This is a genomic window from Kitasatospora sp. NPDC094015, assembly GCF_040304075.1.
In the GTDB taxonomy this organism is placed as follows: domain Bacteria; phylum Actinomycetota; class Actinomycetes; order Streptomycetales; family Streptomycetaceae; genus Kitasatospora.
Genome location: NZ_JBEOUL010000027.1, coordinates 57,141 through 108,425, shown reverse-complemented (window position 1 = coordinate 108,425; position 51,285 = coordinate 57,141). Strand labels below are relative to the sequence as shown.

The window sequence follows — 51,285 nt, the reverse complement described above, 5'->3', positions numbered from 1 at the left end:
CACGAACAACCGCGCCAACCGGTTCACCCGAGCATCCAACTCCGCATACGTCCACGAAGCCGACCCGAACACCAACGCCGTCTCACCCGGCACCGAAACCGCCCGCTCCGCCAACAGATCCGCCACCGTCGCATCCGGCAGCACCCGACCCGTCGCCGCCCACTCCCCCAACACCGACGACCGCTCCCGCACCGTCAGCACGTCGAGTTCACGGACCAGCAGGCCCGGCCGGTCGACCAGCTGGACCAGCAGCGCGACCAGGCGCTCGGCGTGCTGCTCGACGGTGTCGCGCTCGAAGACGTCCGGCCGGAACTTCCACTCGAAGGAGAGCGCCGGGCCCGGGTTGGTGATGAAGATCAGCGGGAAGTGGGTGGCGTCCACGTCCACCACCTCCTGCACGCCCAGCGCCTCCCGGACGAGGTCGCGCACGTCCTCGTCGGCCGGGGTGTTGCGGAGCACCTGGAGGGTGTCGAAGAGCCGGCCGAAGCCGGTGCCGCGCTGGATCTCGCCGAGGCCGATCTGGTGGTGCGCCAGCAGCGCGGTCTGCTCCTGCTGGAGCCGGGTGAGGAAGGCGGCGACGGTCTCGGCGCCGTCGAGCCGGGCCCGGACCGGGACGGTGTTGAGGAACATGCCGATGGTCGCGTCGATGCCGGGCAGCTCGGCGGGGCGGCCGGAGACGGTCGCGCCGAACACCACGTCGGTCCGGGCGGTGAGCCCGGCCAGCAGCAGGCCCCAGGCGCCGGACAGCACGGTGTTCAGGGTGAGGCCGTGCTCGCGGGCGAACCCGCCCAGCCGCTCGGTGAGTTCGGCCGACAGGTCGGCGGTGACCTCCTCGGGCAGCAGGGCGGCGCGCTCGCGGGCCTGCGGCGCCAGCAGGGTCGGCTCGGCCAGGCCGGCCAGCGACTCGCGCCAGGCGGTGCGGCCCTGCTCCTGGTCCTGGGCGGCCAGCCAGCGCAGGAAGTCCCGGTAGGCGAGCCCGGCGGGCGCCGGGTCGACGGCGGCCGAGGTGCCCTGCTCCAGGCGCAGCCGGCACCCGGTCAGCAGCTCCTGGAGGAACAGGCCGGAGGACCAGCCGTCCCAGAGCAGCGCGTGGTTGGTGATCAGGATGCGCTGGCCGCCGCCGGGGGCGAGCACCGAGACCAGGCGCAGCAGCGGCGGCGCCGTCAGGTCGAAGCGGGTGAACGCCTCGCGGTCGGTGAGCCGGCGCAGCTCGGTCTCGAACTCCTGCGGCCCGAGGTCGGAGAGGTCGACCTCGGTCAGCGGCACGTCGACGGCGCGCGGCAGGAACTGGAGCGGCCGCTGCGGGCCGTCCTGGAGGAAGCCGACCCGGAGGTTGGGGTGGCGCACCAGGACCGCGGCGACGGCCGCCCGCAGCACCTCCAGCGGCACCCGGGTGGTCAGCACGACCACGTCGCGGGAGGTGTAGACGTCCAGTGCCTGGTCGTCGTACCCGGCCTCGAAGAGCAGGCCCTCCTGGAGCGGGGAGACCGGCCAGAGCTCCTCGACGTCGAGCTTGGGGGCGGCCGCGCGGACCGCTTCCAGCTCGGCGGCGCTCGCTGCGGGCAGCTCGGCGAGCTCGACCGGCTCGGCGGCCTGCCCGTCCTGCGCCCGGTGGTCGGCCAGCGCCGCGAGGGCGGCCGGGGTGCGCCGCTCGAAGACGTCGCGCGGGCTGAGCGAGAGCCCCTCGGCGCGGGCGGCGCCGATCAGGCGGATGGAGGAGATGCTGTCGCCGCCGAGCCGGAAGAAGTCGTCCTCGGCGCCGGTCCCGGGCAGCCCCAGCACCTCGCCGTACAGCTCGCAGAGCAGCTGCTCGGTCTCGGTGGCGGCGGCGCGGCCGGCGGTCAGGCCGGTGAAGTCCAGTGCGTCGTCCGGCAGCGCGGCCCGGTCCAGCTTGCCGTTGACGGTGAGCGGCAGCGCGTCCAGCACGGCGAACGCCGAGGGCACCATGTACGAGGGCAGCCGGGCCGCGACGGCGGCGTGCAGCTGCTCGGTGTCCAGGACGGCGCCGGGCGCGGGCACCAGGTAGGCGACCACCCGCTGGACGGTGCCGGCCCGCACCAGCACCGCGCTCTGCGCGACCCCGGGCTGCTCGGCCAGCAGGGCCTCGATCTCGCCGAGTTCGATCCGGTAGCCGCGGATCTTGACCTGCTCGTCGACCCGGCCGAGGTAGTCGATGCTGCCGTCGGCGCGGCGGCGCACCAGGTCGCCGGTGCGGTACATCCGGCTGCCGGGCTCCCCGAACGGGTCGGCGACGAAGCGTTCGGCGCTCAGGCCGGGGCGGTCCAGGTAGCCGCGGGCCAGCTGGGCGCCGGCCAGGTAGAGCTCGCCGCGGGCGCCGGCCGGGGCCGGGCGCAGCATCGCGTCGAGCACGTAGGCGCGGCCGCCGAGCAGCGGGCGGCCGATGCTCGGGGTGGCGCTGCCGGCGAGGTCGGCGAGGAGCGCGTCGACGGTGAACTCGGTCGGGCCGTAGTAGTTGAGGGCGGTGACGCCCGGCTCGGCGCGCAGCCGGCTCCACAGCGCCTCGGGCAGCGCCTCGCCGCCGAGCAGCAGCACCGACGGGCGGTGCTCGCCGGCCAGCAGCCCGGAGTCCAGCAGCTGCTGGGCGTAGGAGGGGGTGTTGTCCAGCACGTCGATGCGGTGCGCGCGGGCGTAACCGACCACGGCCTCGGCATCCCGGCGGTCCTGCTCGCCGAGCACGTGCAGCTCGTGGCCGCCGATCAGCCAGAGCAGCTGGTCCCAGGAGGAGTCGAAGGCGAAGGAGGCCGTGTTGAGGGCCTTCAGCCGTCCTCCGCCGGCCGCGCGGGCGGCCTCGGCGAAGGTGGTCCGCAGGTGGTCGTGGGCCAGGTTGGCGAGGCCGGCGTGCGGCACCACGACGCCCTTGGGGCGGCCGGTGGAGCCGGAGGTGTGGATCACGTACGCGGCCTGCGCCGGGTCGACCGGGCCGCCGCGCTCGGTGTCGGTGAGCGCGCCGCCGGGCAGCGCGGCGAGTGCCGCAGCGGTGGCGGGGTCGTCCAGCAGCAGCACGGTGGCGCCGGGCACCTCGGGCAGCCGGGCGGCGACCGCGCGGGTGGTCAGCAGGACGGCGGGGCGGGCGTCGTCGAGCAGCAGGGCGAGGCGCTCGTCCGGGTGGTCCAGGTCGAGCGGCAGGTAGGCGCCGCCGGCCCGCAGCACGGCCAGGATCGCGGTCACGGCCTCGGCGGAGCGGGGCAGCGCCAGGGCGGCGATCCGCTCGGTGCCCAGGCCGCGGCAGAGCAGCAGCCGGGCCAGCCGGTCGACCCGGTCGTCCAGCTCGGCGAAGGTCAGCTCGACGGTGGCCGGGGCGCCGGCCTCCCCACCGGCCGGGGCGGGCAGGGCGGGGGCGACCAGGGCGCGGGAGTCGGGGGTGCGGGCGGCCTGCTCGGCGAACAGGCCGGCCACGGTACCGGCCGGCACCGTGTGGGTGCCGCCCGAGACGGTGGCGGGCAGCGCGGCGCGCTCGGCCGGGCCGAGCAGGTCGAGCCGGGCGAGCGGGGTCTCCGGGTCGGCGGCGAAGGCGGCCAGCAGGGCCAGCAGCCGGTCCGCGATCCGCTCGGCCTCCTCCCGGGCGAACAGCTCGGGCCGGTACTCGACCTCGACCCGCAGTTCGGCGCCGGGCAGCACGGTCGCGCCCAGCGGGTAGTGGGTGGCGTCGCGGGCGCCGAGGCCGGTGACGGTCAGGCCCTCGGTGGAGCCGATCGCGCCGGCCAGCGCGTCGCCGCCGCCCTGGTAGTTCTCCACCACCAGCAGGGTGTCGAAGAGAGCGCCCTCGACCGCGGCCCGGCGCTGGATCGCGCCCAGGCCCAGGTGCTGGTGGGCCATCAGCTCGGCCTGCTCGCGCTGGACCGCCGCCACGGCGTCGGCCAGGGTGGCGCCGGGGGCGAGCCGGACCCGAACCGGCACGGTGTTGATGAACAGGCCGACCATGCCGTCCGCGCCGGGCAGGTCGTCCGGGCGCCCGGAGACGGTGGTGCCGAAGACCACGTCGGTGGTGCCGGTGAGGGAGCCGATCAGCACGCCCCACAGGGTGTGGGCCAGGTTGCCGAGCGTCAGGCCGCGGCTGCGGGCGGCGCCGGCGACCGCGGCGGACAGCTCCGCGTCGGCGAGCCGGGTCACCAGGCCCGGTTCGACGGCGGTGCCGGTGGCGGCGCCCGGGGCCACCGGGTGGGCCTGCTCGAAGCCGGCCAGCGCGGCCGACCAGGCGGCCTCGGCAGCGGCGGTGTCGCGGGTGGCGAGCAGCGCCAGGTGGTCCTTGTACGGGCGGACCGGCGGGAGCACCGACGGGTCGCCGCCGGAGCCGTACAGGGCCAGCAGTTCGCGGACCACGATCGGCATCGACCAGCCGTCCAGCAGCAGGTGGTGGCAGGTCAGTACGAGCCGCGAGCGCTCGGCGCCCAGCCGCAGCAGGGTGAGCCGCAGCAGCGGCGGGGCGTCCAGCTCGAACCGGTGCTCCCAGTCCTCGTCCATGGCGGCGCGCACCCGGGCGTCCTGGGCCTCGCCGGTGAGCGCGCTCAGGTCCAGCTCGCGCAGCGGGTTCTGCACGGCGCGCTGGACGAACTGGACCACCGCCTCCGGGTCCTCGTACCAGAAGCCGGCCCGCAGGTTGGCGTGGCGGGCGAGCAGGGCGTCCACGGCGGCGGCCAGCCGGGCGGTCGCGATCGGGCCGGCGAGGTCCAGGTGGGACTGGACCACGTAGACGTCGCGGGCGGTGTCGTCGTAGAGGGCGTGGAAGAGCAGCCCCTCCTGGAGCGAGGAGAGCGGGTAGACGTCCTCCAGGGCCGACGCGGCCGGGGCCTGGGGGTCGTCGAGCGGGGCGGTGGAGTCGTTCATCACGGTGTTCTCGGTCCTGAGGGTCGGGGCGGGGCGGTCGGGGTCGTCGGACGGGACGGCGGGGCGGGTCATCGGCGACGCCGCTTCAGCCGGGACTCCAGCCGGTCGATCTGGGCCTGCTTCAGCGAGACCAGGCTCAGGTCGGACGGGGTGACACCGCCGGCGGCGCCGCCCGCGGTGTGCCGGGCGATCGCGTCCAGCGCGGCGAACCAGGCGTCGGCCAGCGCGGTGACCTCGTCCTCGGTCAGCAGGGCCTGCGGCCAGCTCCACTCGACGGCCAGCTCCGGGCGCCCGTCGGGGCCGGCCTGGACCACGGCGTCGATCTCGAGCGGGTAGCCGGCGGCCATCGCCGGGTCGGGCCCGGCCGCGGCGGCGACCTGGACGCGCTCCGGTGCCGGGGCGAGCGGCCAGCCGCCGAGCGTCCCGGTGGCGCCGTCGGCCCGGCCCCGGTAGTTGAACAGCACCTGGGAGCGCGGGAGTTCGGCGAGCAGCGGGGCGCTCTGCGGGTTCAGGTGGCGCAGCAGGCCGTGGCCCAGACCGCGGTCGGGCACCGCCCGCAGCTGCTCCTTGACCTGCTTGAGGACGCTGCCGGCGGCCTCCCCGCCGGCCAGTGCCGCGGCCGGGTCGAGCCCGGCGAGGTCCAGGCGGACCGGGTGCACGGTGGTGAACCAGCCCACGGTGCGGGCCAGGTCGGGGGCGAGGCTGCCGTCGTCGCTGCCGCCGCGGCCGTGGCCCTCCAGGTCGATCTGGACGGCCGGGGCGGCGCCGGGCCGCGCGGTGGCGACGCCGAGCGCGAGGCCGGCCAGCAGCACGTCGTCCACGCCGGCGCCGAAGGCCTGCGGAACGTCGGCCAGCAGCGGCGCCGTGCGGTCGGCGGGCAGCGTGCGGCGCAGGGTGCGCACGGTGGCGACGGTGTCCCGCGCGGGGTCGGCGGTGAGCTGCGCGAGCGGTCCGGCGGGGCCGCCCAGGGCGGTGCGCCAGCGGGCGGTCTCGGCGAGCCGGCGGCGCTCCCCGGCGTGCCCGAGCAGCTGCTCGGACCAGGCGCGCAGGGTGGTCGCCTCGGGTTCGAGGACGGGCTGCCGGCCGGCCGCGAGCGCGGCGTACGCGGTGGCCAGGCCCGGGACCAGGGTGCGCCAGGAGACACCGTCCACGGCGAGGTGGTGGACGGTCAGCAGCAGCCTGCCGTCCTGCCCGGTGCCGGCGTCGAACCAGACCGCGCGCAGCACCCGGCCGGCCGCCGGGTCGAGCCCGGCGGCGGCCGCGTCGGCCTCGCGGGCGAGCGCGGCGGCGAGGCCCTCCGGCGTGAGTCCGGCGGCGTCGACCCGGCGCAGGGTGTCCGGCTCGGTGGCGGCCGGGGCGGCGGCGAGCGGCAGGATCTCCTGGGTCCACAGGCCGTCGGTACGGTCCAACCGCAGCCGCAGGGCCGGGTGGTGGCCGGCGAGCGCGGCCAGCGCGCGGCGCAGCGGCTCCTCGCGCAGCCCCGCCTCGACGGTGAGCAGCACGGACTGGTTGAACCGGTCGATCGGGCCGCCGCGCTCGCGCAGCCAGTGCACCACGGGCAGCGCGGGCAGCTCGCCGTCCACCACGACCGGCGCCGCGGGGGCGGGGCCGTGGGCGGCCGGGGCGGGCAGCCCCTTGGCGGCGGCGGCCAGCGTGGCCGGGGTGGGGTACTGGAAGACGTCCTTGGCGGCGATCTCGAAGCCGGCCTTGCGGGCCCGGCTGACCAGCTGGATGGAGACGATGCTGTCGCCGCCGAGGGCGAAGAAGTTCTCCTCCTCGCCGACCTCGGGCAGGCCGATCACCTCGGCGAAGACCTTCGCCATGGCGGCCGCCGGGCTGCCGTGGCCGGACCCGCCGGTGGTGGCGGGCCGGGCGCCCGGGCGGCCCGGGTCGGGCAGCGCCTTGCGGTCGAGCTTGCCGTTGACGCTGAGCGGCAGCGCGTCCAGCACGGTGACCACCGCGGGCACCATGTGCTCGGGGAGGACCGCGGCGGCGGCCGCCCGGACGGCGTCCCCGCCGACCGAGGCACCGGCCTGCGGGACGACGTAGCCGAGCAGCTGGCGCGGGCCACCCTCGGTGAGCGCGCGGGCGGTGACGGCGGCCTGGCCGACGCCGGGCACGGCGGCCAGCGCCGACTCGACCTCGCCGAGCTCGATCCGGAAGCCGCGCACCTTGACCTGGTCGTCGGTGCGGCCGAGGTACTCGACCTCACCGTCCACCCGGCGGCGCACCAGGTCACCGGTGCGGTACATGCGTCCCCCGCCGGTGCTGAACGGGTCGGCGACGAAGCGGCCCGAGGTCAGGCCGGGGCGGCCCAGGTAGCCGCGGGCCAGCTGCACGCCGGCCAGGTACAGCTCACCGGGCACGCCGACCGGGACCGGGCGCAGCCGGGCGTCCAGCACGTACAGCCGGGTGTTCCAGACCGGCCGTCCGATCGGCACCACGCCGGCGCCGGCCCAGGCCCGGTGGTAGGTGACGTCGACCGCGGCCTCGGTCGGGCCGTACAGGTTGTGCAGCTCGATCTGCGGCCACAGCGCGGCGAACCGCTCGACCGCGGCGGCGGGCAGCGCCTCACCGGAGCAGAACACCCGGCGCACCCCGGCGAAGCCCTCGCGGATCGCCCGGTCCTGCTCGGCGGCGCCGGTGAAGGCGGTGAGCATCGAGGGCACGAAGTGGGTGGCGGTGATGCCGGCCCGGGCCGCCAGGGCGGCCAGGTACTCGGGCTCGCGGTGGCCGCCGGGGCGGGCGAGCACCACCCGGGCGCCGCTGACCAGCGGCAGGAAGAACTCCCAGACCGAGACGTCGAAGCTGGCCGGGGTCTTCTGCAGGATCCGGTCGGCGGGCGTGATGCTGTAGACCTCCCGCATCCAGTCCAGCCGGTTGACGATCGCCCGGTGGGTGACCAGTACGCCCTTGGGGCGGCCGGTGGAGCCCGAGGTGAAGATCACGTACGCGGCGTGGTCCGGGCCGGGGGCGGCGGGCTCGGCCTGCGGGCCGTCCGCGTCCACCGTCAGCAGCGGCACCCCGGGGACCCGGGGCAGCGCGTCCAGCTGGTCGGGCACGGTCAGCACGCACACCGGGGCGGCGTCCTCGACCATGCCGGCCAGCCGCTCGGCCGGGTACTCGACGTCCAGCGGCAGGTAGGCGGCGCCGGACTTCAGCACGGCCAGCAGGGCGACCATCAGCTCGGCCGAGCGCGGCACCGCGACGGCGACGATCCGGTCCGGTCCGGCGCCCGCGCCGGCGAGCACCCGGGCCAGCCGGCCGGCCCGCTCGTCCAGGGCGCGGTAGGTCAGTTCGGTGCCCTCGAAGTCCACCGCGACGGCGTCCGGGGTGGCGGCGACGCACTCGGCGATCCGGGTGAGCAGGGTGCCCTCGCGGACCTCGCGGTCGGTGGCGTTCCACTCCCCCGCCAGGCCGCGCCGCTCCTGGGCGGCGGTCAGCTCGATCCGGCCGGCCGGGCGGGCCGGATCGGCCAGCGCCTGCTCCAGCACCCGGACCAGCCGGGCCGCGAACAGCCGGGCGGTGGCCCGCTCGAACAGGTCCTCGGCGTAGATCACGGTGAGGTCGGTGCGGTCGCCGTCGGCGGACTCCACGAAGGTGAAGGCCAGGTCGAAGCGGGCGGCGTGCACCGGGTCGGGCAGCAGTGCGGTGCGGGCGCCGAGCAGGGTGTCCAGGCCGCCGGCCTCCCGGCGGTGCTGGACCATCACCTGGAACAGCGGGTGGCGGCCGAGCGTGCGCTCCGGGTTGACGATCTCCACCAGCCGGTCGAACGGCAGGTCCTGGTGGGCCAGCGCGCCGAGCACGGTCTCCCGGGAGCGGGCCACCAGCTCGTCGAAGGACGGCTCGCCGGACAGGTCGTGGCGCAGCACCAGGGTGTTGACGAAGAAGCCCACCACGGACTCCACCGCCTCGTCGGCGCGTCCGGCGACCGGGGTGCCGAGCGCCACGTCGGTGCTGCCGGCGAACCCGCCGAGCAGCAGCGCCGCCGCGGCCTGGGTCACCATGAACGGCGTCGCGCCGGTGCGCCGGGCGTACGCGCGCAGCGCGCCGTGCAGCTCGTCCGGCAGCCGCAGCCGCACCGAGCTGCCGCGGCCGGTGGCCTCGGCGGGCCGGGCCCGGTCGGTGGGCAGGGCGAGTTCGGCAGGCAGCGCGGCCAGCCGCTCGGTCCAGTAGCGGGTCTGGGCGGCGGCGGGGCCGTCCTGCTCGGTGAGCAGCTCGGCCTGCCACAGCGCGTGGTCGGCGTACTGCAGCGGGAGCGGGGCGAACTGCGGTGCGCGGCCGGCCAGTCGGGCGGCGTAGGCCTGGTCCAGGTCGCGCAGCAGCACGCCCTCGGACCACTCGTCGCCGGCGATGTGGTGCAGCGCGATGCTCAGCACGTGCCGCTGCGGGCCGGCGCTCAGCAGGGTCGCCCGGACCGGGATCTCCTCGGCCAGCTCGAAGGCGTACGCGCCGGCGGCGGCGACCGCGTGGTCGAGCCGGTGGCTCGTCACCTCCTCGACCGTGAACGGCACTCCGGCCTGCTCGGGGGTGAGGATCCGCTGGTACGGCCGGCCGTCGCGGTCCGGGAAGACCGTCCGCAGCGCCTCGTGCCGGGCCAGCACGTCGCCGAACGCGGCGCGCAGCGCCTCGGGTTCGACCGCGCCGTCGATCCGCAGCGCGCACGGGATGGTGTACGCGGTGCTCGCGCCCTCCAGCCGGTGCAGGAACCAGAGCCGGGCCTGCGCGGCGGACAGCGGCACCGGCTCCGGGCGCGGTCGGGCCACCGGGCCCGGTCGGCCGGCCGCGGCGGTGGCGAGCCGGGCGGCGAGCGCGGCGGCGGTCCGGGTCTCGAACAGGTCGCGGACGGCGGTGCTCACCCCCAGCGCCGAGCGGATCCGGCCGATCACCCGGGTGGCCAGCAGCGAGTGGCCGCCGAGCGAGAAGAAGTCGTCGTCCACGCCGACCGAGGGCAGGCCGAGCACATCGGCGAAGACGCCGCACAGCACGGCCTCGCGCTCGTCGCGCGGGCCGCGCCCGGCGGGGGCGGCGAACGCGGCGGCGGCCGGCTCGGGCAGCGCCTGCCGGTCGAGCTTGCCGTTGACGTTCAGCGGCAGCGCGTCCAGCAGCACGATCGCGGCCGGGACCAGGTACTCGGGCAGCTGCGCGGCGAGCGCCTTGCGCAGCTCGCCGGCGTCGAGGCCGGCGGCGGGCGCGGCGACCGCGTAGCCGACCAGCCGCTTGACCCCGCCGTCGGCGCGGACCACCACGGCCGCATGGGCGACGCCGGGCAGCGCGCCGAGCGCGGCCTCCACCTCGCCGGGCTCGACCCGGAATCCGCGGATCTTCACCTGGTCGTCGTCGCGGCCCAGGTAGTCCAGGGTGCCGTCGGCACGCCACCGGACCAGGTCGCCGGTGCGGTACATCCGGCCGCCGGGCGCGCCGAACGGGTCGGCGACGAAGCGGCTCGCGGTCAGCGCGGGCCGGTTGCCGTAGCCGCGGGCCAGACCGGGGCCGGCGATGTACAGCTCGCCGGGCACGCCCGGCGGCACCGGGCGCAGCCGCGCGTCCAGCACGTACACCCGGGTGTTGCCGATCGGGCGGCCGACGAACGGGGTCGGGCTCTCGTCCAGCGCGGCACCCAGGGTGTCGACGGTGTACTCGGTGGGGCCGTAGAAGTTGTGGCCGAGCACGCCCTCGGTCTCCCGGATCCGCGTCCACAGCGCCTCGCCGACCGCCTCGCCGCCCACCAGGAACAGCAGCGGCCGGTGCTCGGCGGAGTCCAGCAGGCCCCACTCGACCAGCTGCTGGCCGAACGAGGGGGTGACGTCGAGGGTGTCGATCCGGTCGGCGAGCAGCCGGGCGGCCAGCGCCTGCGGGTCGCGCCGCAGGTCCTCGCCGTAGACGTGCAGCTCGTGGCCGCGGATCAGCCAGAGCAGCTGCTCCCAGGAGGAGTCGAAGGAGAACGAGGCGGTGTGCGCGGCCCGCAGGCGGCGGCCGCCGGCGGCCTCGACCGCCCGGGCGAACACGGTGGAGCCGTGGTGCTCCAGCATGTTGGCCAGCCCGCGGTGCGGCACCTGGACGCCCTTGGGGCGGCCGGTGGAGCCGGAGGTGTGGATCACGTAGGCCAGGTCGTCGGCGTCCGGGCGGCGCGGCTCGGCGGCGAGCGCGCCCAGCTCGGTGACGGGCAGCGCACCGAGGCCGTGGGCGACGAGCACCGGGTGCCGGGCGGCGACCTCGGCGGTGGTGAGGGTCAGCAGCGGGGCGGCGTCCTCCAGCATCAGGGAGATCCGCTCGTCCGGGTGGTCGAGGTCGACCGGCAGGTAGCCGGCGCCGGACTTGAGGACCCCGAGCAGGGCGGCGACCAGGTCGGCGGAGCGCGGCAGGGCCAGCGCCACCACGTGGCCGGGGCCGGCGCCGAGCGCGGCGAGGTGGCGGGCGGTCAGCTCGACCCGGGCGGCCAGCTCGGCGTAGCTCAGGCGCTGCTCGCCGAAGACCACCGCGGTCAGCTCGGGGGTGGCGGCGGCGCGGGCCTCGAAGGCGTCGACCACGGTGCCCTCCGGCACCGGGCGGGCGGTGGCGTTCCAGCGCTCCAGGACCAGGTCGCGCTCGTCGCCGACCAGGACCTCCATCGCGCCGACCGGGGTGCCGGGGGCGGTGGCGATGGTGTCGAGCAGGCCGAGCAGACGGGCGCCGGTGGCGGCGGCCTGCTCCGCGCTGAACACGTCGGGGCGGTACTCGACGGTCAGCTGCGGGGCCTCGCCCGGCAGGGTGAGCACGGTCAGCGGGTAGTGGGTGGCGCCGCGGTTGCCGATGCCGGTGACCGCCAGGCCGCGCGCGGTCAGGGCCGCCGGGTCGACCGGGTAGTTCTCGAACACGAGCAGGGTGTCGAACAGGGTGCCGTGCCCGGCCAGCGCCTGGATGTCGGCCAGGCCCAGGTACTGGTGGTCCAGCAGGGCCGACTGCTGGGCCTGCAGGCGGGCCAGCGCCTCGCCGACCGGCTCCTCGTCCCGCGGCTCGAACCGCACCGGCACGGTGTTGCTGAACAGGCCGACCATCGCCTCGACGCCGGGAAGGTCGCCGGGGCGGCCGGAGACGGTGGCGCCGAACACCACGTCGGTGCGCCCGGTGAGGCGGCCGAGCAGGATCGCCCAGGCGCCCTGGACCAGGGTGTTGAGGGTCAGCCCGTGCCGGCGGGCGGTGGCGGTGAGCGCGACGGCGGTGGCGGCCGGGATCGGCAGGTGCAGCTCGCGGCCGGCGGCGGCCGGCCCCTGGGCGGGGGTGCCGAGGCTGTCGGCGAGCAGGGTCGGCGCCTCCAGGCCGGCCAGCGCGGTCCGCCAGGCGGCGGCGTCGGCCGCGGTGTCACGGCGGGCCAGCCAGGCCAGGTGGTCGGCGTACGGGGTGGCGGCGGGCAGCGCGCCGGCGTCGCCACCGGCGCCGTACGCGGCGATCAGCTCGCGCAGCAGGACGGGGGTGGACCAGCCGTCCATCACGATGTGGTGGCGGGTCAGCACCAGGCGGTGGTGGTCGGGGCCGAGCGCGAGCAGCGCGCAGCGCACCAGCGGCGGGCGGGCCAGGTCGAAGCGGCGGGAGGCCTCGTCGTCCTCGATGCCGGCGATCGCGGCGGCCTGCGGGCCCCCGGCCAGCGCGGTGAGGTCGTGCTCGGTCCACGGCACGGCGACCCGGCCGGCGACCAGCTGGAGCGGGTGCTCCAGCCCGGCGTCGGTGAAGCCGGCGCGCAGCGCGGTGTGCCGGTGGACCACCTCGTCCACGGCCCGCAGCAGGGCCGGGCGGTCCAGCGGGCCGCGCAGCTCCAGCGAGGTGAGCGAGGTGTACAGGTCGTCGGCGCCCTCCTCGCGCTGGTAGAGCGCGTGGAAGAGCAGGCCCTCCTGGAGCGGGGAGAGCGGCAGCACGTCCTCGGTGCCGGGGTGCTCGGCGGCGAGCCGGTCCAGCTCGCCCTGGGTGACGGCGGCCAGCGGCACGTCCGAGGGGGTGAGCCCGCCGGCGCCGGGGGCGGCGGCGTACGCGGCGAGGGCGTCCAGTGCCTCGAACCAGCGCTCGGCGATCTCCCGGACGGCCTCCTCGGTGAGCACGCCGTGCGGCCAGACCAGGTTGACGGCCAGTTCGGCGCCGTCCGGGCCGTCGTGCACGAAGGCACCGATCTCCAGGGCGTGCGCGGCCGGCAGGGCCGGGTCGGCGCCGGCCGCGACGGCGTCGCCCGCCTCGCGGGCGGCGGTCCAGTCGGCGCCGGTGGCGGTGAAGCGGCCGAGGTAGTTGAAGAGCAGCTGGGGCTCCTCGGTGCCGGTCAGCGCGGGGCCGGAGACCGGGTCGAGGTGGCGCAGCAGGCCGTAGCCGGCGCCCGAGTCGGGCACCGCGCGCAGCTGCTCCTTGACCAGGGCGAGGGCGCGGCCGGCGGCGGCGGTGCCGGCCCGGGCGGCGTCCAGGTCGACCCCGGCGAGGTCGAGGCGGGCCGGGAACTCGCTGGTCAGCCAGCCGACCGTGCGGCCGGTGTCGGCGCCGGGCACCAGCTGGTCCTCGCGGCCGTGGCCCTCCAGGCGCAGCAGCAGATCGGCCCGGGCGTCCTGGCCGTGGCGGGCCCGGCGGCGGCCGAGCAGGGCGAGCGCGAGGCCGGTGAGCAGCACGTGGTCCACGCCGGCCCGGTGGGCGGCGGGCACGGTGGTCAGCAGCGGGGCGGTGCGGCCGGCGGGCAGGGTGAGCCGCAGCCGGCGGGCGGTGGCGGCGGTGTCCCGGGTCGGGTCGAGCGGGCGGTCGCCCAGCAGCGGGCCGGCGCCGTCGGCCAGGACGGCCTGCCAGTACGGGAGTTCGGCGCGCACGGCGTCGCCGGTGGCGGCCTCGGCCAGGCCGAGCGCCCAGGCCCGGAAGGAGGTGCCGACCGGGTCGAGGGTGCGGCCCTCGTAGGCGGCCCGCAGGTCGGGCAGCAGGATCCGCCAGGACACGCCGTCGACCGCGAGGTGGTGCACGGCGAGCACCAGCCGGCCCGGGGTGTCGGGGCCGGCGTCCAGGTGGACGGCCTGGAGGACGGTGCCGCGCTCGGGGTCGAGGCGGTCGACGGCGGCCTCCCGCTCGACGGCGGCGGCCGCGTCCAGCTCGTCGGCGGCGACCGCGATCCGGCCGAGGGCGGGGCCGGCGGCCGGATCGGCGGCGGGGCGGATCTCCTGGCTCCAGCTGCCGTCCTCGTCGACCCGCAGCCGGATCCGCAGCGCGTCGTGGTGCTCCGTCAGGGCGCGGAGCGCGGCGGCCAGGCGGTCGTGGTCGACCCCGGCCGGCAGGGTGACCACGGTGTGCTGGCTGAACCGGGCGATCGGGCCGCCGCGCTCGCGCAGCCAGGAGCTGATCGGGGTGGCGGGCAGGGCGCCGACGGCGGCCTCGGCCGGGGCGGCCGCGGGCCGGTCGGCGGCGCGCAGCTCCTCCGCGACGGCGGCGATCCGGGCGACGGTGCGGCGCTCGAAGACCACCCGCGGGGTGATCTCGAAACCGGCCTTGCGGGCGCGGCTGCCGAGCTGGATGGCGGAGATGCTGTCGCCGCCGAGCGAGAAGAAGTTGTCGTCGACGCCGACCGAGGACAGGCCGAGGACCTCGGCGACCAGGTCGGCGAGCACCCGCTCGGCCTCGGTCCGGGCGGCCCGGCCGCCCTCGCCGCCGGTCGCGGCGGGGGCGGGCAGCGCCTTGCGGTCGAGCTTGCCGTTGAGGCTGAGCGGCAGCGCGTCCAGCCCCATCAGCACCGCGGGCACCATGTGCTCGGGCAGGGTACGGGCCAGCTCGGTGCGCAGCGCCTCGGCGTCGGCCGGGGCGGGCACCAGGTAGCCGACCAGCTGGCGGGCGCCGCCGGGGGTCAGCTCACGGGCCGTCACGGCCGCCTGGACGACGCCCGGCAGGGCCTCCAGGGCGGCCTCGATCTCGCCGAGCTCGATCCGGAAGCCGCGCACCTTGACCTGGTCGTCGGTGCGCCCGAGGTACTCCACCGTGCCGTCGGGCGCCCAGCGCACCAGGTCGCCGGTGCGGTAGAGCCGGCTGCCGGTGGCGAACGGGTCGGCGACGAAGCGGCCGGCGGTCAGACCGGGGCGGCCCAGGTAGCCGCGGGCCAGCTGCACGCCGGCCAGGTACAGCTCGCCGGGCACGCCGACCGGCACCGGGCGCAGCTCGGCGTCCAGCACGTACAGCCGGGTGTTCCAGACCGGGCGTCCGATCGGCACCACGCCGGTGCCGGGCTCGGTGCGGTGGTAGGTCACGTCGACGGCGGCCTCGGTGGGGCCGTACAGGTTGTGCAGCGGCACCTCGGGCAGGGCCGCGTACCAGCGGTCGACCACGTCGCCGGGCAGCGCCTCACCGGAGCAGAACACCCGGCGCAGGCCGGTGCCGTGCTCGGCGACGGCGGGCTCCTCCAGGAAGGCGCGCAGCATGGACGGCACGAAGTGCAGGGTGGTGACCCGCTGTTCGGCGATCAGCGCGGCCAGGTAGGCCGGGTCCTTGTGACCCTCGGGGCGGGCCAGCACGACCGAGGCGCCCTCGCACAGCGCCCAGAAGAACTCCCAGACCGAGACGTCGAAGCTGGCCGGGGTCTTCTGCAGGACGCGGTCGTCGGCGCCGAGCCGGTAGGCGTGCTGCATCCAGGCGAGCCGGTTGACGATGGCGCGGTGGGTGACCACGACGCCCTTGGGGCGGCCGGTGGAGCCGGAGGTGTAGATCACGTACGCGGCGTGGTCGGGCGCCACCTCGGGCAGGCCGGGGGCGTCCTCGCCCGCTCCGGCGGTCTCGGCGGTCGCGGCGGCCTCGGGGGCCTCGGGGCCGATCAGCAGGGCGGTCGCGCGGGCCGCGGCGGGCAGCCGCTCCAGCAGGGCCGGGACGGTGACCACGCGGACCGGCGCGGCGTCCTCGACCATGTACGCGAGCCGCTCGGCCGGGTAGTCGGCGTCCAGCGGGAGGTAGGCGGCGCCGGACTTGAGGACGCCCAGCAGGGCGACCATCAGCTCGGCGGAGCGCGGCACCGCGACCGCGACCACCCGGTCCGGACCGGCACCGCCGGCCACCAGGGTGCGGGCCAACGCGTCCGAGCGGCGCGCGAGTTCGCGGTAGCTCAGCTGCGCGCCCTCGAACACCACGGCCACCGCGTCGGGGGTGGCCGCGCAGCGCTCGGCGATCCGGGAGACCAGGGTGGCGTCGGGCAGGTCGCGGTCGGTGGCGTTCCAGCCGTGCAGGACCTCGTCCCACTCGGCGTCGGCGAGCAGCCGCAGGGCGGCCAGCGGCTGCCGGGGTTCGGCGGCGAGCCGGGCGGCCAGGCCCGCGCAGCGGCGGGCGTGGGCGGCCAGTTCGGCGGCGGTGTAGAGCGCCGGGTTGGCGTCGAACTCCAGCACCAGCAGGTCGTCCGGGGTCTTGCTGACCGAGACCGAGAGGTCCTCGACCGGGCCGGAGGCCAGGTTCACGGTGCGGCCGGGGGTGCCGTCGAAGTCCAGGTCGAGGTCGAAGGGCTTCAGGTTGAGCAGCGGGCCGTACAGGCGGTCGTCGGTGCCGACCAGGCCGAGGTCGCGCCTGATCTCCTCGCCGCGGTGCAGCTGGTGGCGGCGGGCGTCGCGGAGCTCGCCCACGGCGCGGCCGAGCAGCTGCTCGAAGGTGTCGGCGCCGGTGACGGCGAGCCGGACCGGGAGGATGTTGACGGCCATGCCGGGCACCCGCAGCGTGCCGGGGGCGGTCCGGGCCATGAAGTGCATGCCGAGCACGGCGTCCCGGGTGCCGGTCATCCGGTGCAGGTAGCCGGCGACGGCGGCGAGGGCGGCCTCGGCCCAGGTGGCGCGGGCGGCGCGGGCGGCGGCCAGCAGCGCCGCGGAGTCGGCGGCGGTGAGCTCGATCCGGTGGCGCAGGGCGGTGGGGCCGGCCGGGGCGCTCTGCTCGGTGAGGCCGACCACCCGGGGCCGGTCGGCGAACCGGTCCTGCCAGTACGCGCGGTCGGTGCCGGCCCGGTCGGAGGCCAGGTAGGCGCGCTCGGCGTCGGCGAGCAGCGCGACCGGGCGCAGCGGGCTCTCGGGCACGGCGGCGCCGCGGCTGAGCGCGGTGTAGACCTCGGCGACCCGGCGGGTGAGCAGGGCGACGCTGTAGCCGTCCACGACCAGGTGGTGGAACCACTGGTACCAGAGGTGGCGGTGCTCCCCGGTGCGGACCAGCAGGGCGCCGGTGAGCGGGCCGGCCTGCTCGCCCTCCAGCACGGTGGGCACCGCGAGCTGGCCGCGGACCAGGTCGGTGGCGGCGGTAACCGGGTCGGCGGCGCCCCGGGTGTCCAGGCGCGGCAGCCGGAAGGCGGCGGCGTCGAAGCCGGTGGGCACCTGGTGGGTGCGGCCCTGGTGCTCGGTCAGCCGCACGTGCAGGCCGTCCGCCTCGGCCAGCACCCGGCCGAGCGCGGCCTCCAGCAGGTCCGGGTCGAGCGGGCCGTCGAGTTCGACGTACTGGCCGACGTTGTAGGACGGGTTGTCGGGGTCGATCCGCTGGGCCGCCAGGACGCCGGCCTGGGCCGCCGTCAGCTCCTGCGGAGCGGTCGGCTCCGCCTGCGTGGTCCCGGTGCTCGCCTCTGACATGGTCGGCCCTTCCCGAATCTGTGCGGCCCCGCCGAACGCGTCGGCCCGCGGCTCGGCGCTGTGTCGTGCGGTGTGGTGCGGTGGTGCGGGTCCGGGCGGCCGCCGGCGGTGGCGCGGCGGCCGCCCGGACGCGGGGGCTAGAGGCCCTTGAGGATGGTCTCGATCTGGTTCAGCACGTCGATCGAGGTGCCGTACCGGTCGGTGGTGGCGTAGGTGATCGGCAGCACCTTGTTGGCCTGGACGGCCTTGAGGTTCTTCCAGGAGGGCTGCTTGTCCAGGTCCTTGGTGTCCTGCGGGACCTCGCCGGTGGCGGCCATCCGCGGCACCAGGATCACGTCGGCGTCGGCCAGCACGTCGAGCTTCTCGGTCGAGTAGGTGACCTCGTGCTCGGCCGGGTCGGTGGACGCCTGGGAGAAGGTGGCGCCGGCGTCCTTCAGCACGCGGCCGACCCAGGAGCTGCTGGTGTCGACCAGGAACTCGCCGCCGCCGTAGGAGGAGGCGACGCTCCACTTGACGGTGTTGAGCTTGGCGGCGTAGTCGGTCTTGATCTTCGCGGCCTTGGCGTCGTAGTCCGACTTCAGCTTCTTGAACTCGGCCTCCTTGCCCACCGCGGTGGCGATCTTCTCCTGCGCGTTCAGCAGGTCGACCGGCTTGTCGACGCCGAAGTACAGGGTGGGGGCGATGCCTTCGAGCTTCTTGACGCCCCAGTCGAAGGCGGTGGCGCCCTCGACCACGATCAGGTCGGGCTTGAGGGAGGCGACCTTCTCGATGTTGATCTCGATGCCGGAGCCGATCGGCTCGATCTTCTTCGCGGCCTCGGTCTGCGAGGGCAGCAGCTCCATCGGGTTGTTCTCGTCGATGGTGCTGGTGCCGACCGGCTGCACGCCGAGGTCGAGCAGCGCGCCGGTGGCGTACGAGATGCCAACGACCCGCTTGACGTCGGCGGGGACGGTGACCTTGCCGTTGGTGGCCTCGACGACCTTCGGGCCGGAGGCGGCCGGGGCGCTGCTGCCGTCCTTGGCGGCCGGCGCGGAGTCCTTGCTGCCGCCGTCGGAGCCGCACGCCGTCAGCGCGAGCATGGCCACGGCCGAGGCGGCGGCGGCGAGTCTGACGTTGCGGGTCGACAGGACACGGGTGTTCATGGTTCTCCTCAGGGGTGACGCGGGTCTGCGCAGCGGTGTACGGCGGCCGGGCGCGCCGTTCCGGACGGGCCGTCGGCCACCGGGTCGGTGGGGGGTGCGGTCAGTGGGGGGTGCGGTCAGTGACCGAGCAGGTAGGCGGACCAGGCCCGGACGGTGGGGGCCTGGCCGAGGTCGGCCAGGTCGGCGAACTCGGCCTTGGCGCCGCGGGCCCGCCAGAGCTCGACCAGGCTCATCAGCCGGATCGAGTCGAGGCCCAGGTCGCGCAGGTCGTCGTCGTCACCGATGTCCTCGGGCCGCTCGCCGAGGATGTCGGCGAGGTCGGCCCGCAGGCTGTCGGGGTCCAGGCCCAGCGGGCCGGTGGTGGTGCTGTCGGTCATGCCGGTGGTCCGTTCGGTTCCGGGGGCTGGCGTGCTGGGGGGTCGGCCGGGTGCGGGCCGGCTCAGCCGGCGATGCCGAGCTGGGCGTCCTCGGCCCGCAGCTGGCGGCCGGTGTGGCGCAGCAGCAGCGAGTCGCAGATCTCCCCGGAGCGCACGGCCAGGGTGGAGAGCAGCGAGGAGGTGATGCCGTGGGTGTGCTCGGTGCCGCCCTGGAGGTAGATGCCCACGTCGACGTGGTCCGCCGTCAGGATCCGGTGGTCGCGGTCGACCCGGAGCCGGCCCAGCTCGTCGGTGTGGCAGGCCTCGCCGAGCGGGCCGAGCAGCTCCCGCGGGTCGACGTGGGTGTAGCCGGTGGCCAGCACCACGGCGTCCGACTCCAGCACGCTCTCCACGCCGGTGGTCAGCGAGCGGACCGCGGCGCGGGCGCCGTCGGCGGTGTGCTCGACCCCGGTCAGCCGGGTGGCGTTGAGGATCCGCAGCCGCTCCCGGCCGCTGACCTTCTCCTGGTACACCGTCCGGTACAGCTGCTCGATGAGATCGCCGTCCACCACCGAGTAGTTGGTGTTGGCGTGGTAGTCGAGCAGGGCGCGCTTGGTCTCGTCCGGCGCGGCGTAGAACTCGTCCACGGCGGCCGGGTCGAAGATCCGGTTGGCGAACGGGCTGTCGTCCGCCGGGCTGTAGCCGTAGCGGCCGACCACGGCGCAGATCTCGGCGTCGGGGAAGGTGCGGTGCAGGTACTCGACGGCCTCGGCGGCCGACTGTCCGGCGCCCACCACGGTGAAGCGGCGGTGGCGCAGTTCGCCCTGCTCGGCCAGCTCCGGTGCGCGGAACAGCAGGTCGCGGGTGTGCCAGACGCGCTCGCCGGCGCTGACGCCGGCGGGCAGGCGCGGCTTGAGGCCGGTGCCGACGGCTATGTTGCGCGCCCGGTGGACCCGGCGGTCGGCCGGTCCGGCGACCGCCTCGGAGACCACCTCGACCAGCTCGACCCGGCCGCCGGTCTCGACCGGGCGGACCTCGACCACGCGCCGGCCGTAGCCGGTCCAGGCGCCGAACTCGGCGGCGCACCACTCGAGGTAGTCGTGGAACTCCAGGCGGGTCGGGTAGAAGCTCTTCTGGTTGATGAAGTCGGCCAGCCGGCCGCGCTCCTGCAGGTACGTCAGGAAGGTGAAGCGGCTGCGGGGGTCGCGCATGGTGACCAGGTCCTTGAGGAAGGACACCTGCATGGTGGCCCCCTCCAGCAGCATGCCGCGGTGCCAGCCGAAGCGTTCCTGCTGCTCCACGAACCGGACCTGGAGCGCCTGCTCGGGGTCGCGGCGGTTGTGGTCGTCGATCGCGATGGCCAGCGCCAGGTTGGCCGGGCCGAAGCCGATGCCCACCAGGTCGTCGGGCCCGTCGCCTCGATCGATTGCGCCGTTGTCGCGCGACATGCTCGTCCTTCCGTTGACTGCTTGCAGATCGGCCCGTCGGAGCGTCCGCCCCCCGACCGACCGGGCCAGGCACCGACGCACCACTACAAGGTAAGGCTTACCTAACTTCTACGATTCGCGAGAGGGAGTCAAATTCGCTCCGCACACGCAGCGAACCGCTCGACCTGCACTCAAGGCCGTCCGACCAGCACCGGAACGGCCTCGGGGCCCGGCTCGGCGACCGCCGCGGCGGCGTCCGGCACGACCTCCGTGCCGGCTCCCGGGCCGGCGAATGCGCGCAGCAGACCGTGCCGCACCCGGCCGTCCAGCACCCGGGCGCTGCCCACACCGGAGCGCACCGCCCGCAGGCAGCCCTCCATCTTGGGCAGCATGCCGCTCGCCAACCCCGGGAGCAGGTCGGCGAGTTCGGTCGCGGCCAGCCGGCGGATCACCCGGTCCGAACGCGGCCAGTCCGCGTACAGGCCCTCCACGTCGGTGAGCATCACCAGCATCTCGGCGCCCAGCGCCACCGCCAGCGCGGCGGCCGCGGTGTCGGCGTTGACGTTGTAGACGTTCCCGTCGGCGCCGCGCGCGATCGAGGAGATCACCGGGATCCGGCCGTTGGCGAGCAGCGCCCTGGGCACGGCGGTGTCGATGCCGACGATGTCGCCGACCAGGCCGATGTCCACCTGCTCGCCGTCCACCACGGCGTACCGCTTCACCGCTGTCATGGTGTGGGCGTCCTCGCCGGTCATCCCGACCGCGAACGGACCGTGCGCGTTCAGCAGGCCGACCAGCTCACGCTGCACCTGACCCGCCAGCACCATCCGCACCACGTCCATGGTCTCCGGCGTGGTCACCCGCAGGCCCGCGGTGAAGGTCGAGGCCAGCCCCTGCCGGGCCAGTTGGGCGCTGATCTGCGGGCCGCCGCCGTGCACCACGACCGGGTGCAGCCCGGCGTACCGCAGGAAGACCACGTCCTGGGCGAAGGCCGCCTTGAGGTCCTCGTCCACCATGGCGTTGCCGCCGAACTTCACCACCACGGTCCGGCCGCGGAAGCGCTCGAGCGACGGCAGTGCCGCCAGCAGCCCGCGGGCATGCCGCGGCCCGTCCCGGTGCGCGCCCAGGCGACTGCTCACTGGTCCCCCAGAGTTCAGGAAGTCCGCCACGGCGCACCGCCTGCGCCGTCACCCGCGCCCCCGCGCCACCCCTTCACAGGGCCGGTGCGGCGGCGGCCCCGACTCCCGGGACCGTATTAGGCAAGGTTTACCTTACATAGGTCGATCCCACCTCGTCACCACCCGGGTCGTGGCCGGCTCCGGTCGAGCGGCCGCCGCGGCCGCCCCCGGCGACGGGCCCTGGGGCTCAGCCGAGGTCGACGGTGAACCAGACGGTCTTCCCGGTGGCGGTCGGGCGGGCGCCCCAGCTGCGGGCGAGCACCTCCACCAGGCTCAGGCCCCGGCCGTCCTCGCTGGACCGTCCGGCGAGCCGCGGCACCGGCAGCGCCGGGCTGGTGTCGGAGACCTCGACCGTCAACTCCCGGGCCGTGCGGTGCAGTCGCAGCCCGATCGGGCCGCGGGCGTGCCGGACGGCGTTGGCGATCAGCTCGGAGCTGAGCAGGCAGACGGTGTCCTCGGCCTCCGCGCACCCCCAGGAGCGCAGGCCGTCCCGCAGGAAGCGGCGGCCCTCGGCGGCGGACCGGGCGAGCGCGGGCAGCTCCAGCGCGGCGGTGGCCAGCGGGGGCGCCGGCAGGTGCGCGAGCAGCAGGGTGACGTCGTCCGGGTAACGGTCCGTACCGGGCAGCATGGCCCGCAGCACCCGGTCGGCGACCACCTCCAGATCGGGTGTCCGGGTGAACGCCCGCGCCAACTCGTCCGCCAGCGAGCAGAGCTGGATCCCGAGGTCGCTCTCCGGCGTCTCCACCAGACCGTCGGTGTAGAGCACCAGCGTGGAGCCGGGCGGGACGGGCAGCGTGGTCTGGCGGTGCGGGACCTCGCCCACCCCGAGCGGCACCCCGACCGGGGCGAGCAGCTCGCGCACCGTGTTGTCCGGGGAGACCAGCAGCGCCGGCAGGTGGCCGGCCGAGCAGATCGCCACCTCGCCGGCGTCCGGGTCGATCACCAGGTAGCAGCAGGTGACCAGCTGGTCCGGCAGGTCGGCCACCACCGCGTCCAGGGCCTGCATCAGCTGCCGCGGCGGCATCCCGGTCTTGGCCAGCGCGTGCGCCGCGGAGCGCAGTTGCCCCATCACGGCGGCGGCCTCCAGCCCCCGGCCCATCACGTCGCCGACGATCGCGCCGATCCGCCCGGCGCCGAGCGGCACCAGGTCGAACCAGTCGCCGCCGACCCCGGCCCCCTCGGTCGAGGCCAGGTAGCGGCTGGCGGTGCGCATCCCGGGGATCTCCGGCGGCGAGCCCATCAGGCTGCGCTGCAGGGTGAGCGCGATGTGCCGCTGCTGCTCGTAGAGCCTGGTCAGCTCCAGCTCGGCCCGCTTGCGGTCGCCGACGTCCCGGACGATCGCGGAGGCGCCGCACAGCGTCCCGTACTGGTCCCGGGTGGGCCAGAGCGTGACGTCCACGTCCAGCAGCCGCCCGCCGGCGGCCAGCCGCAGCGACTCGTGGTTCTCCACCCGCTCGCCGCGGGCCAGCCGCTCCAGCAGGGTGCTCACCTCGTCCTTGAGGTCCGGCGGGGCGAGCGTGTCGATGTGCCGGCCGGTCGCCTCCTGCGGGCCGTAGCCGTACAGGCGTTGGGCGGCGGCGTTCCAGTAGGTGATCAGGCCGTCCAGGGTGTGGGTGATGATCGCGTCCTGGGAGGACTCGACCAGCGCGGCGAGCTCGCTGATCCGGGCCTCGGCCGCCTTGCGGTCGCTGACGTCGCGGATGGCGGCGGAGACCAGCAGGCCCTCGGCGGTCTCCAGCGGGCTGAGGCTGATCTCCACCGGGAACTCGGTGCCGTCCCGGCGCAGCCCGTACAGGTCGAGTCCGGAACCCATCGGGCGGGTGCGCCGGGTGACGGTGTAGCCGCTGCGGTGGCGCGGGTGGTGGGCCCGGAAGCGCTCGGGCAGCAGCGCCTCCACCGGACGGCCGAGCAGCTCGTCGCGGCGGTAGCCGAACAGCGCCTCGGTCTGCGCGTTGACCAGCCGGATCACCCCGCGGTCGTCCACGATCACCATGGCGTCCGGCGCGGACTCCAGCAGCCCGCGGAACCGTTCCTCGGCGGCGCGCAGTTCGGCCATGTCCCGGTCGGGGGCGGCGCCCTGCGCGGGGAGCGCGACGGTGCCGACGGCACCCCGGTCCGAGGGTCCGTCAACCTGGTGACTGCGTGCGGCGACCATGGGAGAGGACGCTAGTGAGGCGGCGGCGCCGGGTGGAGCCGTGTGCGGAAACACATGCGGAATGGATGGTTCCAGACCGTTTGTGCCCGTTCCCGACCGGATCCGCTCCGTTTACTCATCGGGCGTCGGCCCCGGGCGGGGGTCGGCGGCCGGGAGTTCCGCGGCCGGGAGTTCGGCGGCCGGGAGGACCAGCAGCATGGTGGTGCCCCCGCCCGGGGTGTCCTCGACGTCGAGGGTGCCGCCCATCGCCTCGGCCAGGCCGCGGGACAGCGCGAGGCCGAGGCCGACGCCGGTGGTGTTGTCGGTGTCGCCGAGGCGCTGGAACGGCAGGAAGACGTCCTCCCGGTGCTCGGGCGGGATGCCGGGGCCGCGGTCGACCACCCGGATCTCCACGAACCGGTCCGCGGGGCCGCCCCCGCCCGCGGGCTCGGGAAGGCTGCTGGCGGTGACCAGCACCGGCGCCCCGGGGGCGTTGTGGCGCAGCGCGTTGGTGATGACGTTGGCCAGCACGCGCTCCAGCAGCGGCGGATCGGCCAGGACGGCGGGCGCGCTGTCGAGGTCGAGCGGCTGGACCGGCGCGTCGGGGTCGGCCAGCGACTCCATCACCCCGGGCAGCACCTCGTCGAGGTGGGTGGGCGCCAGGTGCAGGGTGAGCGCGCCGGCCTGGAGGCGGCTCATGTCCAGCAGGTTGTCCACCAGGCGGGTGAGCCTGACCAGCGATTCGTCGGCGAGGGTGAGGAGTTCGTCCCGGTCCTCGGCGGAGAACTCCACGTCGGGGCTGCGCAGCGAGCCGATCGAGGCGAGGGCGGCGGCCAGCGGGGTGCGCAGGTCGTGGCTGACGGCGGCGAGCAGGGCGGTGCGCATCCGGTCGGCGGCCCTGATCGGCTCGACCTCGGCGGCGGCGGTGGCGAGCCGGTCCCGTTCCAGCGCGGCGGCGACGTGCGCGGCGAACGCCGCCAGGACCCGCTGGTCCGCCGCGGGCAGCCGGCGGCCGGTCAGGACCAGCAACGCGCCCGGGCCGGACGGGACTTCGGTGACCTCCCGGGCGGCCCGGCCGGCCGGCCCCGGGTCGCCGCCGCCGTCACCGTCGCTGCGCGCGAGGACCTGGCCGCCGGTGCGGTCGAGCAGCGCGACGGAGTCCATGCCGAAGGCGGTACGGGACTTCTCCAGCAGGGCGGGCAGGGCGTCGGCGCCGCGCAGGACGCTGCCGGCGAGCGTGGAGAGGGTCTCGGCCTCCGCGGTGGCCCGGGCCGCGCGGCTGGTGAGCTTGGAGGCGCGGTCGACCACGGTGGAGACGGTGAGCGCGACCAGCGCGAAGACCACCAGGGCGAGCACGTTGTTGGGCTCGGCGATGGTGAAGGTGTGGACGGGCGGGATGAAGTAGTAGTTCAGCAGCAGCGAGGCGACCAGCGCGGCCAGCAGCGCGGAGAGCGCCCCGCCGAGCAGGGCGACCGCAACCACGCCGAGCTGGAAGATCAGCGCGACCGTGGTCAGGTTCAGCGCGTGCGACCGGGAGAGGCCCGCGGTGAGCAGGAACGGCAGCACCAGCCCCGAGGCGAACCCCGCCGCGGTGCGCCGGCCGGAGTGGCGCCGCCCCAGCGAGGGCAGCCGGCCGCGTCCGGTGAAGGCGTGGGTGACCATGTGGACGTCGATGTCCTCGGAGCCGTCCACGGTGGTCTCGCCGATGCCGGGCCCGGTGAGGAACCGGCTGGTGCGGCCGCGGCGGCTGGTGCCGAGCACCAGTTGGGTCGCGTCGTGGGCGCGGGCGAAGGCCAGCAGCGCGGTCGGGATGTCGTCACCGACCACCACGTGGTAGCTGCCACCGAGGGCCTCCACCAGGCGGCGCTGCTCGGCCAGGTTGCCCGGGGAGGCGCCCGCGAGGCCGTCGGAGCGGGTGACGTGGACGGCGAGCAGGTCGCCGCCGGCAGTCCGGTCGGCGATCCGGGCGGCCCGGCGGATCAGGGTCTCCCCCTCGGGGCCGCCGGTGAGGGCGACCACGACCCGTTCGCGGGCCTCCCAGACCCGGTCGATGTTGTGGGTGGCCCGGTAGTCGCGCAGGCCTTCGTCGACCCGGCCGGCGACCCAGAGCAGGGCGAGTTCCCGCAGCGCCGTCAGATTGCCGACCCGGAAGTAGTTGGCGAGCGCCGCGTCCACCTTCTCCGCCTGATAGACGTTGCCGTGCGCCATCCGGCGCCGGAGGGCCTGGGGTGCCATGTCGACGAGTTCGAGCTGGTCGGCCCGGCGGACCACCTCGTCGGGGACGGTCTCGCGCTGCGGGGTGCCGGTGATCTTGCGGACCACGTCGTTGAGCGACTCCAGGTGCTGGACGTTCACGGTGGTGATCACGTCGATCCCGGCGGCCAGCAGGTCCTCGACGTCCTGCCAGCGCTTGGCGTGGCGCCCGCCGGGCACGTTGGTGTGGGCGAGTTCGTCCACCAGGACCACCGCCGGCCGGCGCGCCAGGATCGCGTCGAGGTCCATCTCGGTGAACCCGCTCCCCCGGTAGGTCCGGCTCGCTCTCGGCACCACCTCCAGTCCGTCGAGCATGGACTCGGTGTGCCGGCGGCCGTGGCACTCGATGAAGCCGACCACCACGTCCGCGCCGCGGTCCCGTCTGCGCCGGGCCTCGTCGAGCATCCGGTACGTCTTGCCGACGCCCGGCGCCGAGCCGAGGTAGACCCGCAGCCGGCCGCGCCGTCCGCGGCTGCCGAGGGTGAGGTCGCGGGGCATGGGCGCTGTTCTCTCCTGGGATCGTTGCTGTCGGGTCGTCACCGCTGCGCGGGTGCGGCGGCCGGGCCGGCCCGGGTACGGGGGCGCTCCCCGTACCCGGGCCGGCCCGGTCAGCCGGCGGAGGTCATCGCGTCTCGCCGACGGCCTTGTTGAGGAGGACGACGTTGACGCCCTGCTGGCCGAGGAAGCCGAGCGAGCGGCTCTCGGTGTACCGGTGGACCAGCTTCTCGACGGCGTCCACCGGCAGGTTCCGGGCCTTGGCGACCCGGGCGACCTGCTCCTCGGCGTACGCCGGGGAGATGTGCGGGTCCAGACCCGAACCGGAGGCGGTGACCGCGTCCACCGGGACGCTCGCCGGGTCGACGCCGTCGAACGCGGCGACCTGGGCGCGGCGCTCCGCGACCGACCGGGCCAGCGCCTCGTCGTTCGGACCGAGGTTGGAGGCGCCGGAGGTCTTCGGGTCGTAGCCGTACGCGGAGGGCCGGGGCTGGAACCACTTCGGGTCGGGCTGCGCCTGCTCGTTCGGGTCGTCGGGGTTCTGCTTGGGCAGGTCGTAGGTCTGGCCGAGCAGGCTGGACCCGATCTCCTTGCCCTGCGAGCTGACGATCGAGCCGTTGGCCTTGGCGCCGAACGCGGCCTGGCCGACGCCGGTGACCAGCAGCGGGTAGGCGATGCCGAGGATCACCGTGAGCACCAGCAGCATCCGCAGCGCGGTGAGGTGGGTCCGTACGGAGGTGGGCAGTGGCTTGGGCATGGTGGCTGTTTCCTCCGTCTCAGCTCAGGCCGGGGATGAACTGGATGATCAGGTCGATCGCCTTGATGCCGACGAACGGCACCACCAGACCGCCCAGGCCGTACACCGCGAGGTTGCGGCGCAGCAGCGAACTGGCGTCCGAGGGGCGGTACTTGACGCCGCGCAGGGCGAGCGGGATGAGGCCGACGATGACCAGGGCGTTGAAGACGATCGCCGAGGTGATCGCCGAGGTCGGGCTGTGCAGGCCCATGACGTTGAGGTGGCGCAGGCCCGGGTAGACCCCGGCGAACATCGCGGGGATGATCGCGAAGTACTTGGCGACGTCGTTGGCGATCGAGAAGGTGGTGAGCGCGCCGCGGGTGATCAGGAGCTGCTTGCCGATCTCGACGATCTCGATCAGCTTGGTGGGGTTGGAGTCCAGGTCCACCATGTTGCCGGCCTCCTTGGCCGCCATGGTGCCGGTGTTCATCGCCACGCCGACGTCGGCCTGGGCGAGGGCCGGGGCGTCGTTGGTGCCGTCGCCGGTCATCGCGACCAGCTTGCCGCCGGCCTGCTCCTTCTTGATCAGGGCCATCTTGTCCTCGGGCGTGGCCTCGGCGAGGAAGTCGTCCACCCCCGCCTCCTGCGCGATCGCCCTGGCCGTCAGCGGGTTGTCTCCCGTGATCATGACGGTCCTGATGCCCATCCGGCGCAGCTCGTCGAAGCGCTCGCGCATGCCCTCCTTGACCACGTCCTTGAGGTGGATCACCCCCAGGACGCGGGGGGCCCGCTCGCCGTCCCGCTCGGCGACCACCAGCGGGGTCCCGCCGGCGGCGGAGATCCCGTCGACCAGCTGCGCGACGTCGGGGGCGACCCGGCCGCCGTTGTCCGTCACCCAGGCGGCGACCGAACCGGCCGCGCCCTTGCGGACCTGCTTGCCGTCGACGTCGACGCCCGACATCCGGGTCTGCGCGGTGAACGGCACCCAGGTGGCGTGCGCCAACTCACCCTGGGCGCGGGCCCGCAGGCCGTACCCGGTCTTGGCGAGCACGACGATCGAACGGCCCTCGGGGGTCTCGTCCGCGAGCGAGGACAGCTGGGCGGCGTCCGCCAGGTCGGCCACGGTGACGCCCTCGGCCGGGAGGAACTCGGCGGCCTGCCGGTTGCCGAGGGTGATGGTGCCGGTCTTGTCCAGCAGCAGGGTGTTCACGTCCCCCGCGGCCTCGACCGCGCGGCCCGACATGGCGAGCACGTTGCGCTGCACCAGCCGGTCCATGCCCGCGATGCCGATCGCCGAGAGCAGCGCGCCGATCGTGGTCGGGATGAGCGCGACGATCAGCGCGACCAGCACGATCATCGACTGCGGGGCGCCGGCGAAGGTCGCCATCGGCTGCAGGGTGACCACCGCGATCAGGAAGACGATGGTGAGGGACGCCAGCAGGATGTTGAGGGCGATCTCGTTCGGGGTCTTCTGCCGGGCGGCGCCCTCGACCAGCGCGATCATGCGGTCGATGAAGGACTTGCCGGGCTCGGAGGCGATCTTCACCACGATCCGGTCGGACAGCACCTTCGTGCCGCCGGTCACGGCCGAGCGGTCGCCGCCGGACTCGCGGATCACCGGCGCGGACTCGCCCGTGATCGCCGACTCGTCGACGCTGGCGACGCCTTCGACGACGTCACCGTCGCCGGGGATGATCCCGCCGGCCTCGACCACCACGTGGTCGCCGAGCCGCAGCGCGGTGCCGGGCACCTCCTCCTCGGCCGGCGAGGCGGGCCAGTCGACCAGTCGACGGGCGACGCTCTCGGTCTTCGTCCGGCGCAGCGTGTCGGCCTGGGCCTTGCCGCGGCCCTCGGCCACCGCCTCGGCCAGGTTGGCGAACACGGTGGTCAGCCAGAGCCAGACGGTGATCGCCCAGGCGAACACCGACGGGTCGGCGACGGCGGACACGGTGGTGACCACCGAGCCGACCTCGACCACGAACATCACCGGGTTCTTGACCATGACCCGGGGGTCGAGCTTGCGCACGGCGTCCGGCAGGGACCTGACGATCAGTTTCGGGTCGAGCAGGCCGCCGGAGACTCTGTGCGGAGCCGGCTCGGCAGCGGGCACCGCGGGGGCGGGCGGGGTAACGGTGGACGACATCAGTGGAGACCTTCCGCGATCGGCCCGAGGGCCAGGGCCGGGAAGTAGGTGAGGCCGACGACGATCAGGACGACGCCCGACAGCAGGCCCACGAACAGCGGCTTGTGGGTGGGCAGGGTGCCCGGGGTGGCGGGGACCGGCTGCTGCCGCGCCAGCGAACCGGCGAGGGCCAGCACGAACACCATCGGCAGGAACCGGCCGAGCACCATCGCCAGGCCCAGTGCCGTGTCGTACCACGGGGTGTTCACGGTGATGCCGGCGAACGCCGACCCGTTGTTGTTGGCGGCCGAGGTGAACGCGTACAGCACCTCGGAGAAGCCGTGCGGTCCGGAGTTGAGCATCCCGGCCCGCTCACCGGGCAGCGCCATCGCCGCACCGGTGCCGATCAGCACGATCGTCGGGGTCGTCAGGATGTAGAGGGAGGCGAACTTCATCTCCCGGCCGCCGAGCTTCTTGCCCAGGTACTCCGGGGTGCGGCCGACCATCAGGCCCGCCACGAACACCGCCACGATCGCCAGGATCAGCATCCCGTACAGGCCGGAGCCGGTACCGCCGGGTGCTATCTCGCCGAGCATCATGTTGAAGATGGTCAGCCCGCCGCCGAACGGCGTGAACGAGTCGTGGAAGGAGTTCACCGCACCGGTCGAGGTGAGCGTGGTGGAGGCGGCGAACAGGCTGGAGGCGGCGACGCCGAAGCGCTGTTCCTTGCCCTCCATCGCCCCGCCGGCGGCCTGCAGCGCGGCACCGGAGTGCTGGGACTCGGCGAAGGTGATCAGCGCGGCCGAGGCCACCCAGAACAGGGCCATCACCGCGACGATCGCGTACCCCTGGCGGTGGTCGCCGACCATCCGGCCGAAGGTCCGCGGCAGCGAGAAGGAGATCACCAGCAGCAGGAAGATCTCCAGCCAGTTGGTGAAGCCGTTCGGGTTCTCGAACGGGTGCGCCGAGTTGGCGTTGAAGAAGCCGCCGCCGTTGGTGCCCAGCTCCTTGATGACCTCCTGCGAGGCCACCGGCCCGCCCGGGATCGACTGCGGGTCGCCCGCCAGCGTGGTCAGCTCGTGGAAGCCGTGGAAGTTCTGCACCACCCCGCCCGCCATCAGCACCAGCGCGAAGACGATCGAGATCGGCAGCAGCAGGCGCAGGCAGATCCGGGTCAGGTCCACCCAGAAGTTGCCGACCCGGTCGGTGCGGTTGCGGGTGAAGCCGCGGATCAGCGCGGCCACGATGGCGATGCCGACGGCCGCGGAGACGAAGTTCTGCACCGCGAGGCCGGCCATCTGCACCAGGTGGCCCATCGCGGACTCGCCGCTGTAGGACTGCCAGTTGGTGTTGGTGGTGAACGAGATCGCGGTGTTCCAGGCCTGGTGCGGCGCCATCTCGGGCACGCCGAGGTTCAGCAGCAGGTGACCCTGGAGGCGGATCAGGCCGTAGAGGAAGAGGATCGAGACGGCCGAGAAGGCCAGGACCGACCGCAGGTAGACCGGCCAGCGCTGATCGGCGTCGCCGTCGACGCCGATCAGCTTGTAGAGGCCGCGTTCGGCTCTCAGGTGCTTGGCGGAGGTGAGCAGCTTGGCGATGTAGTCGCCGAGGGGGCGGTAGCACAGGGCCAGCGCGCCCACCAGGGCGAGGGCCTGGAGCCAGCCCGCGAGGGTGGAGCTCATGACCCCACCTCGTCGCGCGCGGCGGTGGCCCCGGCAGGGGTCGCACTCATGATTCGCTCGGTTCGGTCACTCATGATCAGAACTTCTCCGGGTGGATCAGCGCCACGACGAGGTAGCCGACGAGCGCGACGGCGACGAGGAGACCTGCGATGTGCTCGGCGCTCACAGCTTCTCCACCCCCCGCGCCAGCAGGGCGATGACGGCGAACACGACGACCGTGACGCCGACGAAAACGAGATCGAGCATGGGCTCCACCCAGGTGGTTCCGAACCTTGCCGCGGCCGCCGTCGGGGCGGTCACGACACCGGTCGAAGGACCGGCTCAGTCAGCAAAACAGCTGGTCGCAGCGGTGTGACGGCTCCTGACGCGCTCCATACGGCCGCCCTGGCAACCTTGACGCGGCCTTGATGCCGGCCTTACTCCGCCGGGGTGCGATCCGGCCGGAACACGCCGCCGGCCCCGGACAGCGGGGTGCTGTCCGGGGCCGGCGGCGGGGGGTCAGAGCTGTTCGGCGACCTGGCGGTCCTCCGCACCGGGCGCCGGCTCGGCGGCGGGCTCGGTGGCCGGTTCGGCCGCGGTCGCGGCGGCTGCCGCCGGACGGTTCGGCTCGCCGCGACGCACGGCGCCGGGGGCGCGGCGGGCCGGGTGGTCGGCGCGCGGCGCGGAGGCCAGCTGCCAGGGCACGCTGATCACCATCACACCGGAGCTGAACAGCAGCCGGCTCTTCAGCCAGAGCGCCGACTGGTTGTGCAGCAGGTGCTCCCACCAGTGCCCGACCACGTACTCCGGGATGAACACCGCGACGGCGTCGCGCGGGCTGGTGCGGCGCCCCGCCCGGACGTAGGAGACCACCGGCCGGGTGATCTCGCGGTACGGGGAGTCCAGCACCGTCAGCGGCACCTGGATCCCGTACGCCTCCCACTGCGCGCGCAGCTCGGCGGTGGCGTCCTTCTCGACCTCGACGGTGACGGCCTCCAGGGTGTCCGGGCGGAACGCCTCGGCGTAGCCCAGCGCGCGCAGGGTCGGCTTGTGCAGCTTGGAGACCAGCACGATGCCGTGCACCTTGGCCGGGCGGACCGACTCGGCGCGCGGGTCCTCGACGGCGAGTTCGGCCGCCACCGTGTCGTAGTGGCGGCGGATGCCGCGCATCATCAGCCACAGCACGAGGGCGGCGACCACGGCGAGCCAGGCGCCCTGGGTGAACTTGGTGAGCAGCACGATGACCAGCACCAGGGCGGTGGTGACCGCGCCGAGCCCGTTGATCACGCGGGAGCGGTGGGCGGCGGCGCGCACCGCGCCCTGCGCCGGTCCGGCCAGCAGCCGGTTCCAGTGCTTCACCATGCCGATCTGGGACAGCGTGAAAGAGGTGAACACGCCCAGGATGTACAGGTGGATCAGGCTGGTGACGTCGGCGTCGTAGAGCCAGAGCAGGGCGCCGGCGACCACGGCCAGCGCGATGATGCCGTTGGAGAACGCGAGGCGGTCGCCGCGGGTGTGCATCTGCCGTGGCAGGTAACGGTGTTCGGCGAGGATCGAGGCCAGCAGCGGGAAGCCGTTGAAGGCGGTGTTCGCGGCCAGGATCAGCACCAGCGCCGTCGCGGCCTGGATCAGGTAGAACAGGATGCTGTCGCTGCCGCCGAAGACCGCGGACGCCAGCTGGGCGATCACGGTCTGCTGGGTGTAGTTCGCGCAGTCCCCCGCCAGGCCGGTCAACCGGCAGGCGTCGTCGACGTAGTGGACCTTGGCGATCAGCGCCAGCGCGGTGACGCCGACGAACATCACCACGGCGGTGCCGCCCATCACCGCCATCGTGGTCGCCGCGTTGCGCGACTTGGGCGCCCGGAACGCGGGGACGCCGTTGGAGATCGCCTCGACCCCGGTCAGCGCGGTGCAGCCGGAGGCGAACGCCCGCAGCGCCAGCACCAGCAGTCCGAGCCCGGCGAGCGAGTCCCCGCCGTGCTCCGGCGCGATCCCGAAGGCCGCGCTCGGCGCCACCGGCGCGTCACCGAACACCACCCGCACCAGGCCGGTGACGATCATCAGCAGCATCCCACCGATGAACAGGTAGGTGGGCGCCGCGAAGGCGTTGCCCGACTCCCGGACGCCGCGCAGGTTCATCGCCATCAGCAGGGCCACGAAGCCGACCGCCATGGCCACCCGGTAGTCGGCCAGGCCGTTGAACGCGGAGATGATGTTGTCCACCCCGGAGGCGACCGACACCGCGACCGTCATCACGTAGTCGACGAGCAGCGAGGCGGCGACCACCAGGCCGGAGTTCGGGCCGAGGTTGCGGGACACCACTTCGTACGAGCCGCCGCCGCTCGGGTAGGCGTGCACGACCTGCCGGTAGGAGGCGACGACGACGACCATCAGCGCCACCACGCCCGCCGCGACCCACGGGGTGAGGTAGAGGAACGCGGTGCCCCCGACGGTGAGGACGAGCAGGATCTCCTGGGTGGCGTACGCCACCGAGGACAGCGGGTCGGAGGCGAAGATCGGCAGCGCCAGCCGCTTCGGGAGCAGGGTCTCGCCCAGCTCCTCGCTGCGCATGGCCCGGCCGATGACGAGGCGCTTCAGCGCCTGGGGCAGATTGAACACACGGGCGAGCGTAGGGCGCGTGAGCGGACCGGCAAGGCCCCCGCAACGGGCCGCGCCGAGCCCGCCGCCGCCGGTATCGCCGCAGGTCAAAGCGGTCAGCGGGGCCCGACCACCGGCACGTACCGGGGGCTGCGGGCCGCCGTTAAGGGATCGTCAAGATATCGCGATCCCGCCCCCCATACCGCTACCAAAGGGACATACCGCCCCGGCCGGTCGTCACATCCGCAGGCGCAGCCGGCACACCACCGCGTCGCTGTGCCGGCGCAGCGCCCGGTCGATCACCGCGCCGCGCTGGTTCTGCAGGACGCGCTGCCACAGCCGGGCGGGCTCCACCTCGGGGATCAGCACGGTGATCCGGTCGTAGGCGCGCTCGCTGCCGAGCTCGCCGACGAAGGCGGCGATCGGCCGGCCGAGCCGGCGGTGGGCGTCGGCGATCTCCACCAGCGGCACGCCGGGCCGCCAGAGCTCCCAGTCCCGGCGCAGCGCCTCGGCGGCCCGGCGGTCCTCCGGGTCGGGCGCGGTGTGGACCACGGTGACGGCGAGCACCTCGTCCCCGAGCGAGGCCGCGGCGCTCAGCGCCTCCCGGGTGAGCCGGGTGATGGCGTGCACCGGGACGACCACCAGCGAGCGCTGGCGGGTGACCGGGCCGGGCACCCGGCCGAGCTCCAGCCGGGCGCCGATCCGCAGGTAGGTGCGGTGGACCAGCTCGAACAGGAGCACCATCAGCGGCAGCGCGAGGCAGATGCCCCAGGCTCCCTCGGTGAACTTCGTCCCGGTGACCACCAGCGTGGCGACCCCGGTGAGAAACGCGCCGAAGCCGTTGAGCAGTGCCTTGCCCCGCCATCCCGGCCCGCGTTCCCGGTTCCAGTGCCTGACCATGCCGATCTGGCAGATGGTGAAGCCGACGAAGACCCCGATGGCGAACAGCGGGACGAGGCGGTTGACGTCGCCGCCCGAGCCGACCAGCAGGACGCCGGAGACCAGTGCGAGGAACAGGACGCCGTGCCGGTGCACCTGGTGGTCGGCGCGCAGGGCGAACACGTGCGGCAGGTGGTTGTCCCGGGCGAGCAGGCGCATCAGCACCGGCAGGCCGCCGAACGAGGTGTTGGCCGCCAGACCGAGCAGGACCACGGTGGCGAACTGGACCAGGTAGAAGCCGAAGCCGTGGCCGAGCGAGGCGTCCGCGAGCTGGGCCAGCACGGTCACCCCCTCGACCGGCTGGAGGTGGAACCGGCCGATCAGCACCGCCAGGCCGATCAGCATCACCCCGAGCAGGCCGCCGAGCGCGACCTCGGTGTGCTGGGCCCGCCGGACCCGGGGCGCCCGGAAGGACGGCACGGCGTTGGCCACCGCCTCGACCCCGGTCAGCGCCGAGCAGCCGGCCGCGAAGGCTCTCAGCAGCAGCAGCAGCGCGCCGACCGAGGTGGCGCCACCGGCCAGCGCGGAGGCGTGCCCGGCGGCGGCCGCCGTCGACGCGGGCGCGTCCCGGAACAGCCCCACGACGACGATCGCGAGGATCGACAGCACGAAGACCGCGGTCGGCACCATGAACCAGCGGGCGGACTCGGCGATGCCCCGCAGGTTGACGGCGGTGACCAGGGCCAGCACGCCCAGGCACAGCCAGACCCGGTCCGCGGCCAGGCCCGGCACGGCCGAGGTCAGCGCGGCCACCCCGGCGGTGACCGAGACGGCGACGTTCAGGATGTAGTCGATCACCAGCGAGGCGGCGGCCGTCAGCGCGGCCCGCCGGCCCAGGTGCGCCTTGGCGACCGCGTACGAGCCGCCGCCGTCCGGGAACGCGGCGATCACCTGGCGGTAGGAGGCCACCAGCACCGCCAGCAGCACCGCGATCGCCGCGGTGACCGGCAGGGTGAAGCCCAGCCCGTAACCACCGGCCGCGGCCAGCACCAGCACGATCGACTCGGGGCCGTAGGCCACCGAGGCCATCGCGTCGAGCGAGAGCGCCGCCAGACCGCCGACCGCGCTCAGCTTGTCGCGCTGCTGCTCGGGGTGGTGCTGCTCGGGGCCGTGGTGCTCCGGGCCGTGGGGCTCGGCCTGCTGCTCGGGGCCGTGGATCGGCTGCGCGCCGGGATCGGGGGGCTCGGCCGCACCGGCGGCCGGGGTCGGCTGCGGCGCGTCGATGGCACCGAACATGGGATGAACCTCCGTGGGTCGAACGTCGTGCCTGGATGCTGACCCGCCCGGGGAGCGGGCGCCGGCGGTCCGAACGGGATCCTGACGCCCGGGGCGCCCGCCCTGACGCGGTCCTGACGCGGCCGTGAATTCGTGCGTCCGGCCGGACGCACGGGCGCCCGGGCACGCGGACGCCCGGCGCCGGTGGCACGCGGCGCCGGGCGGGATCGTGGCCGGACAGGACTCGGGATCAGGATTCGGGGTCAGGGCTCGGCGGGCGGCGCCGACGGGGTCAGCCGCCCGGGACGGCGAGCAGCTGCACCCGGACCCGGCGCCTGGGCAGGGCCGCAGGGAGCGACGCCACCAGCGCGGTGATGGCGAGCAGGCCGAGGCGGGCCGCTTCGGGCCCCACGCCGTCCCAGCCCAGAGCGGCGGCGCGGTGCACCACGAAGCCGTTGAGGAACAGCCAACCGGCCCCGCCGATCAGCGGCGCCGCCGCCGGCCGGGACACCGCACCGAGACAGGCGCCGAGCGCGGCGAAGCCGCCGACCGCCACCCCGTACCGGTGCTGCGCACCGGCCAGGGACAGCAGCACGGTCAGCGCCGCGTACCCGACCAGGGCGACCGCGGCCGACCCGTCGGCCGGGAGCCGGTCGACCACCGGACGGTACGAGCGCCGTCCCGGGCGAGCGCGGTAGAGCCTCATCCGCCTGTCACCCCTCCTGGCGCCGGGCCGGCGTCACGCGGCGTCAGGCCGCCAGGGAGGCCGGGCGCGGGGCCTCCACCCGGACCGGACGGAGGGCGGGCGACCCGGACGGCGGGACGGCGACCACCGTGCAGGCTGCGCGGGCCAGGCAACGGCGGGCCACCGAGGAGTGCAGGATCCGGCTCAGCCGGCCGCGGCGGCCGGCGCCGACCACCAGGAGGTCGTCGGGCCGGTCGGCGATCTCCAGCAGGGCCGGGCCGACCTCGCCCCGGATCACCACCGGCTCGACGCGCAGGCCCGCCGGGTAGCCGCCGATGGCCCGGGCGACGGCGGCGTCGAGCCGCTCGGCGGCGGCCCGCTCCCACAGCCTCGCCAGCGGCGGGCACGGCCGGGTGCGGTAGGCGGCCTCGCCGCCGGGCGGCGTCCAGGCGATGACGGGCACCAGGATGCTGTCGCGGCGCTCGGCCTCCGCCACCGCGCGGCACAGTGCCGCCGCGTTGCCGGACGATCCGCTGACTCCGATGATGACCCGGGTGTCCTCGGCCATGGTGCTTCGCTTCCTTCGGTCGTCGCCACAGGCCGTTCGACCTGTGATTCCTTGGCATGGTCCCCGGGTTGCCGATCGATTCACTGATCGACTCCGGTTCTGCCCTCGGATCCAGTAGACGCCCGGTCGGTGCCGGTGTCAGCGGCCTTAACGCTCCGGCTACGCGGGACGCCGCGTCCTTGACGCTCCCCTGACGCCCGGCCCCGCCCCCGGTGGTGCGGAGGGGAGCGCGACCCGGCGCCGCGGTGGCGGTACCGGACTCCCCCCACGGAGCCGGCCCGCCACCTCGCCGAGGACGCCAGCGCGACAGACGCCCCGCGCCGACCCGTCCTGACGTTCCCCTGACGGTCCGGGCTCCGGTCCTGACGCCTCCCCCTCCCCTGGGTCGCCCCGGGAGCGGAACCGGGTCAAGGTGCCGTCAGGAGGCCGCCCCCGCAGGTCAACGAGGCGTCAGGGGGGCCGGTCGGACCGGGCGGTGCGGCCTAGCGTCGGGGCGGCACCGTCCACCGTCCATCGTCCGCGTCCCGTCACCCGGAGCACCAGCCGTGAGCCGTAGCGAACCGCCGCCCGACGCCCCCGACGACCCGTCCCGCTCCGCCGTGCGGCGCCCGCGGTGAGCGGCGACGGTCCACCGGCCGCGCTCGACGAGGTGGACCTCCAGCTGCTGTCGGCCCTGCGCGTCGACGGCCGGGCGCGGGCCAGCACGCTCGCCCGCCGGTTCCGCCTGAGCGAGGCGGCCGTCGGCGCCCGGCTGCGGCGGCTGGTCGGGCGCGGCGTCCTCACCGGTGTCCACGCGGAGGTCGACCCGCGGGCCCTGGGCCGCCCGTTGCAGGCGATCGCCCGGGTGCGGCACGGGCCGGTCCCGTTGGACTTCGACCAGCTGGCCGCCCGGATCCCCGCCCTGCAGGGTGGACTGGCCCTCGCCGGCGAGGCCGACCTCGAACTGCACCTGGCCTGCATCGACCAGCAGGAGCTGCACGCCGTCGTCGCCGAGCTCCGGCGCTGCGGCGCCGCCGTCCGCGTGGAACTGGTCCTGCGCCGACTCGTCCCCGTCGCACCCGCAGGTCCGGCGGGCTGAGCCGGGCCCGCCCGGGTGCCCATGGTCGGGCCCCGGTCACCGGGATGCGCGTCAGAGCCGCGTCAAGGGCGGGCCGCCGTGCGTAGCGCCCGCGTCAACGGCCGCTCCGGGAGCGGCGGTCCGGGCAGGAGGCAGGTGTGAGCCGAGCGGCCCCACCGATCGGCCTCACCGGGCGGTGGAGCCCGGCGGGCGGGCGGGAGCGGATAGAAGGCGGAACGTCATGATCGAAGGCATCCGGGTGGTCGTCGGCGTCGACGGCTCGGCGAGCGGGCTCGCCGCGCTGCGGCGGGCGGCTCAGGAGGCGGACCGGCGCGGCGCCGTCCTGGTCCCGGTGGTGGCCCGGACGGCGGACGGCCGTTCCGGGCCGCCCGCCGACGCGGCGCGGGCCGCGCGCAGACGGCTGGACGCGGTGGTCGGGCAGGCCTGCGGCGGCTACCCGCACGGGATCCTGATCCGCCCGCTGGTGGTCGCCGCCGCCGAGCCGGGACACGCCCTGGTCGCGGCCGCCGATCGGCCCACCGACCTGCTGGTCCTGGGGGCCGCCGACGGGAGCCGGCTGCGGCACGCGCTGCACGGCTCGGTGGACCGGTACTGCCGGGCGCACGCGGTCTGCGCGGTGCTGGTGGTCCGTACGTCCGGACGGGAGCCGGTCGCCCGCGACGGCGCCGCGTCACCGTGTCCGGGGCGGTGGAACGGCCGCGCCGCTCAGGCCGGGGCGGGCCGGAGCAGGTCGTCGACCAGAGTGTCCACGAAGCCGCGGGGGATGCTCGCGCCCGTCAGGGCCCGGTAGACGATCGGGCCGAGGAGGGCGTCCAGGGTGGCGTCCGGGCCGAGGGCCGGGGAGATCTCGCCCGCGTCGACCGCGCGGGCGAGCAGGTCGCGTTCCTGGCTCCGGCGCGGGTCGAGGTAGCGCTGGCGGAAGCGTTCGGCCGTGCCGGGGTCGTGCTGCGCCTGGGCGATCAGCGCCAGCAGCACCTTCCCGGCCGGGTCGCGGGTGACGAACCGCGCGAAGGCGCGCAGGTAGGCGCGGATGCTCTCGGTGGTGGGCCGGTCGACCGGGACGGGGAGGCGCTTGGCGCTGTCCTCGATGAGGGTGTCGAGGAGGATCTCGGTCTTCGAGGGCCACCAGCGGTAGATCGTCTGCTTGGCGACACCGGCCCGGCGCGCGATGGCCTCGACGGTCAGGGCGGCGAAGCCGTGCTCGGCGAGCAGGTCGTCCGCGGCGTGCAGGACGGCCAGCCGGGCGGTCTCGTCACGCCGGCTGCCGGACCGTGCCCGGGGGGCGTGCGCATTCTCGGCGGACATGCCCGCCACCCTACCCGCCGCCGGCGGCCGGTCCGAAGCTGGACGCGACGTCTTGTCTAGACGAGACGTTGCGTCTAGTCTTGGCGCTCCGAACAGTCCCGACCAGTGCAGGAGAACTCATGCCCACCACCTCGGACCGCCGGGCCCTCGTCATCGGCGCCTCCCGCGGGCTCGGCCTCGTGCTCGCCGACGAACTCGCCCGGCGCGGCTGGCAGGTCATCGCCACCACGCGCGGCAGCAGCGGCGAGCTGGAGGCGAAGGTCCGCGCCAGGGACGGACGGCTGACGGTCGAGTCACTGGAGATGACCAGTCCCGAGCAGCTCGCCGCGCTCCGCGAGCGCCTGGACGGCCGCCCGCTCGACCTGCTCTTCGTCAACGCCGCCATCGACCGCGGCAACCTGCCGATCGGCGAGGTCCCGACCGGGATGTTCACCGAGGTGATGGTCACCAACGCGCTGAGCCCGCTGCGCGTCCTGGAAGCCCTCCGCGGCGCCGTCGTACCCGGCGGGACGGTCGCGGTGATGTCCTCCGAGCAGGGCAGCGTCTCGCTCAACACCGAGGACGGCTACGAGCTCTACAAGGCGAGCAAGGCGGCGCTGAACCAGCTGATGCGCAGCTACGCGACCCGCTACGCCGGGGACGGGCGGACCAAGCTGCTGATCGACCCCGGCCACAACCGGACCGAACTCGGCGGGCCGGACGCCCCCCTGGTGCCGGAGGAGAGCGTCCCGGCCGTCGTCGACGTCCTGGAGGCCCAGGCCGGCGCGCCGGGCCTGCAGTTCCTGGACCGCCACGGCGAGACCGTGCCCTGGTAGCGGCGGCTCAGTCCAGGTAGTCCATCGCGAGCCGGCAGCGCGCGCCCGGCGCCCGGCGCAGCTGGTCACCGGCGTCGGCGTCGGCGACCGGCGCGGCCGTCGGGGCCGCCATCGGGGCGGCCATCGGGGCGGGCGGGGCTGGCGGGAGGGAGGCGGTCCGGGGCGACAGCTGGCCCCGGCGGGAGGTCGGGAGGCTCTCGGGCGAGCCGTTGGCCCCGGGAACGGCGCAGGTGCCGACGCTCGTGGTCATGGTGGTTCCTTCCGGTTCGGTGCTCCTGCCACCAGTGGAGACCCGATCGGCGCCGGCCGCATCCGGCCTTGACGGGCCGACTACGCCGGACCGCCCGGCCTTGACGCCGCCTTGACGCGGCGCCGGTCCGCCGTCAACGCCGTGTCAGGACGGCCGCGGCGGGGATCAAGGGACCGTCAGGACCGGGCCGCGGCGCCCGGCGGGCGGGCATAGCTTCGGTACCGAGCCTGCGGCCCGCCCCGAAGACCCGGGACACGGCGCCAGGCGCGTCACCGAGGCCCGCCACCCAGGCCCGTTACCCGCGCGGAGGAACACCATGGACCAGCCCCGGAACGTCGAGGATCCCGAGCCCGCCCCACACGGCCCGGCCGGACTCCTGCTCGTCCCCGTCCGGCCGGGCCCGCTCGGCTGCGCCGCCCGGATCTTCCGTACCCCGCTCGGCGACCGGACCGCCGTCGCCTTCAGCTGCGAGCGGCGGCTGCGGGCCGCGCTCGGCCCCGACCAGCGCTGGATCACCCTGGCCGAGCCCGCCGTACGGGCCCTGGCGGCGCCGCTGGGCATCACGGCGCTCGTGGTCGACCCGCAGCTGGTCGCCCAACCCGTGGGCCCGCTGGCCGAGTTGAGCGCCACGGAGCTGCGTCCGTTGCAGCACCAGCGCTGACCGCCCGCCTTCTCCGGTGCGACCACGCCGAGGAGCACCGCATGACCGTCACACCCCCGCCCGCGTCCCTCCCCCGGCCGCCCGGCCCGCGGGTTCAGTCCGCCGGGCGCTGCCACAGGCCGCGGGCTGCGAGCAGCGGCAGGACGCCCTCGCCGACCCGGTAGGCCTCCTCGAGGTGCGGGACCCCGGAGAGGATGAACTCCTCGATGCCGAGCCGGTGGTACTCCTCGATCCGGTCGGCGACCTCCGCGTGGCTGCCGACCAGGGCGGTGCCCGCGCCGCCGCGGACCAGGCCGATGCCGGCCCACAGGTTCGGGTGCACCTCCAGGCGGTCGGACGCACCCCCGTGCAGCTCGCGCATCCGGCGCTGGCCCTCGGACTCGCTGCGGGCCAGCGCCAGTTGGGTGCGGCGGATCCGCTCCGGGTCCATCCCGGCGAGCAGCCGGTCGGCCTCGGCCCAGGCCTCGGCGGAGGTGTCTCGGCTGATGGTGTGCAGCCGGACGCCGAACCGGGGGCGGCGGCCGTGCGCGGCGGCGAGCGTGCGGATCCGGTCGATCTTCTCCTTGACCTGCGGCGGGGGTTCGCCCCAGGTGAGGTACACGTCGGCGTGCCGGGCGGCGACCTGCTCGGCCTCCGGCGAGGAGCCGCCGAAGTAGACCTCGGGCACCGGGTCCGGCAGCCGGGCCAGCCGGGCGCCCTCGACCCGCAGGTGCTCGCCGTGGTGGTCGACCGTCTCGCCCCGCCACAGCCGCCCGGTGATGTCGAGGAACTCCCCGGCCCGGGCGTAGCGGCCCGCCTTGTCCAGGAAGTCGCCGTACGCCCGCTGTTCGTCCGACTCGCCGCCGGTGACCACGTTGAGCAGCAGCCGGCCCCGCGACTGGTACTGGTAGCTGGTCGCCATCCGGGCGGCCAGCGTGGGGCTGAGCAGGCCGGGCCGGAACGCGACCAGGTACTTCAGCCGTTCGGTGACCCGGGTGAGCATCGCGGTGGTCAGCCAGGCGTCCTCGCACCAGGGCCCGGTCGGGGTGAGCGCGCCGGTGAAGCCCACCTGCTCGGCGGCGCGGGCGATCTGGCCCAGGTAGGCGAGGTCGGGCGGCCGGTCGGAGCCGGCCGCGCCGGGGGTGGAGCCGTGGCCCCCGCCGACCACCTGGCGGCTGTCGCCGGTGGTCGGCAGGAACCAGTGCAGCGTCAGTGCCACCGGCCCTCCCCCGGCGTGCCGGCCGCTGGGGCGGGCGCTTCGGTGACGGGGGCTCCGGGGACAGCGGCGGCGGGGACGGCGGGGGCGAAGCCGCCGAACCCGCCGTCGTGGTGGACCAGCGGCGCGCCGCCGTCGGTCCGGGCGGCGATCACCTCGCCGACCACCAGCAGGTGGTCACCGACCGGCTGGAACTGGACCGGACGGGCCGTCAGCCGGGCGGCCACCCCGTCCAGCAGCGGGGTACCGTGCGGTCCGGGCTCCCAGGCGGTCCCCGCGAAGCGGTCCACCCCGCTGCGGGCGAAGCGGCGGGCCAGCTCCTCCTGGTCGGCACTGAGCAGGTGGACGGTGAACGCCTCGGCGGCGCGTACGGCGGGTGCGGTGGACGCACCCCGCGCCAGGTAGAAGGAGACCAGGGCCGGTTCCAGGCTGACCGAGGTGAACGAGGTGGCGGTGAAGCCGGCCGGGCCCGGGACGGTGATCACGACGACGCCGGCGGCGTGCCGGCGCAGCGTCCGGCGGAGCAGGTCGGCGGGGGCGGTGGGCCCGGTGCGGGGGCGTTCGTCCACGGCGGTCATGGGGTGTGTCCTTCCCTTGCAACGACGGTGGCGGCGGCGGTGGCGGCGACGGGGCCGGCGTCGAGGAGGAGCGGCAGCCGGTCCGGGCCGGCCGGGTCGGCGCCGCCGGCCCGCAGCCGTTCCAGCCACTGGACGATCTGGGCGGCGACGCTGCGGTGCGCCGCGTCGTTGAGGACGTCGTGCACGCCGTCGGCGACCAGGACGAGTTCGGCCCGCCCCAGCCGCGCGGCCAGCCGGCGCGCCGCGGCCAGCGGGACGACCGGGTCGGCGGCCCCGTGCAGCACGAGCACGGGCAGGTCCGGGGCCGCGGCCCCGGCGGCGGCCGCGAGTTCGGCGGCCACCGGCACACCGAGCAGGCCGGGCCGGAAGGCCTGGTCCGCGGCGAGCAGGCCGCGGTGGACGGGGCAGGCCGTACGGGCGGCGAGCTCGTCGGTCCAGCCCGATCCGGCCGGGTGGCGGCTGTCGGGGGCGCCGGCGAGCAGCACGGCGTCGGGGCGGGCCGCGCCCGCGGCGGCGGCGAGCGCGAGCAGGGCGCCGGTGTCGGAGCCGGCCAGCACGACCGGTCCGGGGTGCTGCCGGGCGGCGGCGACCTGCTCGGCGAGGTGGCCGGTGTCGGCGAGCGAGCGCACCTCGGCCGGAGCCTGCACCTGGTAGCCGTCGAAGGCCAGCCGGCGCCCGAACCTGCCGTACAGGCCGGGGTGTTCGCCCCGGCCGGGGAGCAGCAGGACGGTGCCGCGGACGGCGGTGCCGGGTGCGGGCGCCCAGTGCTCGGCGGCGAGCCGCGCGGGGGCGGTCACCGGGCCGCGCCGGCGGCGGCGACCAGCGGGGCGGCGGACTCGGCGACGGCAGCGGACCCGGCCGTGGCCCGGGCCTCGGCCGCGGCGGCGGCGTCGCGGCGCGCGACCTCCTGGCGGACCAGCGGCAGCAGTTCGCGGCCGTAGTCGGTGGCGTCGTCGAGCGGGTCGTAGCCGCGGATCAGCAGGGTGCCGACGCCGAGGTCGACGTAGTCCAGCAGTGCCTGCGCGACGGTCTCGGGGGTGCCGACCAGGGCGGTGGAGTTGCCGGCCGCGCCGGTCGCGGCGGCCGGGGCCGTCCACAGGGCCCGGTCGTGCCGGTCGCCCTTGGCCGCGGCGGCCAGCAGCCGCTGGGAGCCGACGTTCTGCGGGGTGGCGCCGGGTCCGGCGGGCAGGATGGCCCGGCGCCCGCCGAAGGCGTCCGCGCGGCTGCGGATGGTGTCGAGGATGCGATGGGCGCGGCTCCAGGCCTCGTCCTCGGTGCGGCCGAGGATCGGGCGGAAGGAGACGCTGAAGCCGGGGAGTTCGGTGCGGCCGGCGGCCTCGGCGGCGGCCCGGACCCGGGCGATCTGCTCGGCGGTCTCGGCCAGCGGCTCGCCCCAGAGGGCGAAGGTGTCGGCGTGCTTGCCGCCGACCCGGTAGGCGGCCTCGGAGGAGCCGCCGAAGAACAGCGGGATGCGCGGCCGCTGGGCCGGGCGGACCTCGGAGTGGAAGTCGGCGAAGCGGTAGTAGGGGCCGTCGTGGTCGAAGGGCTCGTCCCGGGTCCACGCCTCGGTCAGGACGGTGAGGTAGTCGTCGGTGCGGGCGTAGCGCTCGTCCTTGGTGAGGTGGTCGCCGTCGCGGCGCTGCTCGGCGTCGTGGCCGCCGGTGATGACGTGGACGGCGACCCGGCCGCCGGAGAACTGGTCGAGGGTGGCGAAGGTGCGGGCGGCTACGGTCGGGGCGATGAAGCCGGGCCGGTGGGCGATCAGCAGCCCGAGGCGCTCGGTGTGGGCTGCGACGTAGGCGGCGACCTGGTTGGGGTCGGGGCTGGCGGAGGACTGGGCGATCAGGATCCGGTCGAAGCCGGCCTCCTCGTGCGCCCGGGCGAAGCGGCGGGTGTAGTCGGCGTCGACGACCGGGCCGCTCGCGGGGCGGGTCTCGGAGACGTCGTGGGTGGAGATCATCCCGATGAACTGGACGGGCATGGTCAGTTTCCTTCGCTGGAGATGGTGGTTGAGGTGGAGGAGGTGGAGCGGGCCGTCCGGGCGGCGAGGCCGGCCCGGCCGGCGGCGAGCAGGACGGTGTCGTCCTGCGGGGTGTGCACCCGGCTGCAGAGCACGTCCCGCAGGTGGCGCTGGAGCGGGTGGTGGCGGGTGAGTCCCGGGTTGCCGGTCAGCTCGACGGCCTGCTGGACGGCCTCGACGGCGGCCCGGGTGCCGAGCAGCTTGGCCCCGGGGGCCTCCTCGGCGGCGCCGGGTTCGCCGGCGTCGACGGCCACGGCGAGGGCGGCGGTCAGCCGCTCGGCCCCGGCGAGCGCGACGTCGATCCCGCCCAGCGCGCTCCGGAACCGCGGCAGCGTGGCGAGCGGCGCGCCGAGCGCGGTCGGGGTGCGCTCCAGCAGGAAGTCGGCCAGCCAGGTACGCGCGGCCCGGGCGACGCCGAGGTAGAGGGCGGTCAGGCCGAGCGCGTTCCAGGCGCCGCCCACCGCGTCCCGACCGCCGTCGGCGCCGGGCGCCGCGAGGTGGGTGACGTGGCCGAGCGGTACCCGCACCCGGTCGAGCAGGACGTCGTCGCTGCGGCTGGCCCGCAGGCCCAGGTGGTCCCAGGTCGGCTCGACGGTGATGCCGGGCCGGTCGGACCGGACCAGGAAGGAGCCGACCCGGGGGACGCTCTCGTCGGTCCGGGCCCAGACCAGCATCCAGCGCAGGGCGACCGCCCCGGTGGAGAAGATCTTGCGCCCGGTCAGCTCCCAGTGGTCGCCGTCGCGTCGCGCCACCGTGGCGGGCAGCCCGCCGCGGACGGGGGTGCCGAGGTCGGGTTCCACCCGCAGGGCGTTGACCAGGGTGGGGCGTACGGCGGACTCGGCGAGCAGCTCGGCCAGCGGTTCGGTGGGCCAGTGCGGGCGCCGGGCCTGCGCGGCATGGGTGAACAGGGTCATCGCGGTGACCAGGGCCACCGCCGGGTCGCCCTCGCCGAGCGCCCGCAGGATCCGTACGGTGTCGGCGAGCCCGGCGCCCGGACCGCCGTGTCGCCGGTCGACGGTGGCGGTCAACAGGCCTGCGCGGTGCACGAGTTCGATGCCGGCGGCCGGGAAGGTGGCGTCCCGGTCGTGGTCGGCGGCGCGGGCGGCGAGCGCGGCCGTCAGGTCGGGCAGCCGGCCGAGGTCGGGCACGGGCAGGGGATGCGGCACGGGCAGGGGATGCGGCGCGGGCAGGGGACGCGGCGCGGACGGTGGCAGGGGTACGGGGACGGGCGGGGCGGCGGTCATCGGGGTGGTCTCCGGGAGAGCGGTGGGAACGGGGCCGGGAGAGCCTGGCTCGGCGTGGGCCGACGGACGGTCAGCGGGCGAGGCGGCTGCGCCAGTCGGGAGCGCGGTGGCAGGCGACCAGTCGGCCGGGGCGGGGCTCGACGGCGGCAGGCCGTGGCGCGCAGTCCGGCCCGGCGAACGGGCAGCGGTGGGCGAAGGCACAGCCCGAGGCGGCCGGCGGCCGGGCGGCGGGGGTGCGCAGCAGCGCGAGGTCGGCGCGGCGGCCGGGGTCGAGGCTGGGGGCGGAGGCCGCGAGCAGCGCACTGTACGGGTGGAGCGGCTCGGTGAGCACCGCCTCGGCGGGGCCCTCCTCCACGACCCGGCCCCGGTAGAGGACGGCGATCCGGTCGGCGACCCCGGCGAGCGAGTCCAGGTCGTGCGAGATCACCACCACGGCGGGCCCGAGGTCGTGCCGGAGCCGGTCGAGCAGGCGCAGCACGTGGTTGCGGTTGGAGGCGTCGAGCGCGCTGACCGGCTCGTCGGCGAGCAGCAGGCGGGGGCGGGTGACGATCGCCCGGGCGAGGGCGACCCGCTGGCGCTGGCCGCCGGAGAGCCGTCCGGGGGTGCGGCCGGCGAGGGCGCCGTCCAGGCCGACCTGGTCGAGGGCGGCGGCCACCCGCTCGGCGCGCTCCGCGGCGGGCACCCGGGCGATCTCCAGCGGCTCCCCGACCAGCCGGGAGACCGTCAGGTCGGGGTCGAGCGAGCGCAGCGGGTCCTGGAACATGTACTGGACGGCGCCGGCCCGGCGGGCCGCCCGCAGGGCCCGGCCGCGCAGCGCGGTGCGGTCCTCGCCGTCGACGGTGATCCGTCCGGCGGTCACCGGTGCGAGGCCGACGACCGCGCGGGCCAGGGTGGTCTTGCCGGATCCGGTCTCGCCGATCACGCCGAGGATCTCGCCGGCCCGGGCGTCCAGGTCGACGCCGCTGAGCACCGGCTCACCGCGGTGGTAGGCGACGTCCAGCCCGCGGATGCGCAGCCGCGGCGCGGCGGTGGCGGCAGCGGCCGGGGCGGGCGGGGCCGGTGTCGGCGCCTCGGTGGTGACGGTCATGCGGGCACCTCCGTGCGGTCGGGTTCGCGGTCGGGCGTGCGAGGGGGTGTGCGGTCGGGTGCGGCGGCGCCTTGCAGGGCGAGGTCGGCGGCCCGCAGGCAGCGCACGCTGCGGCGGTGCGTCCCGGGCACCGGGTCGAGCGCGACCGGTGCGGCGGTGCAGGCGTCGGTGGCGTAGGTGCAGCGCGGGGCGAAGCGGCAGCCGGGGCCGGCGGTGCCCGGCTCGGGCGGCCGGCCGGGGATGACGGCGAGTTCGCGCCGGCCGCGCGCACCGAGCGGCGCGACCCGCAGCAGCGCCTCGGTGTAGGGGTGCGCGGGGGCGGCGACCACCTCGGCGGTGGGGCCGTCCTCGACGATCTCGCCGGCGTAGCAGACCAGCAGCCGGTCGCTGACCTCGGCGACCACCGCGAGGTCGTGGGTGACCAGCAGCAGCGCGAGGCCGCGCTCGGCGCGCAGCCGGTCGAGCAGCTCCAGCACCTCGGCCTGGACCACGGTGTCGAGCGCCGTGGTCGCCTCGTCGGCGACCAGCAGCTCGGGCTCGCCGGAGACGGCGATCGCGATCAGGACGCGCTGCAGCATGCCGCCGGACAGCTCGTGCGGGTAGCGGTCGTGCACCGCCTCGGGGTCGTGCAGGCCGACGGCGGCGAACAGGTCGACGGCCCGGCGGCGGGCCTCCGCGCGCGACAGCCGGAGCCGGAGCCGCAGCGGTTCGGCGAGCTGGCGCCCGACGGTGAGGGAGGGGTTGAGGTAGGAGCCCGGGTCCTGGAAGACGGCGCCGAGGCGGCTGCCCCGGATCCGGCGCCAGGCGCGCTCGTCGAGGCCGGTGAGCTCGGTGTCGCCGAGGCTGATCCGCCCGGCGGGGACGGCCACCCCGGGGGCGAGCAGACCGAGCACTGCGCGGCAGGTAAGCGTCTTGCCGCTGCCGGATTCGCCGACCAGGGCGACGGCCTCCCCGGCCCGGACGGTGAAGGAGACGTCGCGGACCGCCTCGGTACGGCCGTGGGCCACGGTGACGTGCAGTCCGTCGACGGTCAGCACGGGCCGCCCGGGCGAGGGCTCAGGCGTGGGCGGGTCGGCGGGCATCGGCCTGCTCCTTCGGCGTGTCGGCGGGGTGGTTCGAAGCCGGGGTGTCCAGCGCCGGTCCGTCCGCCGGGTCGGCGTCGCGGACGGTGTCGGCCAGCAGGTTGAGGGCGCCGACGGTGAGCATGATCAGCGCGGCGGGCAGGGCGGGCGCCCACGGCTGCTGGGAGAGGAATCCGAGGTCGCTGGCGAGCATGCCGCCCCAGGTGGGCGCCGGCGGCTGGACGCCGATGCCCAGGAAGGTCAGCGAGGCGACCGTGAGCAGGCTGGTGGCCAGCGCGTGCGCGGTGGTGACCGCGACCGTCGGGAGCACCTTGCGCCAGACGTGCGCGCGCAGGACGTAGACCCGTCCCCCGCCCATCAGTTCGGCGGCCTCCACGTACTGGGCCCGGTCGAGGCCGAGCGCGGCGGCCCGGGTGACCCGGAAGAACAGCGGTGCCAGCAGCACGCCGAGGGCCAGCATCGCCTGGTGCAGCCCGTTGCCCAGCACGCCGACCGCGGCGATCGCGAAGAGCGTGAACGGGAGCGTCATCAGCGCGTCCACCGCCCGCAGCGACGCCCAGGCGAGCGCCGGGGCGAACCGGACCGAGGCCAGGCCCGGCAGGACGCCCAGCAGCATCGCCGCGCCGACCGCCTCCAGCGCGGCCAGCACCGACGGGCCGGTACCGGCGAGCAGCCGGCTGAGCACGTCCCGGCCCAGGTAGTCGGTGCCCAGCAGGTGGGCGCCGCCCGGCCCTTGGAGGAGGTGGGCGGGATCCTGGGCGAGCGGGTCGAGCGGAGCCAGCCGGCCACCGGCCGCCGCGAGCAGGGCGACGAGCGCGAGCACCGCGAGCGCGGCCCGCCCGAGGGGCTGCCGGGCGATCGTCCGGACGGCGCTCACCGGCGCACCGCCCCGGCCGAACGGGCTTTGCGGGCCGCCGGGTTGAGCGCCAGCAGGCCCGCGTCCACGGCGAGGTTGGCGACCAGCACCACCGCGACCGTGACCAGCAGGGTGCCCTGGATGACCGGCACGTCGTGCTGCTCGGCGGCGCGCAGCGAGAGCTGGGCGATGCCCGGCAGGTTGAAGATCCGCTCGGTCACCACGGCGCCGCCGATCAGCATCGGCACGCTCATCCCGAGCACGGTGACCGCCGGGCCGGCCGCGTTGCGCAGCACGTGGCCGAAGAGCACCCGGCGCGGGGGGAGCCCGCGCATCACCGCGCCGGTGGCGTAGTTCTCGCGCAGCGCGCCCACCAGTGAGGTGCGCAGCTGCCGGGCGATCCCGGCGGCGGCGTCCAGGCTCAGGGCCAGTGCGGGCAGGGTGGCGAACCGCAGCCACTGGGCGGGGTCGCGGCCGAACGGCACGTACCCGCCGGAGGGCAGCAGCCGGAGCTGGACGGCGACCACGGTGATCAGGGCGATCGCGAGGACGAAGGCCGGCAGGGTGCCCAGCACGGTGCAGACCGCGGTGACGGCGCGGTCCAGCCGGCCGCCGTTGCCGGCCGCGGCGCCGATGCCGGCCGCGGCGCCGAGCAGCACGGCGAACAGCAGGGCGAGGCCGGCGATCGACAGGTCGACGGGCAGGGCGGCGGCGATCGAGTCGGACACCGGGACGGTGGTGAACCAGGAGCGTCCGAGGTCGCCGCCGAGCGCGTGCGCCAGCCAGCTGCCGAACTGCTCGGGCAGTGGACGGTCGAGGCCGAACTCGTGGTCCAGGCGGGCGATGTCGGCCGGGGTGGCGGTCTCGCCGAGCACGGCCGCGGCCGGATTGGCGTCCGAGACGGCGCCGAGCGCGAAGGTGAGCAGCGAGGAGAGCAGGAACACGGTCGCCGTGCCGGCCAGCACCCGGGCCACCGACCGGGGCGCCCGGGCCGCCCGGCGGGCGAGCCGCCCGACCGGCGCCCGCCGGGTGCGCGGCCCGGCCACCGTGCGCAGGGCGGTCGCGCTCATGAGGCCGTCACCCCTTCGAAGCGCTGCACCACGGTGAAGGCGGGGATCTGCGAGATCGACCGGCGGCGGGCCAGCAGGCGCGGGACGCTGAAGAGGAAGACGTTCGGCATGGTGCGCACCGCCAGCGCGGTGGCCGCCTGGAGCGCCTTCGGGTACTCGGGCGAGTCCAGCGGTGTCCGGGAGACCTTCTCCACGGCGGCGGCGAGTTCCGGCGGGGTGGTCCGGCCCGGGTTCATCAGGCCCTGGTCGCCGAACAGCACCTGGAAGGCCTGCGCGGCGGAGTCACGGCCGGCGAACTGGTCGGCGAACAGCGCCTTGGAGTGCTGGATGTAGACGATCTGGGTGGCCTGGGCGGCCGGGACCACCTCGATGGTGGCCCGGATGCCGACCGCCTTCAGCTGGGCCTGGAGCTGCTCGGGCAGGCCCTGCGCGGCGCTGGTGGTGAGGGTCAGGTCGACGCCGTCGGGGTGGCCGGCCCGGGCGAGCAGGGCGCGCGCCTTGTCCGGGTCGTAGCGGTACAGGTCCGCCGAGCCGGGGTCGTGTCCGACGTAACCCTTCGGGAAGGGCTGGTAGTTGACCTCGCCGTGGCCGAACAGCTGGGTCTTCACCAGGGCTTCGCGGTCGATCGCGTACTTCAGCGCCTCGACCACGTCCGGGTTGTCGAACGGCGCCTTCGCGCTGTTGACGTCCAGCACCGCCACCACCAGCGACGGGATCTCCTGCACCTCCAGCCCGGCCGCCTTCGCGGCCTCGACCTGACTGCCGGGGATCTGCGCCACGTCGAACTGCCCGGACTGCAGACCGCCGACCACGGTGGCGGCGTCCGGCAGCGGGTAGACCTCGAAGTTCTCCAGCCGGATCGAACCGGCGTCCCAGTAGCGGGGGTTGCGGCGCAGCACGGCCTTGGCGTTGAGGGTGTAGGAGGTGAGCGAGAACGGTCCGGCGCCGGCGGGCTTGGTGGCGAGGCCGGCGGCGTCGGTGGTGAAGGCCGCGGGGTTGACCACCAGACCGGTCTTGCCGGCCAGCAGGTTGGGCAACTGGTAGTCGGGCTGGGTGAGTTGCAGCACCACGGTGGTGGCGTCGGGGGCCAGCACCTCCTTGACGTGCGCCAGCTGCGGGGCGACCAG

At 75.6% G+C, this 51,285-nt stretch carries 33 protein-coding genes (1 of these 33 cut by a window edge); 4 read left to right on the top strand and 29 right to left on the bottom strand.

Annotated features, from left to right (window positions below):
* The 17 genes from ABT014_RS26815 to ABT014_RS26735 form a co-directional block, all read right to left on the bottom strand.
* The coding region (locus ABT014_RS26815) for a non-ribosomal peptide synthetase (protein WP_350641763.1) at positions 1-4,917 on the bottom strand (4,917 nt) is incomplete at its 3' end.
* Positions 4,914-17,408, bottom strand: a complete 12,495-nt coding sequence (locus ABT014_RS26810) for a non-ribosomal peptide synthetase (protein ID WP_350641762.1) — start codon at positions 17,406-17,408, stop codon at positions 4,914-4,916. The genes ABT014_RS26815 and ABT014_RS26810, both read right to left, overlap by 4 nt.
* Positions 17,409-17,545: 137 nt before the next feature.
* Entirely contained in the window at positions 17,546-18,550 is a 1,005-nt protein-coding gene (locus tag ABT014_RS26805) for an ABC transporter substrate-binding protein (protein WP_350641761.1), read from the bottom strand.
* Positions 18,551-18,666: 116 nt separating this feature from the next.
* Positions 18,667-18,927 carry a phosphopantetheine-binding protein gene (locus tag ABT014_RS26800; protein ID WP_350641760.1) on the bottom strand — a complete coding sequence of 87 codons (261 nt, stop codon included), beginning with the start codon at positions 18,925-18,927 and terminating at the stop codon, positions 18,667-18,669.
* 62 nt (positions 18,928-18,989) lie between these two features.
* Positions 18,990-20,354, bottom strand: a complete 1,365-nt coding sequence (locus tag ABT014_RS26795) for a lysine N(6)-hydroxylase/L-ornithine N(5)-oxygenase family protein (RefSeq protein ID WP_350641759.1) — start codon at positions 20,352-20,354, stop codon at positions 18,990-18,992.
* A gap of 170 nt (positions 20,355-20,524) precedes the next feature.
* A complete protein-coding gene (gene argB / locus ABT014_RS26790; protein ID WP_350641758.1) occupies positions 20,525-21,472 on the bottom strand; it encodes an acetylglutamate kinase in 948 nt (315 codons plus the stop codon).
* A 226-nt stretch (positions 21,473-21,698) separates the two neighbouring features.
* Complete coding sequence (locus tag ABT014_RS26785; protein WP_350641757.1) at positions 21,699-23,666, bottom strand: PAS domain S-box protein; 1,968 nt, start codon at positions 23,664-23,666, stop codon at positions 21,699-21,701.
* 111 nt (positions 23,667-23,777) lie between these two features.
* Positions 23,778-26,396: an ATP-binding protein gene (locus ABT014_RS26780; RefSeq protein ID WP_350641756.1), complete on the bottom strand. Its 2,619-nt coding sequence runs from the start codon at positions 26,394-26,396 to the stop codon at positions 23,778-23,780.
* A gap of 124 nt (positions 26,397-26,520) precedes the next feature.
* A complete protein-coding gene (gene kdpC / locus ABT014_RS26775; protein WP_350641755.1) occupies positions 26,521-27,150 on the bottom strand; it encodes a K(+)-transporting ATPase subunit C in 630 nt (209 codons plus the stop codon).
* 19 nt (positions 27,151-27,169) lie between these two features.
* On the bottom strand, positions 27,170-29,272 hold the full coding sequence (gene kdpB / locus ABT014_RS26770; protein ID WP_350641754.1) for a potassium-transporting ATPase subunit KdpB: 2,103 nt from the start codon (positions 29,270-29,272) through the stop codon (positions 27,170-27,172).
* A complete protein-coding gene (gene kdpA, locus ABT014_RS26765; RefSeq protein WP_350641753.1) occupies positions 29,272-30,933 on the bottom strand; it encodes a potassium-transporting ATPase subunit KdpA in 1,662 nt (553 codons plus the stop codon). The genes kdpB and kdpA overlap by 1 nt, the downstream gene beginning before the upstream one ends.
* Before the next feature lie 76 nt (positions 30,934-31,009).
* Positions 31,010-31,099, bottom strand: coding sequence for a K(+)-transporting ATPase subunit F (kdpF, locus tag ABT014_RS26760; RefSeq protein ID WP_350641752.1), 90 nt, complete (start codon positions 31,097-31,099; stop codon positions 31,010-31,012).
* Positions 31,096-31,233, bottom strand: a complete 138-nt coding sequence (locus ABT014_RS26755; protein ID WP_350641751.1) for a hypothetical protein — start codon at positions 31,231-31,233, stop codon at positions 31,096-31,098. The genes kdpF and ABT014_RS26755 overlap by 4 nt, the downstream gene beginning before the upstream one ends.
* Before the next feature lie 198 nt (positions 31,234-31,431).
* Positions 31,432-33,483 carry an APC family permease gene (locus ABT014_RS26750; protein WP_350641764.1) on the bottom strand — a complete coding sequence of 684 codons (2,052 nt, stop codon included), beginning with the start codon at positions 33,481-33,483 and terminating at the stop codon, positions 31,432-31,434.
* A gap of 264 nt (positions 33,484-33,747) precedes the next feature.
* Complete coding sequence (locus tag ABT014_RS26745) at positions 33,748-35,685, bottom strand: APC family permease (protein WP_350641750.1); 1,938 nt, start codon at positions 35,683-35,685, stop codon at positions 33,748-33,750.
* Between the two features lie 271 nt (positions 35,686-35,956).
* Complete coding sequence (locus tag ABT014_RS26740; protein WP_350641749.1) at positions 35,957-36,370, bottom strand: hypothetical protein; 414 nt, start codon at positions 36,368-36,370, stop codon at positions 35,957-35,959.
* Positions 36,371-36,413: 43 nt separating this feature from the next.
* Positions 36,414-36,917, bottom strand: coding sequence for a universal stress protein (locus ABT014_RS26735; RefSeq protein WP_350641748.1), 504 nt, complete (start codon positions 36,915-36,917; stop codon positions 36,414-36,416).
* Between the two features lie 613 nt (positions 36,918-37,530).
* Between ABT014_RS26735 and ABT014_RS26730 the strand changes: the two genes are divergently transcribed.
* Positions 37,531-37,995 (top strand): Lrp/AsnC family transcriptional regulator, encoded by a 465-nt coding sequence (locus ABT014_RS26730; RefSeq protein WP_350641747.1) that lies wholly within the window; start codon positions 37,531-37,533, stop codon positions 37,993-37,995.
* A gap of 220 nt (positions 37,996-38,215) precedes the next feature.
* Entirely contained in the window at positions 38,216-38,785 is a 570-nt protein-coding gene (locus ABT014_RS26725) for a universal stress protein (RefSeq protein ID WP_350641746.1), read from the top strand.
* Here ABT014_RS26725 and ABT014_RS26720 read toward each other — a convergent pair.
* Positions 38,701-39,300 (bottom strand): TetR/AcrR family transcriptional regulator, encoded by a 600-nt coding sequence (locus tag ABT014_RS26720; RefSeq protein WP_350641745.1) that lies wholly within the window; start codon positions 39,298-39,300, stop codon positions 38,701-38,703. The genes ABT014_RS26725 and ABT014_RS26720 overlap by 85 nt on opposite strands.
* A gap of 119 nt (positions 39,301-39,419) precedes the next feature.
* Here ABT014_RS26720 and ABT014_RS26715 point away from each other — a divergent pair, with 119 nt between their 5' ends.
* Entirely contained in the window at positions 39,420-40,115 is a 696-nt protein-coding gene (locus ABT014_RS26715; RefSeq protein WP_350641744.1) for an SDR family NAD(P)-dependent oxidoreductase, read from the top strand.
* A 7-nt stretch (positions 40,116-40,122) separates the two neighbouring features.
* On the opposite strand, the gene ABT014_RS26710 is transcribed toward ABT014_RS26715, so the two are convergent.
* On the bottom strand, positions 40,123-40,365 hold the full coding sequence (locus ABT014_RS26710) for a hypothetical protein (RefSeq protein ID WP_350641743.1): 243 nt from the start codon (positions 40,363-40,365) through the stop codon (positions 40,123-40,125).
* Between the two features lie 316 nt (positions 40,366-40,681).
* Between ABT014_RS26710 and ABT014_RS26705 the strand changes: the two genes are divergently transcribed.
* Entirely contained in the window at positions 40,682-41,026 is a 345-nt protein-coding gene (locus ABT014_RS26705) for an SAV_915 family protein (RefSeq protein ID WP_350641742.1), read from the top strand.
* A 94-nt stretch (positions 41,027-41,120) separates the two neighbouring features.
* Here the strand turns inward: ABT014_RS26705 and ABT014_RS26700 are convergent, their stop codons facing one another.
* The 10 genes from ABT014_RS26700 to ABT014_RS26655 form a co-directional block, all read right to left on the bottom strand.
* Positions 41,121-42,224, bottom strand: a complete 1,104-nt coding sequence (locus ABT014_RS26700; protein WP_350641741.1) for an LLM class flavin-dependent oxidoreductase — start codon at positions 42,222-42,224, stop codon at positions 41,121-41,123.
* Entirely contained in the window at positions 42,215-42,799 is a 585-nt protein-coding gene (locus ABT014_RS26695) for a flavin reductase family protein (RefSeq protein ID WP_350641740.1), read from the bottom strand. The genes ABT014_RS26700 and ABT014_RS26695 overlap by 10 nt, the downstream gene beginning before the upstream one ends.
* Positions 42,796-43,596 (bottom strand): alpha/beta hydrolase, encoded by an 801-nt coding sequence (locus ABT014_RS26690; RefSeq protein WP_350641739.1) that lies wholly within the window; start codon positions 43,594-43,596, stop codon positions 42,796-42,798. The genes ABT014_RS26695 and ABT014_RS26690 overlap by 4 nt, the downstream gene beginning before the upstream one ends.
* Positions 43,593-44,780, bottom strand: coding sequence for an LLM class flavin-dependent oxidoreductase (locus ABT014_RS26685; RefSeq protein ID WP_350641738.1), 1,188 nt, complete (start codon positions 44,778-44,780; stop codon positions 43,593-43,595). The genes ABT014_RS26690 and ABT014_RS26685 overlap by 4 nt, the downstream gene beginning before the upstream one ends.
* Before the next feature lie 2 nt (positions 44,781-44,782).
* Positions 44,783-45,985: an acyl-CoA dehydrogenase family protein gene (locus tag ABT014_RS26680; protein ID WP_350641737.1), complete on the bottom strand. Its 1,203-nt coding sequence runs from the start codon at positions 45,983-45,985 to the stop codon at positions 44,783-44,785.
* A 148-nt stretch (positions 45,986-46,133) separates the two neighbouring features.
* Entirely contained in the window at positions 46,134-47,150 is a 1,017-nt protein-coding gene (locus ABT014_RS26675; protein ID WP_350641736.1) for an ABC transporter ATP-binding protein, read from the bottom strand.
* Positions 47,147-48,232 (bottom strand): ABC transporter ATP-binding protein, encoded by a 1,086-nt coding sequence (locus tag ABT014_RS26670; RefSeq protein ID WP_350641735.1) that lies wholly within the window; start codon positions 48,230-48,232, stop codon positions 47,147-47,149. The genes ABT014_RS26675 and ABT014_RS26670 overlap by 4 nt, the downstream gene beginning before the upstream one ends.
* Positions 48,207-49,109 (bottom strand): ABC transporter permease, encoded by a 903-nt coding sequence (locus ABT014_RS26665; protein WP_350641734.1) that lies wholly within the window; start codon positions 49,107-49,109, stop codon positions 48,207-48,209. The genes ABT014_RS26670 and ABT014_RS26665 overlap by 26 nt, the downstream gene beginning before the upstream one ends.
* Positions 49,106-50,158 carry an ABC transporter permease gene (locus ABT014_RS26660; RefSeq protein ID WP_350641733.1) on the bottom strand — a complete coding sequence of 351 codons (1,053 nt, stop codon included), beginning with the start codon at positions 50,156-50,158 and terminating at the stop codon, positions 49,106-49,108. Before ABT014_RS26660 ends, ABT014_RS26665 begins: the two co-directional genes overlap by 4 nt.
* A protein-coding gene (locus tag ABT014_RS26655) for an ABC transporter substrate-binding protein (RefSeq protein ID WP_350641732.1) crosses the window boundary here: on the bottom strand, positions 50,155-51,285 show its 3' portion. Its footprint extends 420 nt past the window's final position; only the last 1,131 of its 1,551 coding nucleotides appear in the window; its start codon lies beyond the right edge, outside the window; its stop codon occupies positions 50,155-50,157. The genes ABT014_RS26660 and ABT014_RS26655 overlap by 4 nt, the downstream gene beginning before the upstream one ends.

Excerpts from the sequence above, each read along its gene's own strand:
- ABT014_RS26810 (WP_350641762.1), bottom strand. The coding sequence starts at position 17,408 with ATGTCAGAGGCGAGCACCGGGACCACGCAGGCGGAGCCGACCGCTCCG.
- ABT014_RS26805 (WP_350641761.1), bottom strand. The coding sequence starts at position 18,550 with ATGAACACCCGTGTCCTGTCGACCCGCAACGTCAGACTCGCCGCCGCC.
- ABT014_RS26800 (WP_350641760.1), bottom strand. The coding sequence starts at position 18,927 with ATGACCGACAGCACCACCACCGGCCCGCTGGGCCTGGACCCCGACAGC.
- ABT014_RS26795 (WP_350641759.1), bottom strand. The coding sequence starts at position 20,354 with ATGTCGCGCGACAACGGCGCAATCGATCGAGGCGACGGGCCCGACGAC.
- ABT014_RS26785 (WP_350641757.1), bottom strand. The coding sequence starts at position 23,666 with ATGGTCGCCGCACGCAGTCACCAGGTTGACGGACCCTCGGACCGGGGT.
- ABT014_RS26780 (WP_350641756.1), bottom strand. The coding sequence starts at position 26,396 with ATGCCCCGCGACCTCACCCTCGGCAGCCGCGGACGGCGCGGCCGGCTG.
- kdpC (WP_350641755.1), bottom strand. The coding sequence starts at position 27,150 with ATGCCCAAGCCACTGCCCACCTCCGTACGGACCCACCTCACCGCGCTG.
- kdpB (WP_350641754.1), bottom strand. The coding sequence starts at position 29,272 with ATGTCGTCCACCGTTACCCCGCCCGCCCCCGCGGTGCCCGCTGCCGAG.
- kdpA (WP_350641753.1), bottom strand. The coding sequence starts at position 30,933 with ATGAGCTCCACCCTCGCGGGCTGGCTCCAGGCCCTCGCCCTGGTGGGC.
- ABT014_RS26750 (WP_350641764.1), bottom strand. The coding sequence starts at position 33,483 with ATGCGCAGCGAGGAGCTGGGCGAGACCCTGCTCCCGAAGCGGCTGGCG.
- ABT014_RS26745 (WP_350641750.1), bottom strand. The coding sequence starts at position 35,685 with ATGTTCGGTGCCATCGACGCGCCGCAGCCGACCCCGGCCGCCGGTGCG.
- ABT014_RS26740 (WP_350641749.1), bottom strand. The coding sequence starts at position 36,370 with ATGAGGCTCTACCGCGCTCGCCCGGGACGGCGCTCGTACCGTCCGGTG.
- ABT014_RS26735 (WP_350641748.1), bottom strand. The coding sequence starts at position 36,917 with ATGGCCGAGGACACCCGGGTCATCATCGGAGTCAGCGGATCGTCCGGC.
- ABT014_RS26725 (WP_350641746.1), top strand. The coding sequence starts at position 38,216 with ATGATCGAAGGCATCCGGGTGGTCGTCGGCGTCGACGGCTCGGCGAGC.
- ABT014_RS26720 (WP_350641745.1), bottom strand. The coding sequence starts at position 39,300 with ATGTCCGCCGAGAATGCGCACGCCCCCCGGGCACGGTCCGGCAGCCGG.
- ABT014_RS26715 (WP_350641744.1), top strand. The coding sequence starts at position 39,420 with ATGCCCACCACCTCGGACCGCCGGGCCCTCGTCATCGGCGCCTCCCGC.
- ABT014_RS26710 (WP_350641743.1), bottom strand. The coding sequence starts at position 40,365 with ATGACCACGAGCGTCGGCACCTGCGCCGTTCCCGGGGCCAACGGCTCG.
- ABT014_RS26705 (WP_350641742.1), top strand. The coding sequence starts at position 40,682 with ATGGACCAGCCCCGGAACGTCGAGGATCCCGAGCCCGCCCCACACGGC.
- ABT014_RS26695 (WP_350641740.1), bottom strand. The coding sequence starts at position 42,799 with ATGACCGCCGTGGACGAACGCCCCCGCACCGGGCCCACCGCCCCCGCC.
- ABT014_RS26685 (WP_350641738.1), bottom strand. The coding sequence starts at position 44,780 with ATGCCCGTCCAGTTCATCGGGATGATCTCCACCCACGACGTCTCCGAG.
- ABT014_RS26675 (WP_350641736.1), bottom strand. The coding sequence starts at position 47,150 with ATGACCGTCACCACCGAGGCGCCGACACCGGCCCCGCCCGCCCCGGCC.
- ABT014_RS26670 (WP_350641735.1), bottom strand. The coding sequence starts at position 48,232 with ATGCCCGCCGACCCGCCCACGCCTGAGCCCTCGCCCGGGCGGCCCGTG.
- ABT014_RS26660 (WP_350641733.1), bottom strand. The coding sequence starts at position 50,158 with ATGAGCGCGACCGCCCTGCGCACGGTGGCCGGGCCGCGCACCCGGCGG.